Annotated in this window: 53 protein-coding genes (1 of these 53 running past the window's edge); 23 read left to right on the forward strand and 30 right to left on the reverse strand. The window is 56.6% G+C overall.

All coding sequences use genetic code 11. The features are described 5' to 3' along the window. Together tuf and EO133_RS05645 are read right to left on the reverse strand one after the other, a co-directional pair. On the reverse strand, nt 1-1,163 hold a 1,163-nt coding region (gene tuf, locus EO133_RS05640), incomplete at its 3' end, for an elongation factor Tu (protein ID WP_127071679.1). A gap of 116 nt (nt 1,164-1,279) precedes the next feature. Beyond that, nucleotides 1,280-2,257: a class 1 fructose-bisphosphatase gene (locus tag EO133_RS05645; protein WP_127071692.1), complete on the reverse strand. Its 978-nt coding sequence runs from the start codon at nt 2,255-2,257 to the stop codon at nt 1,280-1,282. Between the two features lie 383 nt (nt 2,258-2,640). On the opposite strand from EO133_RS05645, the gene EO133_RS05650 reads away from it, so the two are divergent. The 3 genes from EO133_RS05650 to EO133_RS05660 are packed head-to-tail and all read left to right on the forward strand — an operon-like array spanning nt 2,641 to nt 6,169. Next, entirely contained in the window at nt 2,641-3,606 is a 966-nt protein-coding gene (locus EO133_RS05650) for a TAXI family TRAP transporter solute-binding subunit (protein ID WP_127071693.1), read from the forward strand. A gap of 11 nt (nt 3,607-3,617) precedes the next feature. After that, nucleotides 3,618-4,130 (forward strand): DUF1850 domain-containing protein, encoded by a 513-nt coding sequence (locus EO133_RS05655; RefSeq protein WP_127071694.1) that lies wholly within the window; start codon nt 3,618-3,620, stop codon nt 4,128-4,130. Beyond that, nucleotides 4,124-6,169, forward strand: a complete 2,046-nt coding sequence (locus EO133_RS05660; RefSeq protein WP_127071695.1) for a TRAP transporter permease — start codon at nt 4,124-4,126, stop codon at nt 6,167-6,169. The genes EO133_RS05655 and EO133_RS05660 overlap by 7 nt, the downstream gene beginning before the upstream one ends. Here EO133_RS05660 and panC read toward each other — a convergent pair whose 3' ends face one another. From panC to pcaD, 7 genes are all read right to left on the reverse strand, one after another. Continuing rightward, nucleotides 6,170-7,012: a pantoate--beta-alanine ligase gene (panC, locus tag EO133_RS05665; RefSeq protein WP_127071696.1), complete on the reverse strand. Its 843-nt coding sequence runs from the start codon at nt 7,010-7,012 to the stop codon at nt 6,170-6,172. Further along, the gene (panB, locus tag EO133_RS05670) at nt 7,009-7,833 is read right to left on the reverse strand and encodes a 3-methyl-2-oxobutanoate hydroxymethyltransferase (protein WP_127071697.1); all 825 of its coding nucleotides are present in this window, start codon (nt 7,831-7,833) and stop codon (nt 7,009-7,011) included. Before panB ends, panC begins: the two co-directional genes overlap by 4 nt. Nucleotides 7,834-8,046: 213 nt before the next feature. Continuing rightward, nucleotides 8,047-9,108, reverse strand: a complete 1,062-nt coding sequence (locus tag EO133_RS05675; protein WP_127071698.1) for a 3-carboxy-cis,cis-muconate cycloisomerase — start codon at nt 9,106-9,108, stop codon at nt 8,047-8,049. A 21-nt stretch (nt 9,109-9,129) separates the two neighbouring features. Further along, complete coding sequence (gene pcaG, locus EO133_RS05680) at nt 9,130-9,741, reverse strand: protocatechuate 3,4-dioxygenase subunit alpha (RefSeq protein ID WP_127071699.1); 612 nt, start codon at nt 9,739-9,741, stop codon at nt 9,130-9,132. Then, a complete protein-coding gene (gene pcaH, locus EO133_RS05685; protein WP_127071700.1) occupies nt 9,741-10,493 on the reverse strand; it encodes a protocatechuate 3,4-dioxygenase subunit beta in 753 nt (250 codons plus the stop codon). Before pcaH ends, pcaG begins: the two co-directional genes overlap by 1 nt. After that, a complete protein-coding gene (pcaC, locus tag EO133_RS05690) occupies nt 10,490-10,891 on the reverse strand; it encodes a 4-carboxymuconolactone decarboxylase (RefSeq protein ID WP_127071701.1) in 402 nt (133 codons plus the stop codon). The genes pcaH and pcaC overlap by 4 nt, the downstream gene beginning before the upstream one ends. Nucleotides 10,892-10,895: 4 nt before the next feature. Next, nucleotides 10,896-11,696, reverse strand: coding sequence for a 3-oxoadipate enol-lactonase (gene pcaD / locus EO133_RS05695; RefSeq protein WP_127071702.1), 801 nt, complete (start codon nt 11,694-11,696; stop codon nt 10,896-10,898). Nucleotides 11,697-11,792: 96 nt separating this feature from the next. Here pcaD and pcaQ point away from each other — a divergent pair, with 96 nt between their 5' ends. Beyond that, a complete protein-coding gene (gene pcaQ, locus EO133_RS05700; RefSeq protein ID WP_127071703.1) occupies nt 11,793-12,707 on the forward strand; it encodes a pca operon transcription factor PcaQ in 915 nt (304 codons plus the stop codon). Here the strand turns inward: pcaQ and EO133_RS05705 are convergent. Continuing rightward, nucleotides 12,697-13,575 carry a helix-turn-helix domain-containing protein gene (locus EO133_RS05705; protein ID WP_127071704.1) on the reverse strand — a complete coding sequence of 293 codons (879 nt, stop codon included), beginning with the start codon at nt 13,573-13,575 and terminating at the stop codon, nt 12,697-12,699. The genes pcaQ and EO133_RS05705 overlap by 11 nt on opposite strands. A 108-nt stretch (nt 13,576-13,683) precedes the next feature. On the opposite strand from EO133_RS05705, the gene pobA reads away from it, so the two are divergent. After that, nucleotides 13,684-14,856: a 4-hydroxybenzoate 3-monooxygenase gene (gene pobA / locus EO133_RS05710; protein WP_127071705.1), complete on the forward strand. Its 1,173-nt coding sequence runs from the start codon at nt 13,684-13,686 to the stop codon at nt 14,854-14,856. Between the two features lie 69 nt (nt 14,857-14,925). Continuing rightward, nucleotides 14,926-16,029, forward strand: a complete 1,104-nt coding sequence (locus EO133_RS05715) for a pyridoxal phosphate-dependent aminotransferase (RefSeq protein ID WP_127071706.1) — start codon at nt 14,926-14,928, stop codon at nt 16,027-16,029. A 16-nt stretch (nt 16,030-16,045) separates the two neighbouring features. Here the strand turns inward: EO133_RS05715 and EO133_RS05720 are convergent, their stop codons facing one another. From EO133_RS05720 to dctP, 7 genes are all read right to left on the reverse strand, one after another. Further along, entirely contained in the window at nt 16,046-17,416 is a 1,371-nt protein-coding gene (locus EO133_RS05720; RefSeq protein WP_127071707.1) for an aspartate aminotransferase family protein, read from the reverse strand. 38 nt (nt 17,417-17,454) lie between these two features. Further along, complete coding sequence (locus EO133_RS05725; RefSeq protein ID WP_127071708.1) at nt 17,455-18,942, reverse strand: NAD-dependent succinate-semialdehyde dehydrogenase; 1,488 nt, start codon at nt 18,940-18,942, stop codon at nt 17,455-17,457. A gap of 159 nt (nt 18,943-19,101) precedes the next feature. Then, entirely contained in the window at nt 19,102-19,596 is a 495-nt protein-coding gene (locus EO133_RS05730; RefSeq protein WP_127071766.1) for an Lrp/AsnC family transcriptional regulator, read from the reverse strand. 178 nt (nt 19,597-19,774) lie between these two features. Then, nucleotides 19,775-20,221: a universal stress protein gene (locus EO133_RS05735; protein ID WP_127071709.1), complete on the reverse strand. Its 447-nt coding sequence runs from the start codon at nt 20,219-20,221 to the stop codon at nt 19,775-19,777. Nucleotides 20,222-20,247: 26 nt separating this feature from the next. After that, nucleotides 20,248-21,537, reverse strand: a complete 1,290-nt coding sequence (locus EO133_RS05740; protein WP_206513463.1) for a TRAP transporter large permease — start codon at nt 21,535-21,537, stop codon at nt 20,248-20,250. Between the two features lie 12 nt (nt 21,538-21,549). After that, the gene (locus EO133_RS05745; RefSeq protein ID WP_206513464.1) at nt 21,550-22,188 is read right to left on the reverse strand and encodes a TRAP transporter small permease; all 639 of its coding nucleotides are present in this window, start codon (nt 22,186-22,188) and stop codon (nt 21,550-21,552) included. An 89-nt stretch (nt 22,189-22,277) separates the two neighbouring features. Further along, a complete protein-coding gene (gene dctP / locus EO133_RS05750) occupies nt 22,278-23,324 on the reverse strand; it encodes a TRAP transporter substrate-binding protein DctP (protein ID WP_127071710.1) in 1,047 nt (348 codons plus the stop codon). Nucleotides 23,325-23,665: 341 nt separating this feature from the next. Between dctP and EO133_RS05755 the strand changes: the two genes are divergently transcribed. Genes EO133_RS05755 through argE form a run of 5 tightly spaced genes read left to right on the forward strand, consistent with a single transcriptional unit; the run spans nt 23,666 to nt 28,801 of the window. After that, the gene (locus tag EO133_RS05755; protein WP_127071711.1) at nt 23,666-24,424 is read left to right on the forward strand and encodes an aspartate racemase/maleate isomerase family protein; all 759 of its coding nucleotides are present in this window, start codon (nt 23,666-23,668) and stop codon (nt 24,422-24,424) included. Further along, complete coding sequence (gene eutB / locus EO133_RS05760) at nt 24,421-25,419, forward strand: hydroxyectoine utilization dehydratase EutB (protein WP_127071712.1); 999 nt, start codon at nt 24,421-24,423, stop codon at nt 25,417-25,419. Before EO133_RS05755 ends, eutB begins: the two co-directional genes overlap by 4 nt. Next, nucleotides 25,412-26,407: a cyclodeaminase gene (locus EO133_RS05765; protein ID WP_127071713.1), complete on the forward strand. Its 996-nt coding sequence runs from the start codon at nt 25,412-25,414 to the stop codon at nt 26,405-26,407. The genes eutB and EO133_RS05765 overlap by 8 nt, the downstream gene beginning before the upstream one ends. 30 nt (nt 26,408-26,437) lie before the next feature. Beyond that, nucleotides 26,438-27,622 (forward strand): M24 family metallopeptidase, encoded by a 1,185-nt coding sequence (locus tag EO133_RS05770; protein ID WP_127071714.1) that lies wholly within the window; start codon nt 26,438-26,440, stop codon nt 27,620-27,622. 9 nt (nt 27,623-27,631) lie between these two features. Then, nucleotides 27,632-28,801 carry an acetylornithine deacetylase gene (gene argE / locus EO133_RS05775; RefSeq protein WP_127071715.1) on the forward strand — a complete coding sequence of 390 codons (1,170 nt, stop codon included), beginning with the start codon at nt 27,632-27,634 and terminating at the stop codon, nt 28,799-28,801. A 4-nt stretch (nt 28,802-28,805) separates the two neighbouring features. On the opposite strand, the gene EO133_RS05780 is transcribed toward argE, so the two are convergent. The 4 genes from EO133_RS05780 to uxuA all read right to left on the reverse strand — a co-directional run bounded on the left by EO133_RS05780 (nt 28,806) and on the right by uxuA (nt 33,935). Continuing rightward, on the reverse strand, nt 28,806-29,774 hold the full coding sequence (locus EO133_RS05780; protein WP_127071716.1) for a Gfo/Idh/MocA family protein: 969 nt from the start codon (nt 29,772-29,774) through the stop codon (nt 28,806-28,808). Between the two features lie 65 nt (nt 29,775-29,839). Then, the gene (locus EO133_RS05785) at nt 29,840-31,309 is read right to left on the reverse strand and encodes a mannitol dehydrogenase family protein (RefSeq protein WP_127071717.1); all 1,470 of its coding nucleotides are present in this window, start codon (nt 31,307-31,309) and stop codon (nt 29,840-29,842) included. Continuing rightward, complete coding sequence (uxaC, locus tag EO133_RS05790) at nt 31,306-32,721, reverse strand: glucuronate isomerase (protein WP_127071718.1); 1,416 nt, start codon at nt 32,719-32,721, stop codon at nt 31,306-31,308. The genes EO133_RS05785 and uxaC overlap by 4 nt, the downstream gene beginning before the upstream one ends. After that, nucleotides 32,718-33,935, reverse strand: a complete 1,218-nt coding sequence (gene uxuA, locus EO133_RS05795; RefSeq protein WP_127071719.1) for a mannonate dehydratase — start codon at nt 33,933-33,935, stop codon at nt 32,718-32,720. Before uxuA ends, uxaC begins: the two co-directional genes overlap by 4 nt. A gap of 282 nt (nt 33,936-34,217) precedes the next feature. Between uxuA and EO133_RS05800 the strand changes: the two genes are divergently transcribed. Beyond that, complete coding sequence (locus EO133_RS05800) at nt 34,218-36,008, forward strand: tyrosine-protein kinase domain-containing protein (protein WP_164734905.1); 1,791 nt, start codon at nt 34,218-34,220, stop codon at nt 36,006-36,008. A gap of 176 nt (nt 36,009-36,184) precedes the next feature. On the opposite strand, the gene EO133_RS05805 is transcribed toward EO133_RS05800, so the two are convergent. Then, nucleotides 36,185-37,003 carry a sugar transferase gene (locus EO133_RS05805; RefSeq protein WP_127071721.1) on the reverse strand — a complete coding sequence of 273 codons (819 nt, stop codon included), beginning with the start codon at nt 37,001-37,003 and terminating at the stop codon, nt 36,185-36,187. 198 nt (nt 37,004-37,201) lie between these two features. Beyond that, complete coding sequence (locus EO133_RS05810) at nt 37,202-38,725, reverse strand: UxaA family hydrolase (RefSeq protein ID WP_206513465.1); 1,524 nt, start codon at nt 38,723-38,725, stop codon at nt 37,202-37,204. A gap of 464 nt (nt 38,726-39,189) precedes the next feature. Between EO133_RS05810 and EO133_RS05815 the strand changes: the two genes are divergently transcribed. Then, on the forward strand, nt 39,190-39,447 hold the full coding sequence (locus tag EO133_RS05815; protein WP_127071722.1) for a 2Fe-2S iron-sulfur cluster-binding protein: 258 nt from the start codon (nt 39,190-39,192) through the stop codon (nt 39,445-39,447). Between the two features lie 37 nt (nt 39,448-39,484). Here the strand turns inward: EO133_RS05815 and EO133_RS05820 are convergent, their stop codons facing one another. Next, a complete protein-coding gene (locus tag EO133_RS05820) occupies nt 39,485-40,258 on the reverse strand; it encodes a crotonase/enoyl-CoA hydratase family protein (protein WP_127071723.1) in 774 nt (257 codons plus the stop codon). 68 nt (nt 40,259-40,326) lie between these two features. Between EO133_RS05820 and EO133_RS05825 the strand changes: the two genes are divergently transcribed. Next, nucleotides 40,327-40,788 carry a MarR family winged helix-turn-helix transcriptional regulator gene (locus EO133_RS05825; RefSeq protein WP_127071724.1) on the forward strand — a complete coding sequence of 154 codons (462 nt, stop codon included), beginning with the start codon at nt 40,327-40,329 and terminating at the stop codon, nt 40,786-40,788. A gap of 51 nt (nt 40,789-40,839) precedes the next feature. Here the strand turns inward: EO133_RS05825 and EO133_RS05830 are convergent, their stop codons facing one another. Together EO133_RS05830 and EO133_RS05835 are read right to left on the reverse strand one after the other, a co-directional pair. Further along, nucleotides 40,840-41,601, reverse strand: coding sequence for an SDR family NAD(P)-dependent oxidoreductase (locus EO133_RS05830; protein WP_127071725.1), 762 nt, complete (start codon nt 41,599-41,601; stop codon nt 40,840-40,842). Next, nucleotides 41,598-43,460 carry a feruloyl-CoA synthase gene (locus EO133_RS05835; protein WP_127071726.1) on the reverse strand — a complete coding sequence of 621 codons (1,863 nt, stop codon included), beginning with the start codon at nt 43,458-43,460 and terminating at the stop codon, nt 41,598-41,600. The genes EO133_RS05830 and EO133_RS05835 overlap by 4 nt, the downstream gene beginning before the upstream one ends. Nucleotides 43,461-43,828: 368 nt before the next feature. On the opposite strand from EO133_RS05835, the gene EO133_RS05840 reads away from it, so the two are divergent. From EO133_RS05840 to EO133_RS05855, 4 genes are all read left to right on the forward strand, one after another. Further along, nucleotides 43,829-44,371, forward strand: coding sequence for a TRAP transporter small permease (locus EO133_RS05840; RefSeq protein ID WP_127071727.1), 543 nt, complete (start codon nt 43,829-43,831; stop codon nt 44,369-44,371). After that, nucleotides 44,368-45,690, forward strand: a complete 1,323-nt coding sequence (locus EO133_RS05845) for a TRAP transporter large permease (protein ID WP_127071728.1) — start codon at nt 44,368-44,370, stop codon at nt 45,688-45,690. The genes EO133_RS05840 and EO133_RS05845 overlap by 4 nt, the downstream gene beginning before the upstream one ends. Nucleotides 45,691-45,776: 86 nt before the next feature. Continuing rightward, nucleotides 45,777-46,805, forward strand: a complete 1,029-nt coding sequence (locus EO133_RS05850) for a TRAP transporter substrate-binding protein (protein ID WP_127071729.1) — start codon at nt 45,777-45,779, stop codon at nt 46,803-46,805. 82 nt (nt 46,806-46,887) lie between these two features. Then, nucleotides 46,888-47,760, forward strand: a complete 873-nt coding sequence (locus tag EO133_RS05855) for an amidohydrolase family protein (protein WP_127071770.1) — start codon at nt 46,888-46,890, stop codon at nt 47,758-47,760. A 161-nt stretch (nt 47,761-47,921) separates the two neighbouring features. Here the strand turns inward: EO133_RS05855 and EO133_RS05860 are convergent, their stop codons facing one another. The 3 genes from EO133_RS05860 to gntR all read right to left on the reverse strand — a co-directional run bounded on the left by EO133_RS05860 (nt 47,922) and on the right by gntR (nt 50,776). Then, nucleotides 47,922-48,674: an SDR family oxidoreductase gene (locus EO133_RS05860; RefSeq protein WP_127071730.1), complete on the reverse strand. Its 753-nt coding sequence runs from the start codon at nt 48,672-48,674 to the stop codon at nt 47,922-47,924. Nucleotides 48,675-48,692: 18 nt separating this feature from the next. Beyond that, complete coding sequence (gene denD / locus EO133_RS05865) at nt 48,693-49,679, reverse strand: D-erythronate dehydrogenase (RefSeq protein ID WP_127071731.1); 987 nt, start codon at nt 49,677-49,679, stop codon at nt 48,693-48,695. A gap of 71 nt (nt 49,680-49,750) precedes the next feature. Beyond that, nucleotides 49,751-50,776, reverse strand: coding sequence for an HTH-type transcriptional regulator GntR (gene gntR, locus EO133_RS05870; protein ID WP_244640876.1), 1,026 nt, complete (start codon nt 50,774-50,776; stop codon nt 49,751-49,753). Between the two features lie 198 nt (nt 50,777-50,974). Here gntR and EO133_RS05875 point away from each other — a divergent pair, with 198 nt between their 5' ends. Genes EO133_RS05875 through EO133_RS05895 form a run of 5 tightly spaced genes read left to right on the forward strand, consistent with a single transcriptional unit; the run spans nt 50,975 to nt 56,046 of the window. Beyond that, nucleotides 50,975-51,538, forward strand: coding sequence for a TRAP transporter small permease (locus tag EO133_RS05875; protein WP_244640875.1), 564 nt, complete (start codon nt 50,975-50,977; stop codon nt 51,536-51,538). Continuing rightward, on the forward strand, nt 51,535-52,812 hold the full coding sequence (locus EO133_RS05880; protein ID WP_127071733.1) for a TRAP transporter large permease: 1,278 nt from the start codon (nt 51,535-51,537) through the stop codon (nt 52,810-52,812). The genes EO133_RS05875 and EO133_RS05880 overlap by 4 nt, the downstream gene beginning before the upstream one ends. A 51-nt stretch (nt 52,813-52,863) precedes the next feature. Then, nucleotides 52,864-53,868, forward strand: coding sequence for a TRAP transporter substrate-binding protein (locus EO133_RS05885; RefSeq protein ID WP_127071734.1), 1,005 nt, complete (start codon nt 52,864-52,866; stop codon nt 53,866-53,868). Nucleotides 53,869-53,902: 34 nt separating this feature from the next. Further along, nucleotides 53,903-55,156, forward strand: coding sequence for a mandelate racemase/muconate lactonizing enzyme family protein (locus tag EO133_RS05890; RefSeq protein WP_280516141.1), 1,254 nt, complete (start codon nt 53,903-53,905; stop codon nt 55,154-55,156). Next, complete coding sequence (locus EO133_RS05895; RefSeq protein ID WP_127071736.1) at nt 55,153-56,046, forward strand: DMT family transporter; 894 nt, start codon at nt 55,153-55,155, stop codon at nt 56,044-56,046. Before EO133_RS05890 ends, EO133_RS05895 begins: the two co-directional genes overlap by 4 nt. Before the next feature lie 63 nt (nt 56,047-56,109). Here EO133_RS05895 and EO133_RS05900 read toward each other — a convergent pair whose 3' ends face one another. Then, on the reverse strand, nt 56,110-57,671 hold the 3' portion of the coding sequence (locus EO133_RS05900; protein WP_127071737.1) for an IlvD/Edd family dehydratase. 253 nt of this gene lie beyond the right edge of the window; the window shows 1,562 of its 1,815 coding nt (coding positions 254-1,815); its start codon lies off the right edge, out of view; the stop codon is at nt 56,110-56,112.

Below are 57,671 nucleotides of genomic sequence, written 5' to 3' on the forward strand. Positions count from 1 at the left end.
GCGCCGACGGTGCGGCCGCCTTCACGGATGGCAAAGCGCAGCTTTTCTTCCATCGCGATCGGAACGATCAGTTCCACGTTCATTTCAACATTGTCGCCAGGCATGACCATTTCAACACCGTCATTGAGCGTCACAACACCGGTCACGTCAGTCGTACGGAAGTAGAACTGAGGACGGTAATTGGTGAAGAACGGAGTATGACGGCCGCCTTCTTCCTTGGTCAGGATATAGGCTTCTGCAACAAACTTGGTGTGCGGAGTGACCGAACCGGGCTTGCACAGAACCTGACCGCGCTCAACCTGGCTCCGATCGATACCGCGAACCAGCGCACCGATATTGTCGCCTGCTTCACCCGAATCGAGCAGCTTGCGGAACATTTCAACGCCGGTAACAGTGGTCTTCTGGGTCGGCTTGATGCCAACGATTTCCACTTCCTCGCCAACCTTGACGATACCGCGCTCAACACGACCGGTCACAACAGTACCACGGCCAGAGATCGAGAACACGTCTTCAACAGGCATCAGGAACGGCTGATCCTTCGGACGCTCAGGCTGCGGAATGTAGTCATCCACAGTCTTCATAAGCTCCAAAATCGCATCGTGGCCGATTTCAGGACGCTTGTCTTCCAAAGCCATAAGAGCCGAACCCTTGGTGATCGGAATGTCGTCACCGGGGAATTCGTAGCTCGAGAGCAACTCACGAACTTCAAGCTCAACAAGCTCCAGAAGCTCTTCGTCGTCAACCTGGTCAACCTTGTTCAAAAACACCACAAGCGCAGGAACACCAACCTGACGGGCAAGCAGAATGTGCTCGCGGGTCTGGGGCATCGGGCCATCGGCTGCCGAAACAACAAGGATCGCGCCGTCCATCTGCGCAGCACCCGTGATCATGTTCTTCACATAGTCAGCGTGGCCTGGGCAATCGACGTGTGCGTAGTGACGCGCTTCGGTCTCATACTCAACGTGAGCCGTCGAAATCGTGATCCCGCGGGCCTTTTCCTCAGGCGCCTTGTCAATCTGGTCGTAAGCAGAATAGGTCGCCCCGCCAGTCTCAGCCAGAACCTTCGTGATCGCAGCCGTCAAAGAGGTCTTGCCATGGTCAACGTGACCAATCGTACCAATGTTGCAGTGCGGCTTATTACGTGAAAACTTTTCCTTGCCCATCGCTCACAACCAAAAAGAGTTAGAACCGGATGGCCGTTTACCGTCTCGGGGCCACCGAGACAAGTTCTTTTTGCTTCAATATAAAATCGCGACAAATCCGCGTTGCTTCAAGCCACTCAATAAAAGGCGCAAGCGCGAACGACTTCGTCCCTGGAACCCATGATGACGCCAACGCGCTGATGCAGGGAGGAAGGTTGGACATCGAGTATGCGCCCAGTCCCCATCGAAGCCACACCTCCGGCCGCCTCCACCAGAAGACTCATCGGATTGGCTTCATAAAGCAGCCGCAACCGACCGCCTTTGGATTTGGTTTCGTTGTCTTCGGGATAAAGGAATATACCGCCGCGGCACAGGATGCGGTGCATATCTGCAACCATTGCCGCACACCAACGCATATTGTAGCGCTTGCCGCCCTGCCCGGCCTCACCGGCCAAACAATCCTCGATATAGTGGCGCGTGGGCTCATACCATTGATTCACCCGCGAGGCATTGATCGCATATTCGTTGGTTGCTGACGGAATTTGGATATTGTCGGCGCTGAGCACAAAATCTGCGCTCGCCTCATCGAGGCTGAACATCGCGACCGATTTACCGGTCGTCAGCACCAGTGTCGTGGATGGACCATAGAGCACATAGCCTGCGGCGACCTGCCGGTGCCCGGCCTGCAGAACGTCCTTTTGCGTAATGCCAGTGGACTTGCCCAGATCAAGGACGGAAAAGATCGACCCCACCGCCCCGTTAACGTCAAGGTTGGATGAACCGTCCAGCGGATCGAAAACCAGTGCGTAGCGCGCATTGGGATGTGGCGCTTCGACCAACGATATATCGTCCAGTTCCTCGGAAACCATAGCCGCCAGCACGCCGCTCTCGGCGCCGCGCTTGAGGAAGATTTCATTGGAAACCACATCGAGTTTTTTTTGTGTTTCCCCCTGCACATTGACGCTTTCCAGGGCGCCCGTATCGCCCGCTACCGCAGCGGCCCTTAGCGCCACCGCGATTTCCATGCCGCATAGCGCCATAGTGTTGAAGATTGCGCCGATGCCGCTTTCCACGCCTTTACCGACAATCCAGTCTTCGAGGGTCATCCGCGCCATATGCACCATCCTTTTCCAGTCACGAAAATCAGCGTTCCAGTCTTATTGGACGCAAGCAGATAACCTGTCGAGAGGGACCAAAGTTCAATTCCACTGGTCCAAAATTGCCAAGCCGGAAGCTTCCTATCGAAATACCATATCCGTAAAAGCGGGTATGCTTGGCCGCGAAAACCACAATTTAAGGGGCGACATCGCCAAAGGGTTTGGCTAGTTTTAACAAGTCATGTCTGGATCGGTCATAACACTCATGCGAAACAACGACCGGTCGGAGACACCGAAACCGAAAGGACTTGTAGCCCGAAAGACGCCGGAATGCGGGAAGGAGATCGCAACACTGGCGTAAAAAACATCAATCTCGAAGCTCAAAACGGAGGAAACAGCTTATGAGATCAATTGCCTATGCCCTTATGACCGGCACGCTGCTCGTCAGCGCACCCGCGATGGCGCAGACACAGCTTTCAATCGCGACCGGTGGCACCGGCGGCGTTTATTATCCCATCGGCGGCGGTCTTGCCGAACTCATCACCCAGCATCTCGATGGTTATAGCGCGGTTGCCGAAGTGACCGGCGCATCGGTCGAAAACCTTGCCTACATCCATTCAGGCGAATCCGACCTTGCACTTGTCCTCGGTGACAGCGCCTATCAGGCCTACACCGGCACCGGCGCCTTCGAGGGCCGTCAGGTCGCCGGCGTGCGCGCACTGGCTTCAGTCTATCCCAACGCGGTACAAATCGTTGTGCCCGCCGAATCGTCGATCAATTCATTGGCTGACCTTGTGGGCCAGCGTGTCTCGGTCGGCGCACCCGGATCTGGCACCGAAGTCAATGCTCAAGCCTTGCTTGAAGGCAACGGCATCACCTATGACGATTTGGCAGCAGCTCAGCGGTTCAATTTCAATGAAACCGCAGACGCCATTCGCGATGGCGACATCGATGCGGGCATCTGGAGCGTCGGCCCGCCGACCGGCTCCATCATCAGCCTCGCCGTGACGCGTCCGATCCGCCTTTTGTCGCTCACTAACGAAGAGATCGAGAACGCCCGCGCCGCAGAGCCGATTTTTGCGCCCTACACTCTGCCTGGCGGCAGCTATGAGGGCGTAGATGAAGATACTCAGACCATCGGCATTCCAAACGCCCTCGTCGTCAACGACGAGATGGATGAGGAACTGGCCTATGAAATCACCAAGCTTCTGTTCGAGCGTGTCGAAGATCTGCGTGCAATCCATCCCGCAGCCAACGATACGACAGTCGAGTTCAGCCTTGGATCAAGCCCGATCCCGCTTCATCCGGGCGCGATCCGCTACTATGAGGAAATCGGCGCCGAAGTGCCTGATCATCTGCGCCCATAACGCGGGTTCCAATGGCAACCGGTTTCACTGGGAAGAGCAAGGCGGCACTTCTGTCCGCCTTGCTTGCGCCACTGGCAACAGCAAATGCCGCCGCCGCCGACCGGTTCGTCCTTGAAGCAAGCCTGCTCGATGGCACAATGCTGGCAGCTCTGAAACTTGATGCGGAACAAGGGTGGTGCCTGCATTGGACACATTCGGTCGCGCGCTTTCCGGTGCGGGACTGTTACGTCATCCGAGGGGGCGAAATGGTTCTCGACAGCAGTCACCAGCCCGACTTTGCGGCCGGACTTGGCCACTTTGAAGGTCGGGGCATAGTGCGTTCCGGGCCGGATGGTGGCTATCTCATCGAAGACATAAACGAGCCGGTGCCTGGCAATTGTTTAAGGCTCCGCGTCGGCTCGATGGCAGTCAACCACCAGATTGCAGCCGGGGACACAGTGACAAGCCTTTCAGACTTAGCAGAGCGCAAATCGGTGCGCATCACCCTGCGCAAATCCGACGAGGAGACAAACGGGCAATGCTGAAATCCTTTTTCACTCAGAAAGGTGCGGTTCCGCCCGAACTCCCTCAGGCGCAGACCTTTGTGCCGCGTCCCCGACCGATCGCCATGCTCATTGTGGCCCTCTCGGTCGTGCTTTGCCTTTTTCAGCTCTATACCGCGGGCGTAAACCCGTTGGGCTTGTTCTACCAGAGAACGATCCATCTGGGCCTGATCCTGATGATCGCGTTTCTGGTTTTTCCTGTCTTTGGCACGCACCGGAAAAACGGACCGGTCGGCGCGATCATCGACACGATCTTTTTCTGCATGGCCATCGTCTCAGGATTCTATCTGGCCGTATTTCTTGACGATATCATCGCGCGCGCCGGCTTCTGGAGCCAGACCGACATCATAGTTGCCTGGATCGCGGTCATAACGCTGTTGGAAGCAAGTCGGCGCGTGGTTGGCATCGGCATCACGATTATCGGCCTTGTCTTCATTCTGTATGCGCTGGCCGGCCCTCGAGGCGCCCTGCCCTGGCTCGGCGATTTCATGCCTGGCATCCTTGCGCACCGAGGCAATACGGTAGAACGACTGGGCGCCCAACTTTATCTCGGGCAGGAAGGCATATTCGGTTTGCCGCTCGGCGTTGCGGCGACTTACGTGTTTACGTTCGTCCTTTTCGGCGCCGTGCTTGAAGTTACCGGTGCGGGGCGCTTTTTCATCGATCTTGCCTATGCAGCAACAGGCCGGCGCCGCGGCGGACCGGCCAAGGCCGCAGTTGTCGCCTCGACGGCCATGGGCTCGATTTCCGGCAGCACCATTGCCAATGTCATGACGACCGGCCCTTTCACCATTCCGCTGATGAAGCGGCTGGGCTACAAGCCCGCCCAGGCTGGCGGCATTGAGGCTGCCGCATCGACCGGCGGCCAGATCACACCGCCACTGATGGGCGCAGGCGCGTTTCTGATAGCCGAATACACTGGAATTCCTTATCTGCAAATCGTGTTGGTCAGCATCTTCCCTGCTGCGCTCTACTTCATGACCGTTTATCTTTTTGTCCATATCATCGCCGTCAAGCAGGGCATGAAAGGCATGGCGGCTAGCGAGTTGCCCCCTGTGCGCGAGGTCATGGCGCGCGGTTGGCATTTCCTCGTTCCGCTCGCGGTCCTGATCTATCTGCTGGTCATTGGTCTATCGCCTATGCGCGTGGGCTTTTACGCTATCGTTTCGATCGCGGTGATTGCCATTCTCAAATACAGCTACGACTGGCTGCGCAATCGCCCGATTACCGATGAAAGCGGGGTTTCTGTCACACGCCTGCCCGTATTCGATGCCCTCAAGGCGGGCATTTTCAAAGCAATCGAGGCCTGTGAAGTCGGCGCCAAAAATGCCCTGACAGTATCGATTGCCTGTGCTATCGGCGGCATCATTGTCGGTGTGATCGGACTGACCGGCCTTGGTCTGAAATTCTCATCGATGATGCTCGCCTTCTCCGGCGGCAACATCCTGCTGGCTTTGTTGCTCGTGCTCATTGCCAGCCTGATTCTGGGCTTCGGCCTGCCGGTAACGGCGGCCTATATCGTCCTGATCATTCTGGTAGGACCGGCGCTCAGCACCGAATTCGGCATTCCGCTGCTGATCGTTCACCTCGTGGTGTTCTGGTACTCACAGGATTCAAACGTGACACCGCCCATTGCGCTGGCTGGCTTTGCGGCGGCGGCAGTGGCCCGAAGTGCGCCTATGGAAACGAGTGTGCAGGCATGGAAGTTCGCCAAGGGCCTCTACATCATTCCGTTGTTCATGGTGTTCAACCCGGAAATCATCATCGGCGGGCCGCTGGAAATCGTTCTATGGAACGGCGCGCTGGCGATCACTGGCACTGTAGCCTTTGTCGCTGTAATCGAGGGATTCCTCTTCACCCGAATGCCAATCGTCTTACGCGCCATATTGGCAGGGGCAGCCACGGCCTGCCTGTCTCCCTATTTCGTCGCCGAATTGGCAGGGATTTCAACCTGCATAGCCATAATCGGTTTCAACGCGATCTTGGCCAGCAGAGAGGAACGGGCAGAGCGCGCCGCCTGATCAAACCGCAATATTGTCGATCAGGCGCACATCATCGAGCCAGGCGGCCGCCAAAAGCCGGGCTGGCTCTCCGAACGTATCGAGCGGAGCCAGCGTTTCGGCCCCGCGCATTTCGAGATACTCAACCTTGTCGTAGCCTTGGGCCACAATCTTTTCGGCAGCTTTTGCAAGAGCCTCAGCGACAGGTTCCCCGGAGCGGATCGTTTGTGCGGCCAGCACCATTTCGCGATGCAGAACCGGTGCGATATTGCGAGCCTCCGGCGATAACCGCTGGTTGCGCGAACTCATGGCCAAGCCGTCCTCCTCGCGGATTGTCGCACTGCCAACAATTTCAACTGGAATATCAAGATCTCTGACCAGCCGCTTGATAATAAGCAGTTGCTGATAATCCTTCTCGCCAAAAATGGCGCAATCGGCTCCCGCCTGCAAAAGCAGTTTGGAAACTACGGTCGCAACACCCTCGAAATGGCCGGGACGGTAGGCTCCGCAAAGGCCCTCGCTTACACCCTCAACGATAACGCGGGTGGAAAAGCCATGCGGATACATCTCATCGATGCCGGGCGCGAAAAGCACATGCGCGCCAGCCTCGGACAACTTGAGCGCATCTTCGGTTTCTGTTCGCGGATAGAGGTCGAGATCACGGGGATTGTTGAATTGCTTGGGATTGACAAACAGCGTTACTATGACGCGATCCGCGCGATCAAGGCCGGCTTTCACTAGACTCATATGCCCGTCATGCAGTGCCCCCATGGTCGGCACGAGCGCCACCCGCAGCCCTTCGCGATGCCAAGCGGAAACGACGGCCCGAAGGTCCGCGACCGTCCTTACGATGTGCAAACTCATCCCTCAGTACCGGTCGGTGCTGGCTTGGGTGCATCGCTATAAACATGCTCAGGACCAGGGAAAGTCCGCGCCCGCACGTCTTTCGCATAGCCTTCAATCGCGCTATCGGCCTCGTGTGCCAATTCGGCATAGCGTTTGGCAAATTTCGGCGCAAAATCGGTGAACATGCCGAGCATATCGTCGATCACGAGAATCTGTCCGTCGCAGGATGACGAGGCACCGATCCCGATAGTCGGAATATCGATCGCCATGGTAATCCGCTTGGCGAGCACTTCCGGCACCTTTTCGAGCACCACCGCAAAGGCCCCGGCGTCCGCGACAGCCTTTGCGTCGGCGAGAACCTTCTCGCCATGCGCACCGCGCCCCTGCACCTTGTAGCCGCCAAAGCTGTTGACTGCTTGCGGGGTCAGCCCGATATGCCCGACCACAGGGATTGAGCGCGCGGTGAGATAGGCAATTGTATCGGCCATATGCACGCCGCCTTCCAGCTTGACCGCCGAAGCGCCGGTTTCAGCCATAAGCCGAGCCGCATTGCGGAAAGCCTGCTCAGGGCTTTCCTCATATGAACCGAACGGCAGATCGACCAGCAACAGGGCATTTTTGACCCCGCGCCGAACGGCCTGCCCGTGCATGACCATCATATCCATCGTCACCCCCACCGTGGAGGGCAACCCATGCACGACCATGCCCACGCTGTCGCCCACAAGCACCAGGTCGCAATGCTTGTCGACCAGCTTGGCAATCGGCGTGGAGTAAGCAGTGAGGCACACCAAAGGCTCTTTGCCTTTGCGTGCCCGTATGTCTGGCGGTGTGAGTTGCATGGTAATACCCTTTCGCCCATATCGATCAGGCCGAGTCTAACGAAGACTCCATTTTGCCTTAAATGGGCATGCTCTTGTCTAATTGCAAATGCGTGGAAACGCGCGCAGAACCCGCCTGCGCCTGCCTTCCCAACACTTCGCGATGCCAGTTTTACCCCAAGTCCCGACGAATGCGAAGCCCGCAGAACTCATCAATCCGTACAATGGACGGCTTCACTGCTGCCCCATGGATTGAACGCCGCCAAGCAGCGTTTCCGCTGTCTTGAGCGCAGCTCCACCGGTGAGCATGATCTGCGGCACGATCATCCATTCCAGTGTCCATGCCGCGCCGGATCGCTCCTGCTCATGCACAAGCGCCTGAAAACCGCCCCCAGCCAACACGCCGGAAAATCGCGCCAGACTGACAAGCGTCTCGGCGCCCACCGGATTGACCTTGTGCGGCATGGCCGACGACCCACCGCCACCTGAAAGCCCGATATCGCCGATCCCGTTTTGCGCCATCAGCGCAATATCCTGACCGATCTTGCCGAGGCTACCGCAGACCAGCGCCAACCAGGCTGTCAATTCGGCAATCGAGTCACGCTGGCTGTGCCAGGCTTTTTCAGGCGCGGCAAGGCCCAGTCGTTTGGCCAGCGCCTGCGCAACTCGGTGGCCATCGGCGCCCAATTTTTCGAGCGTGCCCACAGCGCCCCCAAATTGCAGCACCAATACACGCGGCCTGATCTCGGCAAGTCGATCCAGATGCCGGACCAAAGGCGCGCGCCAATCGGCAATCCGATCGGCGATAGTGATCGGCAGCGCATCCTGCATCCGCGTCCTGCCCATCAGACTGTTTTGGCCGAACCGCGCCTCAAGCCCATCCAGAAGCGCAATAACGCCCCTGATCCGGGCATCAAAGACGTCCAGAACCGGCTTCAAGCGCAGGACTAGCGCAGTATCGATCACGTCCTGACTGGTTGCGCCAAAATGCAGATACGGCTTATGCGCGTCCTCAAGGCCCGCCCGCAATTGCCGAACAAAATCGGGAACCACGACACCATCGCGGCCGGTCCCCGCCCGAAGGGCATCGATGTCGAACGCGAAGCCCTTGCAATGCTCCGCCACCGCGCGCGCGGCATCGTCGGGAATAATGCTGCACTCAGCCTGCACCAAAGCCAGTTCCGCCTCGAACTGCGCCATGGCGGCAAGCTCAGCCTCCACAGCAAAATGCCCGGCGATCTCCGGATCGCCGAACAGGCCCGATAGAAAGGGATGATCAAATACCGAAAGGCCCATATCGCCCCTTTTCCGTTTGGTCTATGCGTCGAGAAATACCGTTTCTTCTTCGCCCTGCAGCCGAATGTCAAACGTTACGGTATCGCCTTCCCGCTTGCCGATCAGCGTATGCTCACGGCCCGATGGACGCACCCGCGCCAAAATCGGGTCCTTGGCATTGGCCTCGGCTTCGTCGGAGAAATACATCCGCGTCAAAAGCCCGATATTGATGCCGCGCGCCACAATCCAGAGCGAGACATGCGGTGCCATGGGCGCCCCATTGGGACCGGGGACCTGGCCCGGCTTGATCGTATCGAAACGGAAAACGCCGTCCTTGTCGGCAGGGCAACGGCCCCAGCCGGCAAAATTCTCGTCCGCACCCGAACGGTGCTCTGCAGGGCTGTTGTAAATGCCATTGGCATCGGCCTGCCAGATCTCGACGACGCAATCGTTGACGGGATTACCGGCACCGTCGAGCACACGACCGGTGATCGTGATCCGCTCTCCCTTGGTTCCGTCGCCGATCATCGCCTTACCAAGGTCTTCAGCGATCACGCCGGTAATATCGCAGAAATTGGGCACCATGCCGATATGGACATAAGGGCCGGCAGTCTGGGATGGCGTTTCCTTGAGATAGTTGATCGTGTTGACCATCAATTGCCCTCCGGACGATTTTCAAAATAGGTCGAACGACGGCCGCGCAGGACGATATCGAACTTGTAGGCGCGCATATCCATGGGAATCGTATTGCCCATATCCAGCGGCGCGATCAGTTGCTTGATCGCTTCCTTGTCGCTGATCGTATTCACGATCGGGCAGATATCGATCATCGGATCTCCCTCGAAATACATCTGGGTAATCAGCCTCTGAACGAAACCGGTTCCGAAGACCGAAAAATGGATATGGGCAGGCCGCCAGTCATTGACCCCATTCGGCCAGGGGTAAGCGCCCGGCTTTACAGTCTTGAACCAGTAATAGCCGTTCTCATCGGTAATCGAGCGGCCAAAGCCGCCGAAATTTGGGTCGACGGCAGCAAGGTAGCTTTCCTTCTTGTGCCGATAGCGACCGCCTGCGTTGGCTTGCCAATATTCCACAAGCACATTGGGCACCGGCCGGGCGTTCTCATCGAGAATTTGCCCATGCACCAGAATACGTTGGCCGATCGCAGCTTCACCCGGCCTGGCATAATTCACGATAAGGTCGTTATCGAGCTCGCCAATCATGTTGTGGCCGAACGCGGGGCCCGTGCGCTCGCTCAGCGTGGAATCGAAGCTGACCAATGTCTGCTTGGGCGCCCGCAACACGCTCGATTTGTAGCCCGGTGCATAGGACGGCGGATGCCGACTATGATCGCGCGCAAAGAATGAACCGGCGATCTGCGGTGTGTTTGGCAAGCTCGTGCTCATTTTCCCGTTTCTCCCTCGATCTCTGCGAACGCCTGTTTTGCGACCTTCATCGCATGATTGGCAGCGGGAACGCCCGCATAAATTGCAACGTGCAGAAGGGCTTCTTGTATGTCGTCCATTGTGGCGCCGGTACGGGCCGTTGCCCGCACATGCATTGCCATTTCCTCAAAATGCCCCAGCCCGGCGAGCAGCGCGATTGTAACGATGGAGCGCTCACGCTTGCTCCATGTATCGCGTGACCAGACATGGCCCCAGGCTGCTTCGGTGATAAGGTTCTGAAACGGCGCGTCGAACGCTGTTGTCCGCGCCACTGCTGCATCGACATAGCTTTCGCCCAGAACGCTGCGGCGCGTTTTCATGCCCTGGCTGTGCCGGTCAATCGGCGCATTTTCGACCATCGTACTATTGCTCCCATGCAATTTTGGCGGTGAAGTCCCCGATCAGCCCTGAAAGCTGCTCGGGCGTCTCAACGCAAGGAATATGCCCTGCCCCGGCAACAATCTCGAACCGGGCACCGGGAATGGCTTTTGCGAAGTCCTTGACCATTTCAGGCGGGGTCGCCCCGTCCTGATCGCCCACTACACAAAGAGTAGGCACCGCGATCTGCCCAGCCTTTTCACGCATGTCGAAGGCGGCGATTGCTGCACAACTGCCCACGTATCCTGCAACAGGCTGGCGCACCAGCATGGTCCTGTAACCCGGAAATTTGACATTGGCAGGATCGCGAAATTGCGGGGTAAACCACCGCTCCAGAATGCCGTCGGCAACTGCTTCAAGTCCGTTGGCTTCGATATTGCCGATGCGCTGGTGCCAGAAATCGGAATCGCCGATCCGAGCTGCCGTGCCACAAAAGATCAACGCGGAAATCAGGTCAGGACGATCGGCATACAGTTGCTGGGCAATCTGCCCGCCGATAGAAAGCCCGCAAATGATCGCCTTCTCGACCCCCAAATGGTCAAGCAATGCCGCAAGATCGCTTGCGTGATCGGCCATCCTATAGGGTGGTTCGCCCAGGTCGGAAAGCCCATGCCCGCGCTTGTCATAGGTCACAATCGCAAACTGATCTGCAAGTTCGGCAACCACTTCGCGCCAGATGCGGAAATCGGTTCCAAGCGAGTTGATAAACACCAGCACCGGCTTGCCGTCGCCAAGCCCTGTCACCTGAAAATGCAGGTTGATGCCGTTAAGCGTGATGAATTGCAAAATTACTCTCCCGTTGCCTGCATATTCACTTGACGGTATGGTTTTGTAAAATGAAATAAATACTCATTGTCATAACCAAAAGGTCATGCATTCAGTATGATTGATAGTCGCATCCGTTTTCGGCACTTGCGGACCTTTGTTGAGGCCGCCCGGCAAGGTTCGATCAGCCGCGCAGCCGAAATCCTAAATGTTACCCAGCCCGCGGTCACCAAAACCATGCGCGAGCTGGAAGATATTCTGGGCGTCAAACTCTTTGAAAAGGATGGCCGGGGCATCAAGATCACCCGCTATGGTGAGGTTTTTCTGCGTCACGCTGGCGCCAGCATCGCCGCCGTTCAACAGGGTGTGGACAGCCTCAACCGCGGCAATGCTGGCCCGCCAATCCGCGTTGGCGCCCTGCCCACGGTTTCCGCACGCATCATGCCCAAGGCTATGCGGCAGTTCCTGATCGAAAATACGGAAACGCTGGTAAAGATCGTCACCGGCGAAAATACCGTGCTGCTGGACCAGTTGCGATCCGGCCAACTCGATTTGGTGATCGGTCGCCTCGCTGCGCCTGAGCAAATGACCGGCCTTGCCTTCGACTACCTGTATTCCGAGCAGGTGCGCTTTGCCGTGCGCAAGGACCATCCCTTGCTCGATTCCAAAAGGCTCGATTTCGCGCGTCTGCCTGAATTTCCCATTCTGATGCCGCCGGGCTCGGCGGTCATTCGACCTTTTGTTGATCGGTTCCTGCTTGCACACGGAATGGCCGAGTTGCCGCACGTAATCGAAACGGTTTCCGATTCCTTCGGACGCGCCTTTGTCCAACAAACCGATGCTGTATGGATCATTTCCGAAGGCGTCATCTCGCAGGACGTTGCGGCGGGCTTACTCGCATGGCTTCCGCTCGATACCGGAGAAACCAAAGGCTCGGTTGGCCTTACAACGCGCAAGGCGACCGAACCCAATGCGCCCCTCGACATTCTCGTCGGCACGATCCGCGAGACCGTAAACCAGCTCAGGCTGTAACCGAGGATTGGTCGCGATATTCCTGCGGCGTCATTCCAGTCTGTCGCCTGAAAAAGCGGCTGAAATAGGCGGGATCTTCATATCCGAGCACATAGGCGATTTCCTTGATGCTCAATACGCTGAACCGCAAATAGCGCCGCGCTTCCAGAACAATGCGCCGCTCGATAACGCCAAGCGCAGAGGTGCCGAAAATCTGATTGCAGACACGGTTGAGATGCGTTGGGCTGATGCCGATAGCCGCCGCATAGTCGCCGATACTGCGCGATTTGCTGTAATGGCGATCGACCTCGGACTGAAAGGATCGGGCCAGCGTTTCGGAACGGTTCGATTTCGCATCTGCTTCCCGTTCGCCCAGCACCGCCGCCCGATGAATAGCCACCATGAGCAACAAGACTCGCGCCCTCAAGGCCAATGTCTGGCCCGGCTCGGTTCGTCCGCCCTCGCTCACCAGTTCACTGACCATCCGGGGTACCGTTTTCTTGCGTTCATCCGCTCCGGATAGATCGACAATACCCGGTTGCCCCAGCAGCGCCGTGACAGGCGGCGAATCCTCGACCAGCCTGGCGAGGTCGCGCGCAAAAAAAGTCAGCACATGCCCATTGATGTCGTTGGAAAATGTGAATCCATGAACAACCAGTGGAGGGATCATGATCAACACGGGCCCTTCGACATCGCGCGTTATGTCGTCCAACGCGACATGTGCATGGCCGCTGTCGATAAAGAGCATCTGGGAAAGTTGCTCGTGCCGGTGAGGCGCAATGTGATAGCCATAAAGATGCGACCGGGACCGGATGGTCTCCCAGTGCATCCAGGTATTCTCCGGCGCGGCGATCTCACCATAAAGCGCGTATGAAGGGATCGAATTCATGTTCGGATAATCCTACCCTTTGTCACCTATGTCCATTGGCTTTCGTCGTTCCGATCCGCATTCTCACGGAAAATTCAGGTTAGGGCTAAAACCCGACGCGGAGGATCCATGAGGACACAGGTTGCAATTATCGGGGCTGGCCCCGCTGGTTTGACCCTAGGGCGGTTGCTCGAGGGTGCGGGCATCGATGCGGTAATCATCGAGCGCCGCAGCGCCGACTATGTGCTCGGCCGCATCCGCGCCGGTGTGCTTGAGCAAAGTTCGGCAGAACTGTTGCGCGAAATCGGCGTCGGTGAGCGCATGGATTGCGAAGGCATTATCCATGAAGGTTGCGAATTGTCGTTCGACGGTGACATGCTCCGCATCGACTTTGCCGATCTCATCGACCGCACCGTCATGGTCTATGGCCAGACTGAAGTAACCCGCGACCTGATGGACGCACGGACAAAATCTGGCGCCAAGATCGTCTATGAAGCAGAGAACGTCGAAATTTCCGATTTTTCTGGCAAAAATTCAGTGGTAACTTACCAGAAGAACGGTGAAACCTTCCGTTTAGCGGCCGATTTTATCGCCGGTTGCGATGGGTTCCATGGGGTCAGCCGCGCCTCGGTACCAGCCGATGCCATCAAGACGTTCGAACGCATCTATCCCTTTGGCTGGCTTGGCGTTCTTGTCGATCAGCCCCCCGTTGCCGAGGAGTTGATCTACGCTCATCACCACCGCGGCTTTGCGCTTTGCTCCATGCGCTCACAAACGCGCAGCAGGTACTATGTGCAAGTGAACGCTGATGAAAAAGTCGAAGACTGGTCCGACGATCGCTTCTGGGACGAGCTGCGCGCCCGGCTGAACCCGGACGTCGCCGAAGCCCTCAAGACCGGAATACCCATCGAGAAATCCATCGCACCGCTACGCAGTTTCGTGGCCGAACCCCTGCGTTTCGGCTCCCTGTTCCTGACCGGGGACGCAGCCCATATCGTGCCACCAACCGGGGCAAAAGGCCTCAACATGGCCATCCACGATGTCAAGGTTCTGGCCGAGGCGCTTATAGAGCATTACGATGAAAAATCGTCAGCAGGCATAGACACTTACTCGGCGCGCGTACTCGAAAACACATGGCGCACGGAACGCTTCTCCTGGTGGATGACGACACTGTTGCACACCTTCCCGGAAAGCGGTGATTTCGGTCGCCGCATCCAGCGCGCTGATTTTGATTACCTCGTTGCATCTCGTATCGCACGGCAGTCGTTGGCCGAAAATTATACTGGTTTTGAAAAGCCCTAGAGAGATTTGCGGGCACCCAAGTCGAATGCTATGGACATGGAAACATCCAAGCATATAGGCCCGATCACAATGCCTCGCCCACTCTTCACGCCGCTCGTCGAAGCCTTGCCTGCGACCGTCCCCTTTGTCGGCCCTGAAGCCCTGGAGCGCCGTTCGGGCATAGCGATCAAGGCAAGGCTCGGTGCCAATGAAAACAATTTCGGCCCCGCCCCAAGCGTTATCGCGGCAATCGCGAATGCCGCACCGGACGTCTGGAAATACTGCGATTCTGAAAGCCATGAACTTCGCGGCGCACTGGCTGAAAACCTCGCGCTCATGCCAGAACAAATCCTTGTCGGTGAAGGTATCGATGGCCTGTTAGGCCTGACCTGTCGGCTGTTTCTGGCACAGGGCGACAAGGCGGTTACATCGCTTGGCGCCTATCCCACGTTCAGCTACCACGTCGCGGGCTTTGGTGGACACCTGGTGCCTGTTCCCTACAAGGATGACAGGGAAGATCTCCAGGGCCTGATGGCCGCGGTGAAAAAGCATCGCCCGAAGATCGTCTATCTCTCCAACCCGGACAATCCAATGGGCACATGGTGGCACGCGGATGCCATCGTGGATTTCGCAAAGAACATACCGGACGAAACAGTCATCATTCTGGATGAGGCCTATTGCGAAACGGCCCCCTCAGACGCCGTTCCACCGCTTGGTTTCGCATTGCCAAATCTTCTGCGCTACCGCACTTTTTCAAAGGTTTACGGGCTTGCGGGCCAACGCATCGGCTATATCTTTGGCGAGTCCGATGTGATTGCGGGATTTGATCGCATCCGTAATCATTTCGGCGTCAACAAGATCGCCCAGATCGCAGCCTTGGCCGCACTCAAAGACAGGGACTATCTAGGCAAAGTCATCGACTGGACTGCTGCCGGTCGCGCGGAGATTGCCCGGTTTACCAACGAGTTGGGACTAAGCCCGCTCCCATCAGGCACCAATTTCGTCACTGTCGATTGCGGTCGCGATGCGGCTTACGCCCAAGCCATTCTCAATGGCCTGGCGGAGCGCGGCGTTTTCATCCGCAAGCCAATGGCCCCCGGACTTGATCGCTGCATCAGAATTTCCGTGGGCACAGAAAAGGACCTCGAGATTGCGCGCGCTGCATTAGCCGACACACTCAAGGCCCTGAACTGACTCTTAAATCCTCATTCTAGCCGAGCACTTTTTCCACAGCCTGCACAGTCTTTTCCACAATGATGTCGGCTTCGGCTTCTGTCAGACAGAGCGGCGGTGCAAAGCCCAGAATGTCGCCTTGTGGCATGGCGCGCGCAATGACGCCGAGCTTGACGAGTTCGCCTGCGATCTGCGGTCCGATTTTCTCCGAAGCATCGAAGAATGTTGTGGTTTCGCGATCTTTCACGAACTCCACGGCGCACAGCATACCTTCGCCGCGTACTTCGCCAACATTGGCGTGCTCTCCAAGAGCGGCAGTCATGGCGTTGTTTAGGTGGGCGCCCGTTTTCCCGGCGTTTTCCACAAGGCCGAGTTTGTCGATAAGGTTGAGGTTGGCCACACCCGCCGCCGCACCGATCGGGTGGGCCGAGTATGTCCAGCCGTGACCGATTGGCCCATTCTCATCGGTGCCTTGCTCAAGCACCTTCCAGACTTTTTCAGAGACTATGGAGCCGGAAAGCGGCGCATAGGCCGACGTCAGCCCCTTGGCGATGGTGATAATGTCCGGTTTGATCCCATAGTGATCTGAACCGAACATCGAACCCAGCCGACCAAATCCGGTAACAACTTCATCCGCGACCAGCAGGATGTCATGTTTCTCCAGCACAGCCTGAATGGCAGCCCAATAACCCTGCGGCGGAGGCACAATGCCGCCAGTGCCCAGAATCGGCTCACCGATAAAGGCAGCGATGGTATCGGCGCCTTCGCGCGCAATCAGAGCTTCCAGTTCGGCGACACAATGGCCGACAAACTCAGCCTCGCTCATATCCTGTCTTGGGCGCCGCAAGTAGTACGGAGCCTCAGTGTGCAGAACCTGGGAAAGTGGCAGGTCGAACTTGTTGTGAAAGCTCATCAGACCCGTCAGCGAGCCGGTCATAAGACCTGAACCGTGATAACCGCGCCAGCGCGAGATGATCTTCTTTTTGTTCGGGCGCCGCAGAATGTTGTTGTAGTACCAGATCAGCTTGATGTTGGTTTCATTGGCATCCGAACCGCCAAGTCCGAAATAGACTTTGCTCATATGGGCCGGCGCACGATCCAGAATCATCTTGGCAAGCGTGATTGCAGTTTCAGTGCCGTGACCAACATAGGCGTGATAATAGGCCAACTCACGCGCCTGCTCGGCGATGGCATCGGCGATTTCGGTACGCCCGTAGCCGACATTGACGCAGTAAAGGCCCGCAAAGGCATCGAGCAACCTGTTACCGTCACGGTCCTCAATATAGACGCCCGAACCGCCCGTCACGATGCGGTTGGGACTTTCCCCGCGCGCATGTTGCGCCAGATGCGTCGATGGATGGAAGAAATTATCGCGGTCCCAGCGGTCGAGTTGGTCGTTCGAGAGCATTGTTCTTGTCCTTGATATTTGTGCTTGTATTCGTGTTCTCAGCGCCAGTCCCGGCACACATATTTGACTTCCGTGAACTCCTCCATGCCCAAACGGGCACCTTCACGGCCCAGGCCGGACTGCTTCATTCCCCCGAAAGGGATCGGCGCGCCGGTTACCTTGGTGCGATTGACAGCTACCATGCCGTATTGCAGGGCACGGGAAGCCCGATAAATGCGTCGCGGATTGTTGGTATGCAGATAGGCAACAAGGCCGTATTCGCTATCGTTGGCCCGCTTGATCGCCTCGTCCTCGCTATCGAACGGCGCAAGCGCTGCAACAGGCCCAAACGTCTCCTCATGCATGATCAATGCATTTTCAGGTACATCGGCCAGAACGGTTGGTTGGAAAAACAAGGGGCCCATGACATCGACCTTGCCGCCCACAAGGCATTTCGCGCCCTTGGCCAAGGCGTCCTCAACATGGGAAACCTGCTTATCCACGGCCTTCTGATTCATCAGCGGGCCGATATCGGGATCATCCATGCCATTGCCCAGCGTGAGACGTCTGGTGGCTTCGGCAAACCGATTACAGAATTCCGCATAGATGGGCCGTTCGATCAGAAACCTGTTGGCACCGAGACAGTCTTGTCCGCTGGTGGCAAATTTTGCTTTGATCGCTTCATCGACTGCCTGATCAAGATCTGCATCGGCGAAAACGAGAAATGGCGCGTGACCGCCAAGCTCCATCACAAGGCGCTTAACCGTATCGGCCGACTGGCGATACAAAAGCCGCCCGATTTCGGTTGAACCGGTAAAGGAAAGCACCCGTACACGAGGATCCTGCGTCCAAGGCTCAACAATTGTCGAAGCTCGCCCTGTCACAATATTGAACGCACCAGCAGGCAGACCCGCACGGCTGGCAAGAACGGCAAGCGCCGTCGCGGAATATGGAGTTTCCGACGAGGGATGAACAACGCAGGTACACCCTGCCGCCAACGCCGCCGCCGCCTTGCGCGTGATCATTGCCGATGGAAAGTTCCAAGGCGTAACGAGCGCGGCAACGCCGCACGGCTCGCGCCAGACTTCGACCTCGGCATCGGGAAGATGAGAAGTTACCGATTCAATATTGGGGCGTTTGGCCTCTTCCGAATAGAACTCGATGAACGAAGCCGCATAGTCGATTTCTCCACGCGCCTCGGAAATGGGCTTGCCCTGTTCTGCCGTCATGATCCGGGCAAGATCCTCCTTGGCATCGAGCATCAGCTCGAACCAACGCCGCAAGATGATTGCGCGCTCCTGCGGCAACAACGCAGACCATTGCCCAAATGCGACCTGTGCGCTGTCGACGGCAGAGCGCGACTGCTCGGCATCGAGCGAAGCAATCGAACCAATTGCCGCGCCATTTGCGGGATCATACACATCGATAGCAGGTTGTTTGCCATTCACGACACGGCCATCGACAAAGGCAAATTCACAAAGCAGATCGGGGTCCGCCAGCAGCGATGTCAAGCCATCAAGACGGGTCTTTGGGGAAGGTTTGGCCATACGCACATTCTCCCACGCGCATAGAGTTCACATGGGCGACAGCATAGCGATTGCTGGGGAGAGACGTTCGCCAAACTGGAGCGCTTACGGCGAGACTTGTTCTGCCTTTCGCTCTCCGAAGCGATAGATCATCTGAAAGCGGTCAAAGCAGGCGGAGACTCACACCGGCTCACCAAGTAGCGCATTTACCGGAAGCGGCGCATTCTTGACCGGCATGGTAACAACATAGGAATAGTAGCGTTTTACGCCCACCTGCGCTGCCAGCAAACCTTCAATCAGCGCCTGATAAGCCTCGAGATCGCGCGTTACGACCTTGAGCATGTAGTCTATGCCACCGCCAACGGCCCAGCATTCGACGATCTGCTCATTGGCCATTATTGCCGCCTCGAAATTCGCAAAATCTTCCGCTTGATGACTTTGCAATTCGATCTGCACAAACACGATCGTTAAGGGACCAAAAGCGCGCAGCGAAATCTGGGCGCCGTAGCTCTCGATGATACCGGCATCCTCGAGCCTTTTCAGGCGCTCCCAACATGGGGTTGGCGTTAGATTGACGCGTTCGGCAAGCGTTGCCTTGGGAATGCGCCCCTCCCGCTGCAAGATCGTCAGAATCTTGACGTCGCGATCGTCAAGCTTGATTTGCCCCTGTCTGATGTGCCGCCTCCGAAGCCTTTGATGCAAAGCATTGAATAGGCGGCAACATTAGTGCGATGGGATAGCTTTCGTCTAGAGGCAACAAGCGCAAAAGACCTCGACCAGCCGCCGCGAATGGCAACCGGTGCCTGGTTTTGCCATGCCACGCCGCATTTCAGCGCTCGCGGCCCAATAGATACTATTTCGCAACCACGCAGGTTACTTTCGACAGGCCCACAACCTTGTGGGAAACCGAGCCGAGAAAAAATCCATCTGCATCACCGTGGCCGCGCGCGCCCAGGACAATTGCATCGCAATTGCGCTGATCTGCAAAGTCCACGATAGCGCGAGCGGGATGACCACGCTTTGCAAAAGCCTCCACTTTCTCGACGCCCCCCTCGATAAGGCGCGCCTTGGCTGCGGCCGCAGTTTCAGTAGCAAACTGCTTGAGCGCCTGATCGGGCGTATCGCCTCCCTGCAAACCTACCCGCACCATCGACAGCGACGCTTCAGCTTGCGAGTGATGTCTGTAAACACATAAGGCAATGACCAAGCCGTCATATTTTCTGGCCAGGTCGATAGCCGTATCCACGGCACGGTCTGACTGCTCTGAACCATCGACAGCGACGAGTATTTTGGAAAACATCTCTCGATCCTCCTTATGTCTTGCCGTTAGCGGAAGGCCAGATCACGCAGGAACAATGCAATCTGCGGGAACATGATGAGCGAAATACTGACAGCAAAGAGAATCACGATGAATGGCGGCGTCCCTTTGATGACGTCGAGATAGGGTCGCTTGAACACGGCGATGGCCGTGAAGATGTCGCACCCGAATGGAGGCGTCGCCGACCCGATCGCCACCTGTAACGTGATGATCACCCCCACCAGCACCGGATCGATACCCAGGGCGTTCACGATGGGTGCAAAAATCGGCACCAGCACCAGAATGACAACGATGGGATCGACGAACATGCAGCCGACAAAGAACGCAATCGAGATGGCAATCAGAACAGTCGTTGGGCCGGCATCCATCAACCCCAGCGCGCCGAGGATCATCTGCGGGATCTGCTGGAAGGAGATGACCCAGGAAAATGCTGCCCCTGCCCCCACCAGTATGAAGACCACTGCCGTGATCATGCCGGTCGACTTGGCAATCGGGATGATGTCACTGAACTTGAGCGAACGGAAAACGATGAACTCGAGAATTATCGCGTAAAGAACGCAGACCGAGGCCGCCTCAGTGGGACTGAACACGCCTCCATATATCCCACCAACGATAATGGCCGGGAAACCTAGCGGCCAGATGGCATTGACCAGCGCCTTGCCGCGCTGCCGCCAACTTGCCTTCTCCTCGGTCGGAATGTTGTTGCGTACGGCGTAGATCACACAATAGATCGAAAAGAGGACCAGGATCAGCAGACCTGGCCCCACCCCGGCAATGAACAGCTCGGAAATCGACGTGCCGGAAATCACGCCATAGATAATCATGGCAATGGACGGCGGTATCAGCATCGCGATATCTGAGGCGTTGACGATCAAAGCCATCGAGAAGCTGTCTTTGTATCCGCCTTTGAGCATGCGCGGGCGCATCGGAGAACCGATTGCAACCACCGTCGCCTGGGTGGACCCCGAAACTGCGCCAAACAGCGTACACCCGGTTGCTGTAGCGATACCAAGCCCACCTTTCACGTGCCCCACGAAGCTCATGACCAAATCGATCAGTCGCGTGGCCGATTGTCCCTTGGTAATAATATCTGCGGCTAGGATGAACATGGGCACCGCCACCAGCGCCGATGGGCGGATGCCGGCAAGAATCTGCTGTACCATAATTTCCGGCCCGACCGGCAGATACAGGAAAAAGGCGACGAAACACGCCGCGAGCAGCGGGATCATCATGGGGAAGCCCAAAAGGAGCAATCCCACCATGACGACAATCATCCATGTTGCGAGTTCTTGTGCCATTGCGGTCTCCCCCTAAACCGGCGTTTCGCTGTCTTCGTAACTGTCGATGACACTCGCCGATATATAGACGTCGGGACGCGAAATATTGGCCACGGCCGTCAGCACATATTGAATTCCCGTAACGACGAAGCCGACCGGCAACCACACCAGCATCATATAGACCGGCAGGCGGGTGGCAGGTGCAATACGACCGGTATTGTAAACGCTCATCACATAAGAGAACGAGTACCAGGCCAGCACGAACATCACGGCCGCTGTAATCAGCGCAATAACGACCATTAGCACTTTACGCCAACGGTCGCTGAACTGATCGTAAATCGCCGACATCCGGATATGGCGGCCCTGGCGCGCGGCATAGCCGATGCCGGCAAACGTAATCAGAATGACAAGAAACTGGTTTATTTCTTCAGTCGCAGGGAATGAACGACCGAACCCGAAACGCCCAACCACATTGGCCACCGAATTGGTGGCCATGAGCAAGACGCCCGCGGACAGAATGAACGCCTCGAACCAGGCCAACCCGCGGTCGAGATAGGCGAGCGGCTTGAGCGGTCCCTTAAACTCGCTCTTGGGCGGAATCGCCCCAGGCATACCGGCATGAGGTGGAGTTGCAGGCCCTCGATCGGGCCCTTTATCGCCATCGTCGCTCATCGCTGCGTCCTTCGATCAAGGCAATTGGCCATAGTAAAATCAGCTAAAAGCAGAATGGGGCCCCGTATGAGGCCCCATCCATAGGTCTGTTATTCTGCGACAGCCGCCCGGGCGGCTTCTATATCAGCTTCGAAGCCTTCGAGGACAGCGGCACCGGCATCGCCGGTCTCGGCAAGATAGACCTCACGTACTTGTTGAGCTGCCTGACGGAACGGCTCGCGCTGCTCGTCGGTGAGACGCGTCACGCCCATCTCCGGCTTTGCCTCAAGGATCATTTCAAGCGACGCTTCGGTCAGCCCTTCCTGATACTCGATGATGTATTCGAACGCATGCCACGCCGCATCGCGCATCAGTTGCTGATCCTCCTCGCTCAGACCATCAAAGAACGTCTTATTGGCCAGAACGGCGGTGGTGAAGTTGTTATGACCGGTGAAGGTGATGTGATCGGTAACTTCATACATGTTCGTCGATTCAACGAAGAACATTGGATTTTCCTGCCCCTGGATCATGTTGAGCTGGAGCGCACCGAATACCTCGCCCCAAGGGAGCGGCGTCGGCGTCGCGCCAAAGGCTTCATAGGTCGAAACCAGGATCGGCGAGGTCATCACACGAAAATTGACGCCAGCCAGATCGTCTGGCGACTCCACCGGCTGCTTCGTGGTCATCACCACTTCGCCTTCCGGATACATCGAGAGCATTTCAAAGCCCTGATCGTTATACCGTCCGGCGAGGGTTTCGTGGATGGTGGGCGACGAACGGAAAAACTCAGCCAATACGTCTGTATCCTCAGGCAACACGTAAGGCAGGTTGAATACATTGAGTTCAGGGATCAGGCTGCCGGTAAATCCGGGCGATGCCGTGACCATTTCGATTCCGCCCATCTGCGCCAATTCGGTTGTATCCGCTGACTCACCAAGCGTCCCGAACGGGAAAATGGTGACGGTATGATCGGAATTTGCCTCGATGTACTCCTTGAACTGGGTTGCATAAACACCCTGCACCTCGTGAATGGCTTCTTCGAGTGCGTACTTGATATCCAGCGCCGATGCAGCACCGACAGTCAAAGCCAGCATGGAGGCCGATGCAGCAAGTCCAAGACCGGCCCTGCGCAGCGCTCCAAGAGAATTGCATGTCATATTTCGCGTCCTTCCTTTGTTGGTTGCAGTTATTTACCCCAAGCATGCAAGCACGGATCGCGTTTCAATCCATGCCGCTACTATTCGACTGCTTGTGTATTGCCGCGAAACACAGGCCAAAAAAACCGAAATCGCAGCAAATTCTTTTACCCATAGCGTTACGGACTAAGGCCTGGAAGTCGAGGGATGATACATCTTTATCTCGCCACGTTCGCAGCAAGATCGGCTATGAACGCCTCTTAACTTGGTGAGATCACCTACGGCCCTCGTGTTCATACTGTCTTGGCGTTAGGCTCCAGCTAAAGACGCCTGCTGACCTGCGCCTTCATACGGGGTGGAATATGGAAACGAACGTGGTCGCGGGGCAAGACTCCGCTGCGGTGCCGCTGATTGGTGCAATTTTGCTGGCCACAGACATGGTTACGGAGCGCGACATGCGCGCGTTGCTGCCGCCATCGGCCCTTACCTGCACAACACGTATTCCATTTGAAAACCCGACGACGCCTGACAATCTGCGCAAGACGCTCCCCCATCTTGGCACGGCAGCAAGCCTTTTGGTGCCGGGAGGCGATCTATCTGCCATTTATTTCTCCTGCACCTCCGCGACGATCACCTTGGGAGAAAGCGTTGTGCATGATGCCATTCACGCTCAACGGCCCGGCATTGAAATCGTCACTCCGCTTGCAGCAGCGAAACGCGCTTTTGCAGCATTGGCAGCAAAAAGAGTATCCGTCTTTACGCCCTACGTTGCCCAAACCGCGAAAGTCGTAGTTGATCATCTTTCCGATAGTGGATTTGAAATCGCCTCTACGCTGGGCCTCGATATGGAAGATGACCGCGATATGGCCGTTCTCCCAGCACAAACCATCATTGATTATGCAGTCTCGGCGACAGCGCCGGATGCAGAAGCCTTGTTTATCTCCTGCACAGCCCTTCCTGCGGCAACGCTGGTTGCTCAGATCGAGGCGGCTATCGGGCGCCCGGTCGTCACCTCGAATCTGGCCGGGCTTTGGCAAGCATCCCGAATCGCAGGGATATTCAAACCGGACGCCGCCCATGGACGCCTGATGGGTCTGCACGATCTCGGAGAGGGTGCATGATGTCTGTTCCCTTCACGGCCGTTCTTGGCGCAAAAAAGCGCATTGCCGCACACATTCATCGCACGCCTTTGGAGCTGGCCGCCAGACTGACAGAACATTGTGGCGTTCCGGTGTGGCTCAAGAAAGAGCATCAGCAGTTGACCGGAAGCTTCAAACTGCGCGGCGCCACAAATGCCGTCCTGGCTCTTTCGGCCGGGCAGCGCGCCAATGGCGTTTGCACCGCCTCAACCGGCAATCACGGCCGTGCCCTGGCCTATGCTGCAAAATCAATTGGCACGCATGCGACCATCTGCATGTCGCGCCTCGTGCCTGACAATAAGGTCAAGGCAATCGAAGCGCTTGGCGCCGGGATCAAAATCGTTGGGCGCAGTCAGGATGATGCGCAGGCAGAAGTCGACCGCCTGGTTGCTGAAGAGAGTCTTGTTACCATTCCGCCCTTCGATCATGAAGACATCATCGCCGGGCAAGGCACGCTGGGCCTCGAAATTCTCGAAGATGTTCCCGAACTTGATGCCATTCTCGTGCCGCTCTCGGGCGGAGGCCTTATTGCCGGTGTCGCTTTGGCCGTCAAAACACTTTCGCCCAAGACGCAGGTTATCGGCATCTCAATGGAGCGTGGAGCAGCCATGATTGCCTGCCTTGCCGCAGGTAAACCGGTTGTCGTGAAGGAATTGCCAACCTTGGCCGATTCCCTGGGCGGCGGAATCGGACTCGAAAATCGCCACACATTCGCAATGGTCCGCGACCTTGTGGATGAAACCGTTACGGTAACGGAACGTGAGATCGCCGACGCCATTACCCATGCGTACGAGCACGAAGGCGAGGTGCTCGAAGGCGCCGCCGCTGTTCCCATTGCCGCGCTGCTGGCAGGTAAAGTTGCTCCAAAAGGTCCGTCCGCATTGATCCTCAGCGGCAAAAATCTCGACATTGCAATGCACCGAGCAATCGTTTCGCGGACGCATCCGGTTTATCAGAAGGCACGTTCACATGCCTGAAATCAAAATCCTTTCTCAAGGTGACCTCGAACGGCTGGTTCCTCTCGATCACGACGCCATTGCCTGCGTTGAGGATGCGTTTCGTGCGCTGGCGACCCAACCCGTAGTCATGCCTGCGATCCTGCGACTCGATATTGCCGACGCCAACGGCGAAGTCGACGTAAAAACCGCTTACGTTCCGGGTATCGACAGTTTTGCGATAAAGATCAGCCCCGGCTTTTTCAACAATCCCCAAATTGGCCTGCCGTCCGTGAACGGACTCATGGTGTTGCTGAGTGCAAAGACCGGACTTGTGGAAGCCATGCTGCTCGACAACGGCTATCTCACCGACGTCCGTACGGCAGCTGCCGGTGCCGTCGCGGCGAAGCACCTCTCAAGCGAGGATGCAAGTGCGGCTGCCATTATTGGCGCGGGCATGCAGGCGCAAATGCAGGCCGAAGCGCTGTGCCTCGTCCGCCCAATTACGGAAATTGCGCTCTGGGCACGTGACCAGGACAAGGCCCAAAAGCGCGCTGCAACCATTGAGGCAGCGACAGGCACCACCGTCGTTGTCGCAGAATCGATCTCCGAAGCGATTAAGGGCCGGGATATTATCGTCACAACGACACCCTCCTCCAAGCCGTTGATCGAAGCAGACCTGCTGGAGCCGGGCCAACACCTGACAGCAATGGGATCGGATGCCGAGCATAAGAACGAGATCGATCCGAACCTGTTTCGCCTTGACGATCTTGTCTATGTCGCCGACCGGCTCAGTCAGACGCGCATTCTCGGCGAGTTGCACCACGCGCTGGAGAAAAGCATCGTCCCCAAGGATGCGACATACCCAGAATTGGGCGAGATCATTGCCGGCGCCCTGCCCGGCAGAACCAGTGCCCATCAGATCACATTCGCCGACCTTACGGGCACCGGCGTTCAAGACACTGCCATCGCCACTCTTGCCCGTCAGCGGGCATATCGAGTTGGCGCAGGTACATCCTTTAAAAGCTAACGCCACGGCATTTTTGGAGCATAATGAGAGATGCCAAGTACCCGCCTGCCCTTCACGCTGCCTGAATTCCACGAGCGCCTCGATGCCACACGGCGCGCAATGCAGACAAATGGTGTTGACGTTCTTATCGTCACCAACCCCTCCAACATGCACTATCTCACCGGCTATGATGGCTGGTCTTTCTATGTCCATCAGGCTGTTATCGTGTCGCTTACCGACGATCCCCTCTGGTGGGGTCGTCCCATGGACGCAGTCGGCGCTCAGATGACAACCTGGCTGGGCGACGATTCCATCCATTCCTATCCCGATCACTTCGTCCAGAATCCTGAAATGCACGCATACGAGCATCTTTGCGGCATTCTTGAGCAAATGGGCTGGGACAATCGCCGCATCGGCGTCGAGATGGACAATTACTACTTCACCGCTGCCTGTTATAAGACGCTGCTCGATAAACTGCCCAACGCAACGTTGGTCGACGCAACGTCGATTGTGACCTGGCAGCGCTCGGTGAAGTCAGAAGCTGAGCTCGAATATATGCGCCGCGCCGCGCGCATTATCGAGGCAACCCATGCTCATATTCGTGAAATCACAGAGCCGGGCATGCGCAAAAGCGATCTCGTTGCCGAAATCTATGCGGCCTCGATCCGCGGCGTTGATGGATATGGCGGCGACTATTCGGCTATCGTTCCACTAACGCCCTCTGGCAAGGATGCCGCAGCGGCACACCTGACATGGGATGATCGCCCGTTACTCAAGGGCGAAGGCACATTCTTTGAAATTGCAGGCTGTTATCGCCGTTACCATTGTCCGATTTCGCGGACCATTTATCTGGGCGAGCCGCCCAAGGAAATGCTCAAAGCGCAGGAGGCGGTGCTTGAGGGACTTGAAGCGGGTATGGCCGTTGCAGTGCCCGGTAATACATGCGGTGAAATCGCTGATGCGTTTTTTGGTACGCTAAAGAAACACGGCGTCGAAAAGGCCAGTCGCGCGGGCTATTCGGTGGGTCTGTCCTATCCGCCCGATTGGGGCGAGCATACCATGAGCATTCGCCCCGGCGATCCTTCGATCCTGCGGGCAAACATGACCTTCCACTTCATGCCCGCAATCTGGACACCCGATTGGGGGCTGGAAATCACCGAAACCTTCCGTATTCGCGAAGAAGGCGGCCCGGAATGCCTTGCCGATGTGCCGCGCGAACTCTGCATCAAACCCTAGGAGACATTTATGGCGCATAGACTGCTCGGCGATACGCTCGAGATTTTGGCTGATCTGATTGCCTTTCCCTCGGTCTCCCAGGACAGCAATCTGGAGTTGATCGCCTATATCAACCAGCGACTCGATCAGATCGGCACGCGGACTTATCTGACCCTTGATCCGACAGGGACAAAGGCTAACCTTTTTGCCACGCTTGGCCCACCGGAACTCGACGGGGGCATCATCTTGTCGGGCCATACCGATGTGGTGCCGGTGGAAGGCCAGGACTGGTCCTCCGATCCCTATACCGCAACCATTCGCAACCGCAGGCTATACGGTCGCGGCGCATGCGACATGAAGGGGTTCCTTGCCTGCATGATGGCTTTCGCGCCTCACTATGCCGAAGCCGGGATCAGCCGTCCGCTGCATCTGGCCTTTACCTATGACGAGGAAGTTGGCTGTCACGGCGCCAAGGTGATGCTCCGCGAGTTGCAGGCGGTTGGACGCAAGCCTTCCCTTTGCATTGTGGGCGAGCCCTCAATGATGGGTATTATCGATGGGCACAAGGGGTGCTGCGAATACACAACGAACTTTACCGGCCTTGAGGGTCATGGTTCCATGCCGGACCATGGCGTAAACGCCGTGGAATATGCTGCGCGGTTCGTTGCAAAACTGCTTGAACTCGCCGATGAACTCAAAGCCAGAGGCCCCAGGAATGGACGCTTCGATCCGGCCCATTCGACCATCCAGGTTGGCAAGATGACCGGCGGCATTGCCCGCAACATCATTGCAGGCAATGCGTCCATCGATTGGGAGTTGCGACCGGTAACAAAGGAAGATTATGCCTTCGTCCATCAGCAGCTCGATGCCTTTATCTACGACGAGCTTTTACCCAGAATGCAGGCGATCCATCCCGAAGCAGGTATCGATACAGAAATCGTCGGCGATGTTGGCGGACTTGAACCGGTTGAAAGCTCAAAGGCGGTCGAACTCGTGCGCGACCTGACAGGCAATACCGATCCGACCCAGTGCGTTTCATTCAACACCGAAGCCGGGCTTTTCCAGGATATCGGCATCGACACCGTAATCTGTGGGCCAGGCTCCATCGAACAGGCGCACAAGCCCGACGAATTCGTTGAACTTGATCAACTCAGCGCTTGCCTTGAAATGATCGAGAACCTCGAACGGCACCTCAAATGAACGATCAGGCGGGATCTGCAGCCAATATGGCGTCGATCATCGCCTGATTGCCCTTGGAAAATTCCAGCGGACAGATAAAGGCCTCACCCGTTTTGACCGAGCGGGTGAACGCCTCGACCATCAATTGATACTGATCGATTCCGTTGAAACTTTCAGACCGCGTAACGCCGTTTGCATCGCGCCATTCAACCCGCACATCGCCATAAAGATTGGCATTGAAGGGTGCCGTAACCCGAATCCATCCCTCTTGGCCGTGAAACACCATTTCCTGACGCGGAGCCTGCCGCATCCCGCAGTAAAATGACATAGTGAACTCGGGGAACTCAGCCCATACCCGCGCAAATGTATCGACACCGTTTTCCCACTGGATGTCCGCCCGCAGATCGGTCGGTTCCGCTCCTGTCGCGAACCGGGCCGTGATCGAAGGATAGACACCTATATCGTACAGCCCGCCGCCGCCGACCTCGGGTCGATTGCGGATATTGCTCATGTCTGTATTGCGATAGGAAAACGCGCCGTCGACATGGATGAGCTTGCCGATGGCACCCTGCGCCAGCAATGCCTTGACCCGGTGCCATTGTGGATGGTGGAGCACCATGAAACCTTCGGCAGCAAGCAACCCGGTTTCGTCACGCGCAGCAATCAGCCTGTCGATATGGCTTGCGTGAAGCGCAATAGGCTTTTCGCAAAGGACATGCTTTCCGGCCCGCAACGCCTTTTCTGTCCACTCGACATGCAGGTGGTTAGGCAGTGGAATATAAATCGCATCGATTTCCGGGTCGGCCAGAAGCGCATCGTAGCCGTCCAACACCCGAACATGCGGATAGCGCGCAATAAACGGCTCGGTTTTCCCTTTGCTTGACGTTGCGATGGCGGCAAGTTCAGAACCTTCCGCCAACGCAAATGCCGGCGCCAACGCCGTGCGCGCAATCTTTGCCGCCCCCAGAATGCCCCAACGCAATGCCTGTCCCATGATCGTGCCTCCTTGCATCTGATCAGCCACGACCTAACATGTTAACACCTTGCAGACAAATATGTTTATTGCGCTTCGGCTGAAATGGCCGCAGTCATTCCCTCGCTCATTATCGTAGCCAAACGCTCGATCACGAGTGACTGCCATCCAGCATCTTCCCGCAATTGCTGCGGAACAAATCCGGGCAACGCCATCAGGCCATCGGCAAGTGCCCGCGGGTTGTCGCCGTAAAGATTGACGATGTCGGCGATTTCCTGCTCGCGCGGATCGCGCAGAGCATATGCACTACCATCCGATTTCCGGCCACGGGCATAAGCCATCCACGCGGCAGTCGCAAAGGCAAAGGGCGCCAGATCGTCCCCGCGCACCTGCGCAACCATCGCCGGCTCGAAAATGCGTTGCGGCAGCTTTTCCGTCCCGTCCATCGCGATTTGATAGGTCTCATGCGCGATTGTGGGATTGGCAAACCGGTCAATCAACTCATCGGCATAGGCTTGCAGATCGATACCGGGCACAGCAGGCAGCGTTTTGGCGGCGGTATCCATGTGCCGTCGCACAAGCTTTGCGAGCGCACCGTCGCCCATGACATCGCGAACATATTTGTGCCCGGCCAGAAAACCCGAATAGGCCAGCATGGAATGACTGCCGTTGAGCATCCCGAGCTTCATCTGTTCATATGCTGTTACGTCTTTAACGAACAGAGCGCCACCGGCTTCCCAATCAGGGCGACCGGCGCAGAAGTCGTCTTCAACGATCCATTGCGTAAAAGGCTCAGTTTCAGTTGCCCCTTTGTCCTCAAAACCCAAAGCCGCTTTTACGTCTGCGAACGTCTTTTCGGTGGAGGCGGGAGTAATCCTGTCCACCATAGTCGACGGAAACGGCACATTGTGCTCGATCCAGGCTACCAGATCCGTATCGACGCGCGATGCAAACTCGAGCACCAGGCGCTTTGTGACCTTGCCGTTATGGGAAAGATTATCGCAAGCCAGAACTGTGAAGGGCGCAACACCGCTCTTGCGCCGGGAATCGAGCGCGCCAACGATAAGCCCTATGGCACTCGTCGCTTCGTTCAAGTCTCTGCCAATATCGGCCTTAATGGCTGGATGCGACCGGTCGAGTCCGCCCGTTTCGCGATCAAGGCCATATCCCTTTTCGGTAATCGTCAGCGAGACGATCTTTGTTTCCGGCGCCTTGAGCACTGCACGGAGTTCTTCGTCCTCATCGGGCGCAAACAGGACGCCGGCGATCGAACCGATGATGCGAAACTCAGGGTCCCCCTCACCACGTATGACAAGCGTATAGAGACCGTTCTGCGGGTTAAGCTGATCGGCTACGATGCGCGACCGCAGGCTGACACCCATGATCCGCCAGTCGCCACCGCCTTTTGCCAAAGCGTCATCGGTATAGACTGCTTGATGTGCGCGATGAAAAGCGCCTAGCCCCAAATGAACGATGCCTACGCCATGCGCAGCAGGATCGTATCCTGGCCGACCAACAGTCTGGTTCAAGCCATCCAGCGAGCTCAATCTGGTCATTGCAAACGGTACGCCCTTTTTGCGCTGTCGTAGGCGAGAAACTTCGCCAGTACCAATGCGTCCGCTTTCGCCAAACGCATTTCCGCCACCATATTGGCGAGAAATCTGGCAACCTCACGCCGCCAGACATCGTGACGTGCGGGGATCGACAGCAATGCACGCGTATCGTCGTTAAACCCGGCAAGGTTATAAAAGCCTGCCGTTTCGTGCATTGCATCGAGATAGCGCCGAATGCCGTTCGGGCTGTCGTGGAACCACCAGGGCGGGCCAATCAGAACCGACGACCAATAACCGGCGATCGGCGCAAGCTCACGCGCGTAACAGGTTTCGTCGAGCGTGAAGAGGATCAATCGAAAATTCTCCGCATTCCCATAGCGCCCCAAAAGAGCTTTCAGCCCGCCGACATAATCGGTACGCCCAGGAATATCGGCACCCAGATTTGCCCCCCTCTTTGCCATGAGATGCGGATCGAGATTGCGGCGCGACCCGGCATGAATCTGCATCACCATGCCATCGTCGGCAGATAACGCCGCCATTTCAGTCATCATTTGTGCACGGAATTGCTCGGCGTCTTCGGGCGCGAACTTGCCCTTCAGCACCCGGTCGAGCAGAGCTTGTTTTTCATGTTCCGCAAGATCGGCGGTCGCGGCGCCCGGCACACCGTGGTCGGTCGCAGTGGCGCCATAGTCGCGGAAATAGGCTCGGCGAACGCCATGGGCCTTGATCAAGCCAGACCAGCTTGTTGTGTCTTCGCCCGTCACTTCGCCAAAGCGGGCGATGTTGTCGACAAAGTCCACCGCCTCGGGATCTGTCACATCATCTGGCCGATAGGTCGTGATTACGCGCCCAATCAGCCCATCATTCTTGAGCGCTTTGTGGTGTTCAAGAGGATCAAGTGCAAATTCGGTCGTTGCGATTGCCTCTACATTGGCGCTGTCGAGCACCGCACGCGGCAGCAATTCGGGTTCTTTAAGCTTGCTGTCAATCGTATCGTAAACCGCATCGGCGTTATCTGCCGAGAGCGGCTCATCAAGACCGAAATAAAGATTCAGCGAATGCTCGACCCATAGCCGTGACGGCGTTCCCGCAAAAAGGTGCCAGTTTTCACACAGCAAACGCCATGCGCTCCTCCCATCGGCAACGCGACCGCCATCCTTGCGCGGCACGCCAAGCCGGTCATATGAAATGCCCTGACTATTGAGGAGCCGCAGCACATAGTGGTCCGGTGCCAGAAACAGCGATGACGGATCGGAAAACGGCTCATTCTTTGCAAACCACGCCGGATCGGTATGACCATGCGGGCTAACGATCGGCAATTCCGAGATCGACTCATATAGCTCCCAGGCAATGTCTCTGGCAGCGGATTCGGTGGGAAGCAGCCTGTAGGGATGCAGAAAACTCGCATCACTCATTGCACGATGCCCCAGGTCTTGTGTTCAAGCGCGCGCATCACGCCGCGCAGTTCGGCAAGGCCCTTCAGACGCCCGATGGTGGGATAGCCAGGCTGCGCTTTACGCCCGAGATCGTCGAGGATGTCCTGCCCGTGATCGGGCCGCATAGGGATCTGGTGATCCGCTCGCCCTTCTCGTTTACGCCGCGCTTCCTCCCTCACGATCGCTGCGATCAGTGCCACCATGTCCGTATCTCCTCCAAGATGCTCGGCTTCATAAAACGAGCCAGAAATGGCGTCACTATCGCGCGAAACATTGCGCAAATGCAAAAAATGCACCTTCGATCCCAGTCGCTCCATAATACCGGGAAGGTCGTTGTCTGGCCGCGCACCGAGCGAGCCCGAACACAACGTCATCCCGTTAGCCGGGCTGTCGACCCCGTCGAGAATGGCCGTGTAGTCAGCCTCTGTGGACATAATGCGCGGCAAACCAAGCAATGAAAAGGGCGGATCATCGGGATGGCAGCACATGCGCAAACCGAGTTTTTCCGCCGTTGGCACAACCTGTTCCAGAAAGTCTATAAAGTTCTGTCGCAGCTTTTCCGCCGAGATTTGCCCATATTGTGCGAGGTGCTCGCGCACGCCGTCCAGCGTAAGCGTTTCGGTCGAGCCGGGAAGCCCTGCCGTAACATTACGCGCAAGCGCAATCTTTGCGTCCTCATCCATGGCGTCGAACCGCCGCCCGGCTTCCACCACCACTTCATTGGAAAAATCGGCTGTGGCGCCCGGACGCTGAAGGATATGGATGTCAAACGCGGCGAAATCGTTGATGTCAAAGCGCATGCAGGTGCCGCCATGTGCGACCCGCCAGTTCAGATCGGTACGCGTCCAATCCAGAACCGGCATGAAATTGTAGCAAACGACCTCAATGCCAGCCGCGGCAAGGTTCTCAAGGCTCGTCCTGTAATTGGCGACATGCTCCTTCCAGTCCCCCTTTTGCTTCTTGATATCCTCGGAAACCGGAAGGCTTTCGACAACCTCCCATTCAAGCCCTGACGGCGCGCCGGTCGAAGTCTTGCGAACCTCCTCCTGCCGTTTGGCGATCTCTTGGGCCGACCAAACAACGCCGTTGGGCACATGGTGGAGAGCGGTGACGACTCCTTCCACACCGGCCTGAACGACATCCTCGATCTTGGCAACATCATTGGGCCCAAACCAGCGCCAGGTCTGCCGCATCCTTATACCTCTTCCACCTTCAATGTTCTTGTCCCGCCAATCGACGGGCGAATCTTTATCGTAAAATATTAGAATGCCACACACGCGCAGTTTTGCGATGTCAAATCCATGATTGAGCCCTCCACTCAACCGACGCCACGCCGACCTCCAATTGTTCATCCGGCATAGCAGAAAGATAGCAAGTTCCGAAGCTATCTTGCTTTTTTCTGTCGCTTGCTTGCCTTACTCAAACTTATGGTCTTTACTTCCGTTCATCGGGTTTCGAAGGGTCTGAGGGGGACAATGGGCCACGTTGAAATCGACATCCGCAGTACGCTTGGCGCACTGCGACGGCAGGCTAGTGCTATCGCCATTACCTTTACATTGGTCGTTGGCATTGCGCTTGCCGTATTGCTCGCATTCCCATTTCAATATCAGGCGACCGCGCTTGTTTTGATCGACCCCAAACCGCAGAATCTGCGCGCGTCCCGACTGATGGGCAGCAGCTTTGCCAACGACGATGCAAGGGTTGAAAATGAAGTGGAAGTCCTGCGTTCCGACCCGATCCTCATCGCCACAATCGAGCAACTTGGACTGTTGGACGATGCCACATTCAATGCACCAGCAGCGTGGTGGCTGCAGATATGGCCGAACTACTTCCCGGATCGCGCGGACAACGCCGCCACAGCTTTGGAAGAAACTTTGCTCCGTTTGCGCCAGAATACCGAAATTGAGCGACGCGGTCTTTCCAACGTCATCGCAGTCACCGCAAAAAGTCCGAACCGGCTACAATCGCGTGAATTGGCCAACACCATTGTACAGGCCTACATGGATGCCCAACGGGACGATGAGATCGCAGACCTGCTTGTGGCCCGCCAAGTGCTTGAAAGTCACCTAGAGGAGGCACGGCAAGACTTAGCCGCAAGCGAGAAGACCGTTGACGATTTCATGGCTGGCATCTCGCTTGCCTTCGCCCCCGGCATCGCACAACGCGCCCCAGAAGCGCAAACCGGTGTCCAGGATCGCAGGTTGGATAATCCACCCGGCGATCTAACGGGCCTTTATCGACTTCAGTATCGTGCCCAGCTTGCTCGCGCCTATTACCAGGCACTCATTACAGGCAGTGCGCAGTTCGACATGCAGCACGACACTCAAGGTGCAGGTGTCCGCCTGCTTGCTGAGGCACTCCCGCCGTCGCCGCGCTTTCCAGATATCGTTCGGGGACTGGGCTTTGCAGGCCTGATTGGCCTAGGCCTCGGTTTCGGCGTCGCGTTCAAGCGTGAGCGCTTTCACGGCGGCTTTACCAGTGCGCGGCATCTTTCGGCCGAGACCGGCTACACGGCGATCGCTGAAGTACCGAGTTTCAGACCTAACGGCCTTACAGGTACATTAACGGCCGCCGACGCCCTGGTCTGGGCCCCGTTGTCCCGGTACTCGGAATCCATAAGGCGGATTCGTGTCGGCATAGATCAAACATTAAGGGCACCTGATGGGCCAACTGGATGCGTGATCATGATGACCTCACCGAACATAGGAACTGGCGCATCGTCGCTCGCACTGGCTCTGGCTCGGGACTATGCCCTTTCGGGCGCCAAAACGCTTCTAATGGACTGCGACTTGCGATCTCCATCCCAGCACAAGTTCGTCGACATTGCTTCTAACGGAAACTTTCACAAGCACTTGCGCGCGACTTGGCAATCGATCGAGTTTATGGACCTCCTGGTCCGTGACCCTCATTCCAGTCTGAGCTTGCTCTTGAACAGTGACGAAGCAAGAGGGCCTACCGATCAATTGCTTTCCGGTCGGCAGTTTGATCGCATAATTGCGCTGGCACGACAGACCTACGATTGCGTGATTATCGACACTCCGGCGGTCGGCGCGGTCGTCGATGGGCTCTATCTCGCGAAACATGCGGATATTGCCGTTGTGACGATCAAATGGGCACAAACGCGCCGGACCGATGTGGATGACACCTTGGCCAGGCTCGCGGCCGCGAAAGGCCCATCGGCCCAGATCGTAACGGTATTAAATCGGACCGGAACGATGTCGACGCCTGCCGATGCCTTCGCTAGCCCGCGACAGTCCGACGTCTGAATCTTGTCCCCGCCTCGCCCGGCCCGACCGAGATTGTTGCTTACAATCTCCCTGGACCGCTTCAATAACCGGCAACGCGCTCACCGATACACCGAACTCAAAAAACCAACCGCGAGCGGCCCAGCCGGTCATTGCCAGTCCTATCGGGGTACCGCCGACTGCACCGCGAACAATAGCTAAAAGATATCCTTCGATGCCCCTTTAGCGCCCTTTTTACGCTCATTTCTCGGAGATCCAGACCGGTTGCGCGGGCAGAGCATATCGCGCCAGATCGTCATTCCTGCAATTCTGAAATCAAGCAGGAGCGAGAAATTCTGCACATAGGCGATGTCGTGGTCGATGCGTGCCTGTGCGATATGCGCATCGCATGTAGGACCGCAGAGGTCATTGATTTGCGCCCAGCCAGACAACCCCGGTTTAACGGAATGACGCAAATGGTAGTAGGGCACCAACTCGTCATATCTACAGCCTTCCGCAAGCAGTCCGACCGGATGCGCGCGGGGTCCGATAAACGACATATCGCCGATCAGTATATTGTAGAGTTGCGGCAACTGATCGATATTTGAAGTGCGCAGGAACCGTCCTACCGGCGTTATGTGCTCATCGTCCGAAGCGATTTGATCAAGCCGGGCGGCATCATACACATCGTCTGAACGGCAGCGGAACCTGTAGATGCGAAATTGCCTGCCTCCCTCGCCGTAGCGAAGCTCCCTGCAAAACACGGGTCCAGTGCTGCTCACCTTTACTGAGATTGCGGCTAGCAGAAAAACCGGCGCGAGCATCGACAGGGTAATCGATGCCAAAGACATATCGAAAGCGCGCTTGCACACCCTTGCCAAGTGCTTGAGCGGCCCATTCCTGGGCTCCTGGGGAAAACCGCCCTTGAGATATATAAAAAGACCGGATTGGCTACACCGAACGCCGCCGGAACCACTTTGGCTATTCAATACAGGTTCGTCGCGCAATTTCGCGCAAGAGCGAGTGCTTTCGAACATAACTAGCTCCGCCCCCGCGAGTAGTAGATCGAGAATAAAACTTGAATAAAATGATTAACGCACGGCAACCAGACACAGACAAGCGCGCAGTGTTAAATTGAATAAGCCTGTGGAAAATCTGGGGAAAACATGTGCAAATATATTCTGCACCTAAGTGCGGTGTCCTGCAGCTGATGGCAAGTGTACGCGCGCACCGCCCTACATAACCGCACCGATCTGCCAAGGAAGAAATTCGTTATCGCCTAGCCCCAATTTCTCACTTTTCGACTTTTGCCCGCTTGCCGTTGCGACAATCAGCGCCAATATCTCGCGGCCTTTTTCTTCCATTGAAACGCCGTCGAGAATGCCGCCGCAATCGATATCCATATCGTCGGGCATTGCATTGGCCAGCCGACTGTTGCTTGCGACCTTGATTGTGGGTGCTGGCTTGGAGCCAAACGCCGATCCCCGCCCGGTTGTAAACACAACGACCTGCGCTCCGCTCGCGATCTGTCCAGTAACCGACACCGGATCAAAGCCTGGACTATCCATGAATGTCAGCCCGGGTCGGCGCAGCTTGGCACCATAGTCCAGCACGTCTCCAAGCGGCGCTGATCCCGCCTTGGCGACGGCGCCTAGCGACTTTTCCAGAATTGTCGTCAAGCCGCCCGCCTTGTTTCCAGGACTTGGATTGTTATCCATCGCACCACCATTGATGGCAGTGTAGTGCTCCCACCACGCAATACGTTCGAGCAACTTGTCGGCAACGTCCTGCCCTGCGGCCCGTCGCAACAGCAATTGCTCAGCGCCATAGATTTCAGGCGTCTCCGCTAAAACGACACTGCCGCCCATGCCCACAAGCATATCACTGGCTACACCCAGTGCCGGATTTGCGGTAATGCCGGAAAAACCATCTGATCCCCCGCATTGCAGCGCCACCGCCAGTTTCGAGACTGGCGCCGGTTCACGCGAAACTGCATTGACCTTGGGAAGCAGATCGTGAATGGCAGCCACTATCGCTTCCACGGTCCGCGTTGTGCCACCCGTTTCCTGAATGGTTAGGCCATGAAAGCGCTCCCCCCCCTCGCCATACGCCGCACGCATGCGTGCGATCTGCATGACTTCGCAACCAAGGCCGACAAAAAGCGCAGCACCGACATTAGGATGCGTCGCGTGCCCCCAGAGCACTCTTTGCAAATTGTCGTGCCCCGGCCCCTCCGAGGCCATGCCGCACCCTGTGCCGTGACTCAAGGCTACAACGCCGTCCACATTGGGAAACTGATCAAGGATACCGCTTGTGTTGATATCGGCCGCCGCGCGGCGGATGACCGTCGCTGAACAGTTCACCGTCGCGACCAGCGCGATATAATTGCGCGTGCCGACGGTACCATCGTCCCTGTGATAGCCAGCAAAGGTCATTGGTTCGGCTTTAGGCGTTGACGCTAGGGCAGATTCAAAGTCAGCGCCGATAACATAGTCGCGATCATGGGAGCCCATGGAGCAGTTATGGGTATGAACATGTTCCCCGGCAACAACCGGCACACTGGCATAACCGATAATCTGTCCGAATTTGATGATTGCCTCACCCGGCATGATGTCGCCCAGCGCAATCTTATGACCAGCTTCGATAGCGCGCTCCAGCGCAACACCACGCCCCAACGGTCGTTCACCCTTACCGGCCCGCCGGGTCAACACGGCAATCGTATCGCGCGGATGCATCTGCAACCAACCCGGGTTCGTCATGAGGCCAATCTCCCGATCAAATATGCACAGAAAATTCAAATGCGGACTACTAACATTTCAGCATCCACTAAGCCCAACTGGGATGCTAATCAAGGAAAAACCCTATTTCCGGCCGCTTTGACTTCACTTTGAGGCGAATGGCGGAATCGATTCTGCCTGCTGGCAACGCCTCCTCCCACTTTTGATAAAGCCATGAGCTCTAGCTGGCGCGACGTACCGTTCTATGCCCAGGTCGAGCTTAACCCTTGATTTCCTGACCGTCTGACAAAACTTTCAAGAAGCGAAACCATTCGCCGGGAGATCGAACGCGCCGCCAGCCTCCCCTTTGTATCGCCAAATGTCTTTCTTGACACGCAGGTGGAGGCACCGGCCTTTCGCCTGTCGCTAGGCGCGGCCCAAATACAACATCGCGCGATGTTCGATACCATTCAGGACCGGGAAGGAAGTCGTGCCGAAACCTGCTCATGGCTAGTGGTATTGGTGTAACTCCGATTTTCGGTATAGCCCGAACGCTGACCGAGGCAGGCGTCGATATGATTTTTGACTGTCAGCGCGGCAAATGCGGACTGTGTGCGGTTGGCATCATTGAAACCGATGGCCAGATCGATCATCGCGATGTCTTCTTCTCTGAGGAGGAAAAGCACGAAAACAAGCGCATGTGCGCATGCGTTTCCCGCCTTGCCAGCGGCAAGGCAGTCATCGACACCGGCTATCGCATATAAAAAAAAGCGGGCAGCATGCCCGCTTTTGCGCCATTCATCATCCGAAATTCGGTTTGCGCTTCTCAAGAAACGCCTTCAGCCCCTCCTCGGCATCCGGGCCGGTCTGACTCATCGCTGCCGCCAGACTCTCGGTATAAAGCCCGGCCTCCTTTGGCATATCCGCGATGCGCGAAAGCGACTGAACGATCATTCGATTAATCGCTGGCGAGTTTTCGGCAATGGTTTCCGCCAGCGCCAATGCCTTATCCAGTCCCATACCCTCCGGCGTCACGTAATGGGCCAACCCCACATCTACACCTTCGCGTCCTGAATATGTGCGCCCCGTCAGCATCATTTCTGTCATACGGCTGGCGCCGATTAGTTTGCCAATGCGTACGGACCCACCGCCACCTACGAAGATACCGCGCAGGCCCTCGGGCATCCGGAATTTTACACTTTCTTCGGCTACGCGGACATGGCAGGCTGAAGCCACTTCCAGACCGCCGCCCATCACTGCCCCGGTCAGCGCCGCAACGACCGGCACACCGGAAAACTCTATCAAATCCATAACCCGGTGCCAGTTACGCGAATGCGTCATAACCGCATGCGGCTCGCGATGGACCGCTTCGCTCAGATCCAGTCCGGAAGAAAAATGGCCGCCCTCCCCGCCAAGAACAATAACCCTCACATCGTCAGGAATTGCCGAGAAAACAGCATCAAGCGCCTCGATCACTTCATCATTGAGGGCATTTCGCTTTGCAGGCCGGTTCATTGTAAGTTGCATGATCGGACCGCGCTTGGAAACCTTCAATATTTCCGACGCTCGTGCCATTGTTTTTGCTTCCTCTGCTTTAATCATATTATGTTATACCCAATAGCAATCCAGACACACCGGACCTTATGACCGAAATTGCAGAGCCAGGACTTGAATTCGATCAAGTCGACACGACAGAAACCAGCGACATCATCGGCTACAAGTTACGCCGCGCTCAACTTATGGTCTTCCAGCGCTTCATCGCCTTTTTTGAGGACCTTGATCTTAGACCGGCAGAATATTCCGTTCTGGTGCTGATAGCCCGAAACCCTGGCCGTAAGCAGACCGAAATCGCCGACGTCCTTGGCATAAAGCGCGCCAATTTCGTAGCGTTGATCAATGGTCTCGATGCGCGCGGACTTACCGAACGCCGCAAACCCGCCAACGACCGTCGCTCGCACGCCCTGCATCTCACTCCGGCTGGCGAAGCCTTCCTCAAAAGGGCAAGAAAGGTCCAATCCGCCTTTGAAACTGAGTGCATCGAAAAACTTGGCGGCGAACACGCGCGTGACGACCTGCTCAGGCTCCTCGACAAGCTCTGCGCCTGATGGATTTCTTGAACATCCTTTCCTTTGAGTTGGTTGAACGCGTTTATTGAATCACTTTGGCTGCATGCGCAGAGCGCCATCAAGTCTCACGACCTCGCCATTGAGATAGTTGTTGGCGACCATCGCCAATACCAATTCGGCAAACTCGGCAGGCTCGCCGAGCCGAGACGGAGACGGAATTGAGGCAGCTAGACCCTGCCTTACTTCTTCGGGCAATTCCTCAAGCAGCGGCGTGCGGAACAGTCCGGGCGCGATTGTGAGCACGCGAATCCCAAATCGTGCGAATTCTCGTGCAGCCGGCAACGTCAGCGACACTATCCCACCCTTTGAGGCAGCATAAGCCGCCTGGCCTATTTGCCCTTCAAATGCCGCTACGGACGCTGTTGAGACGATCACGCCGCGCGAACCATGCTCGTCCGGCTCCGCTCTCGACATTACGTCGGCGACAAGCCTCATCATGTTGAACGTGCCAATGAGATTGACGCGGACTACCTTCTCAAATCCATCAAGCGCCATTGGGCCGTCCCGGCCAACAATGCGACTGGCACCGCCAATACCCGCGCAATTGACCAGAACCCGCGGCAAGCCGATCGCTTCGACGCTTTCTAGAACCGCCTTTTCCGCCGATTGCGCGTCCGCAACATCACAGGAAGCAAAAAAGCCACCAATTTCATTAGCAATCGCTGCACCTGCTTCAGCATTAAGCTCGAGCACGGCAACCTTTGCGCCCGCTGCAGCGAGCGCCTTGGCTGTTGCCGCGCCCAGCCCGGAACCACCTCCAGTTACGATCGCCGCATGTCCTTCAATCTTCATTTCGACCTCCGCGAAAAACTCAAAACGCCATCCGCAACCGGCTCAGCATACAGTCTTTCCACCAAATCGGCGCGCGCCGCCAGAACCGCCCGCTGATTGATTGAGCCCTTGTCAGTGACTTCGCTTTTGTCGATCTCAGGGGGATCAGTCAGGAGAACCGCCCGTGCCACATGGCTTGCGCTGCCTGTGGCTGACTGCGCCAAAGCGTCGAGTTTGCCCTGGAATGCACCCATAACAGCGGGATGCGCAACGATTTCTGCGTTGGTTTCATCCGGTCCCAAATTTGCCAGCCTTCGGCAAGCGTCGAAATCAGGAAAGATCATTGCACCGATGAAATTTCGGTCCAGCCCGGTCAGAACCACATCTCGTATCAATGGAGCGCAGGCCGAAATAATGCCGCCACGCACGCCCGCAAAATTCACCCATGTACCGGTAGTGAGTTTGAAGTCCTCGCTCACACGACCATCGAATACAAAACCCTGCGAAAGATCGTCCGGGTCAGCGAATTTCAACGCGTCGCCGATCTTGTAGTAGCCTTCCTCGTCGAAGGCTTCGCTGGTTTTCTCTGGGTTCTTCCAGTACCCCGGTGTCACATTGGGGCCGCGGAGCCGCAACTCCATCTTGTCGCCATTGGGTACGAGCTTGACATCCATGCCTGCCGCTGGCAGGCCCACCATCCCGGCACGCTCGACCGGCCAAGTCGTCGTAAAGGCAAAGGGGGCCGTTTCCGTTGAGCCATAGCCCGTAATCATCATAATCCGTTCGCCGGATTCTATGCTGGCCGCTTCCGCCAGCCCGTCCCAGACATATTGCGAGAGGCTTGCCCCCGCATATTGCATCAGCTTGAGCTTGGAGAAGAAGCTCTTGCGCAATTCGGGGTTGGTCTTGAAGTGTTCGACAAGAAACTCGTAACCCTTGGGTACATTGGAGTAAAATGTCGGCTGAATGTCGATGAGATTGCGGATCGTGGCGCCGATTTTGGCAGGCGTGGGCTGGCCCTCATCAATATAGAAACTTCCGCCATTGTAGAAGGCGATGCCTGTGTTGTGGCTGCCGCCTGCCACGTGATTCCATGGCATCCAATCGAGCAGAACCGGCGGCTCGTCCTGAAGAAAAGCCAGTGCCGAACGGATCATTTCCTGATTGCTCGTCATCATCCTGTTGGTCGTGATTACGGCTTTGGGCATTCCGGTCGAGCCGGAAGTGAAAAGGAACTTGGCTATTGTATCGGGCGTCACCGCCTCATGCGCAGACGCGACAGCTCCAGTAACCGGGGTGCTCTCAAGCTCGGAAAACAGTCTGCACGCCCGGCTTGCCGGCTTGGAATGGCGTATAATCACAGGCACAGCCGGATCGATAACAGCATCTATGGCAGGTGCAAACCGGGCGCCATCGCTCGCATAAACCATACCGGGCTCAAGCAAATCCACGATATGCCTCAGCTTGCCGTAATCGGTGGAAACCAGCGAATAAGCAGCAGAGACCGGAGCATACGGAACCCCGGCCCATATTGCAGCTAGGCCCAGCAACTGATGTTCGATTTCGTTGCCTGAAAGAATCAGCAAAGGCCGTTCAGCGGATACCTCTGCATCAAGCAGGGCCTGCGCCAGCGGCGCCAGTTTTGCCATCACTTGACCATATGTCAGCTTTCGCCAATTCCCGTCAGGGCCGCGGTCCGCGATCATTATCGCATTGGGCGTGCGCTCGGCCCAACGGGCAATCTCGTCAGGAATCGAATGCGCAGCCTCCGCCAGAGGCTCGATTGAACGGATATAGAGCACCCCATCGGACCCCCGACGCATTTCGGCACGCATTTGGCCAAGCCGCACCGGGCGAATAGGTAAACTCGCTTGTACCATTCAGACAACCTCCCTATTTTGTTATATTTCATAACAATGTGAGTTTTACTTTGCAAGCCTATCGTTGACGGTTTTGGCAATGGTAGCCGTTTCCAGCGCTTTCCAGCGTCGATTGCCTATTGTGTACCTTCCGATATTATTGTTATATAGTATAGCATTTCGGGGCAAGAGACATGCGCTGCAGCTCAGGCCTATGTTCGGATAGTCCTATTAAATGCATAGACCGTCCATTGGCAGACATAGGCCGCGGGGCAATGCTGATGACGATAGGCAGAAACGCCATCCCCTTGAAAAACGGGTGCTGGTGAAATGCTTGATAGCCCGTGCTATGCGCTTGAGGAGGCGTAGAGCGGACTAGGGAGGAATACGTGTTCGAAGAACGATCCTTACTGACGCGTGTGGTGAGTACCCTGGCAAAGGCTATGGCCATTGCGGGCGGACTGACTCTCGTGGCGATTGTGGTGCTTGTTGTTGTCAGCGTTACCGGACGAGCCCTGCTCTGGGCGGGCCTGCGCCCCATAACCGGTGACTACGAGCTTGTTTCTGCCGGCATTGGCTTTGCCGTTTTTGCGTTCCTGCCCTGGACACATCTCAATCGGGGGCACGCGGTAGTGACCATTTTCACGGATAACTTCAGCCCCAAAGCCAATTCCATACTACTGTTTCTCGCCGATCTGGCCATGCTTGCCGCTTCGTCCTTCATCGCATGGCGCCTTTATTTCGGTATGCTCGATAAATTTGCATATCGGGAGACCACGCTTCTGCTGCGTATGCCGCTGGGTTGGTCCTATGCAGCCTGCATGGTTGGCGCGTCCATTTTCGTCATTGTTGCCCTGTTTGTTTTTGCCCGCACCGTGGAAGACATCATCAAAGGCAATCCGCCACGTCTGGGCCAGGGAGCAGGACATTGAGCAACATTCAGCTTGGCCTGCTGGCTTTCCCGGTCATTCTGGCTCTGATTTTCCTGCGTGTTCCGATTGGCCTTGCAATGTTGGGCGTCGGGATCGGCGGCTCCTATCTTATCGTTGGCAACTTCAATCCGGTGATGGCGCAGTTCAAAAGCCTGACCTATGGCACTTTTGCCAGCTACTCGCTCTCGGTTGTGCCCCTGTTCCTGCTCATGGGGCAGTTTGCAACCATTGGCGGCATGTCCGCCGCGCTATTCAAGGCCGCCGCTGCATGGATGGGACACCGCAAAGGTGGCGTAGCAATGGCTGCCGTTGGCGCCTGCGGCGGTTTTGGCGCAATCTGCGGCTCATCGCTGGCCACGGCTGCAACCATGGGACACGTTGCGCTGCCTGAAATGCGCAAATACGGCTATTCCGGCGCGCTGGCGACCGGCGCGGTTGCTGCAGGCGGAACTCTTGGCATCCTCATTCCGCCATCCGTGATCCTCGTGATCTTCGCCGTGCTGACCGAGCAGAATATCGCTAAACTGTTCATGGCCGCTTTTATTCCAGGCTTTCTTGCAGCTCTTGGCTACATGATCGTCATTGCGATCTATGTCAGGGTCAACCCTGAATCTGCAGGTACGCGCGAGCGCGTACCTTATCGCGAACGGTTCGCCGAACTGGGCAAGATCTGGCCTGTTCTTCTCGTCTTTATCGCTGTGATCGGCGGCATCTACACAGGCATTTTTACTCCTACCGAAGCTGCTGCAATTGGCGCTGCCGGTACAGCGCTGATTGCCTTGGCCTCACGCGCGCTGAACCGGCAAAAGCTTTCGGAAGCCTTTCTTGCAACGGCATCTGCAACAGCGATGATCTTCCTGATCGTTCTCGGTGCGGCTGCACTCAACAGCTTTCTTGCACTTTCGCAACTGCCTCAATTTATGTCCAACTGGGTTGCAGATCAGGGCTTCAATCCCTGGATAGTGCTTGCCGTTGTCCTTGTTTTTTATCTGGTCATGGGCTGCGTCATGGACTCGCTATCAATGATCCTGCTGACGGTGCCGATCATCTTCCCGATGATGTCTGGCCTCGATTTTGGCCTGACCCCGGATGAGTTCGCCATCTGGTTCGGCATTCTGGTTCTGATCGTGGTCGAAGTGGGATTAATCACGCCCCCGGTAGGCATGAATCTTTTCATCATCAATTCGATGGCCAAGGACACACGCTTGTCCCAGACCTTCAAGGGTGCGTTGCCCTTTGTCGCGAGCGACATCGTCCGCACCATTATCCTTGTGGCCTTTCCGGGCATCACGCTGTCACTGGTGTGGCTGTTGTACTGACGAATTTAAGGATTTTGGCGGGCGGTCAGCCACCCGTCAGTCACCGCATGTGAACTGACATGCAATTTAAAGGGAGAGAGAAGCTCATGAATATGATCAAAGCCTTGGCCGTCGGCTCTGTTGCCGCACTGCTGATGAGCACCAGTGCAATCGCTCAGGAAGTGACAATGCGCATTCACCAGTTCCTGCCCGCACAAGCGCCGATTCCCGCCCAGGCAATCGCACCCTGGGCCGAACGCGTAACCGAGGAATCGGATGGCCGCATCGTGTTCGAACTGTACCCGGCAATGCAGCTTGGCGGTACGCCCCCTAGCCTATTCGATCAGGCGCAGGACGGCGTTGTTGATATCGTTTGGACCGTCCTCGGTTATACGCCGGGCCGCTTCCCCAAATCGGAAGTCTTCGAACTGCCCTTCATGCTGACCAATGGCGAGGAAACCTCCCGCGCCTTCCATAATTATGTGACAGAACATGCAATGGACGAGTTTTCCGGGGTGCATCTGATCGCCGCGCACACCCACGGTCCCGGCCTGTTCCATACAGCCGATCCAATTACGTCTCTGGAGGACCTCCAGGGTATGCGCATCCGTGGCGGCTCGCGCATCATTTCCAATATGCTTGCGCAACTGGGCGCCGAACCCATTGGTATGCCTGTACCTGAAACCACCGAGGCCCTTTCGCGTGGCGTCATCGAAGGCACCACCATTCCTTGGGAAGTGACACCGTCACTCCGCATATCCGAGCTTGTTACCAACCACACAGGCTTTTCGGGCGATTATGGACTTTACACCCAAACCTTCGGCTTCGTGATGAACCGGGCAACCTACGAAAGCCTGCCTGATGATCTACGCGCCGTAATCGACGCCAATTCTGGTATCGAGGTTGCGCGCGCGTTTGGGCGCGTTATGGATGAAGGTGACATTGCCGGTCTCGAAATCGCCCGGGAACTGGGCAATTCGATTGTCGAACTCGATGAGGAGGAAACCGCCCGCTGGCGCGAAGCGGCTCAGCCTACCATTGACCAATGGCTCCAGGACATGGAGTCCATTGGCCTTGATGGTGAAGCGCTATACGCAGCAGCGCAAGCCGCTCTCAACGCAGAAATCGGGCAGTAGGCCATCTTATCGCTGATACGTTCGGGGCGCCAAATGGCGCCCCCTGCCTTGATTGACTAACGTCTCACCAGGAGCGTCTATGATGATTGACTTGCAATCGATCCGCGCCATCGACTTTCACACTCATGCGGAAGAGCCTTGTGGCTGCCATTCAGACGATGGCTATGACGACCTGCAAACCCGAATGGCGGAATATTTCGGCGCTCCCTGGAAGCACCCGCCAACGATCGAAGATACCGCTGCCCATTTCCGCAAGCAGAATGTTGCAGCGGTGATCTTTCCCGTCGACTCCGAGCGCGAGACTGGCTACCGGCGCTACAAGAATGAAGAGGTCGCGGAAATCTCCGCTCAGCATAGTGACATCCTGATCCCCTTTGCCTCCATCGATCCCGCCAAAGGCAAGACCGGTGCTCGCGAAGCCCGTCGCCTTGTTGAGGAATATGGGGTGCAAGGTTTCAAGTTCCATCCGACCCTGCAGGGCTTTTATCCCAACGACCGCATGGCCTATCCGCTCTATGAGGCGATTGCCGAAACCGGAAAACCTGCCCTCTTCCACACCGGCCAGACAGGCGTTGGCGCAGGAATGCGTGGCGGCAACAGCATGCGACTCAAATACTCCAACCCGATCTATCTCGACGATGTTGCTGTAGATTTTCCCGATATGCCCATCATCATGGCACATCCTTCCTTCCCATGGCAGGAAGAAGCCCTGGCAATCGCCACACACAAACCCAACGTCTGGATCGATCTATCAGGTTGGTCGCCCAAATACTTCCCGCCCATTCTGGTGCGTTATGCCAACTCGATTCTGAAGCATCGCATGTTGTTTGGTTCCGACTGGCCGATGATTACGCCCGAACGCTGGCTGAACGATTTTGAGCAACTCGACATCAAGCCCGAGGTACGCCCGCTCATTCTGAAGGAAAACGCCGCCAAGTTGCTGGGTCTCAGCTAAGCGCAAATCGGGCCTTCGAGGCCGTCTGGCGCCGCATTGCGTTGCAACCAGACAATACGACCGATGCCGAACGGATCAAGGCTTTGGCCGCGCGTGTCGACCGCACGGCTCCAGCCAAATGCTCCTACTGGGCATCGCTGATATAAGAGGTGCGCAATGACCTAACCGCGCCCCACATAGGGCATGCCTGTCGCCATCACCGTCATGGTCAGGACATTGGCTTCCAGCGGCAGGCTTGCCATGTAGGAAACAGCCTTTGCGACATGTTCGACATCCATGGTGGGTTCGGTTGCCATGGAGCCGTCGGCCTGTAAAACGCCTTGAGACATCTTTGACGTCATGTCCGTGCTGGCATTTCCGATATCGATCTGCCCGACCGCAATGTTGAACGGACGGCCATCGAGCGCCGAGGCCTTTGTTAGCCCTGTAATGGCGTGCTTGGTAGCGGCATAAGGCGAAGATTGTGGCCGCGGTGTCGTCGCCGAGATCGAGCCATTATTGATGATGCGCCCGCCCTGTGGCTCCTGTGCCTTCATGATGCGGAACGCTTCTTGCGTGCAATAGAACGCTCCGTTCAAGTTTACATCCACAATCGCAAGCCATTGCTCCGCTGTAATGTCTTCCAGCGGCACACCCGGTGCGCTAAGACCGGCATTATTGACCAGCAGATCCAGTCGCCCCCAGCGGTCCACAAAGGCTTTGAAAATTGCCTTTACCGCGTCCGGCTTGCTAATGTCCGCAGCCAGAACAAGTGTGCTGGCCCCTTCCGGATCGATCTCAGAAGCGGTTTGCTCCAACACTTCTTTACGGCGCCCTACCAGTGCCGTCTTGAAACCGTCAGCCACCAATTGCCGGGCGATTGCCTTGCCGATACCTGTGCCTGCGCCTGTAACGAGCGCTGTTTTCAGTGCCATGATTGTCGTGCCTTTCCATTACGGCAGCGTGCCGCCAAGCTCATCTTCGATATGAGCTTTTATAATGTCATCAAATGACGCATCGGCTACGAAACCGAGCGAAGTGGCCCTTTGCGCATCAAAGTCGCGTGCCCATCCATCCACCATGTCGGCGACCATGGGGTCGCGTGCCTTACGGATCAGTGCAGCAGCCTTCTTACCAGCCACCCGGCGCAGCGCCTCGATCTGCTCGCCGACTGTTGCCGACAGGCCAGGCATGTTGAGGTTACGCCTTACCCCCAAGGGCGCGGTATCCATCGTCGCAGCATGGAGCAAAAAGCCAACGGCAGAACGAGGGCTTGCGTGCCAATGCCGCACATTTTCTTCAACGGGCAATACGGCCTCCTGCCCCACCAGCGGTTCCCGGAGGATATTGGAGAAAAAGCCCGATGCTGCCTTATTGGGTTTGCCCGGCCTTATGCAGATCGTCGGCAATCGAATGCCAACGCCATCGAAAAAGCCGCGACGCGAATAGTCACTGAGCAAAAGCTCCCCAATGGCCTTCTGCGTCCCGTAGCTGGTTTTCGGCGTTGAGAAAAATTCATCCCCGATCTTGTCGGGGAACGGCGCACCGAACACCGCAATCGAAGAGGAAAATACGACACGCGGGCAATAAGGCTGCTCCTGACCTTCCCTGCGGATTGCGTCGAACAGATAGCGCGTGCCATCCAGATTGATCGCATAACCCTTGTCAAAATCCAGTTCCGCTTCACCCGAAACAATTGCTGCCAGGTGAAAAACCAAATCGGGTCGGGCCGCAATGAGCGACGATACGGCATCCTCGGAAACGATATCGAGTTCGTGTGCTTCAATCTCGATCCCCGGCGCTCGAACCGCCGTCGGCGCAATCACATCGGCAAGAATGAGCTTTTCGATCGCTTCGTGGCCAAGCTTGGCGTCTTTTGCCAGCCGTTCGGTCAGCTTCCTGCCAATCATGCCGGCCGCGCCGATTATCAGGATCTTCATCGTACTTTCTCCCCACTGCAACCAACACAACGGCTGTATCGCAAACTCACCAAGGTTATTAAAGAAGGAGGCTATCCACGGTCGGTGCTCTGCCGCACCTTCAATTCATAGCCGATGTCAACAACCGGCTGCTCCGGCCTGCTGCCTTGCGCGGCGGAAATCACCATTTCGATCGCCATCTTGCCCATCTCATACCGATGCGTCCTGACGCTCGTTATTGACGGCATGCTGGCCGCAACCATATCAAGATCGTTGAACCCAACGATACCGAACTGTTCAGGCACTTTGATCCGCCGGCGCTGACATTCAAAAAGCACACCCAAGGCAATATCGTCGTTGTTGCAAAACACCGCATCGACGTCAGGGGCTAACCCCAGAAAATCGGCAAACATCTCCGATCCCACCGTCACCGAAGATGCGCGCGGCGTCGTCAAGATCAGCCGGTCTTGGAAAAGCCCTTCAGAATGCAACACATCGCTGTAGCCCTGCAGCCGCCTCTGCGCGCGCGGGTCCATTCGAGCCCCCAGAAAGCCGATTCGCCGATACCCCTTTTCCACAAGATGCCGCACCGCGGCTCGCGCACTGAGCCTATGATCGGTTCCCACCATCATATCCACCGGATCGGGGCCGAACTCCATGATCTGGACGATGGGGCAACCAAAGGACTCCAGCAACTTGCGCGAGCGCTCGGACTGATCCGTGCCACTGACGATCAACCCTGAAGGGCGCTGCGCTGCAAACAGCTTTAGCAGTTCTTCTTCCTTGCTGCCCATGTAGCGCGTATTGCCGAGCTGCACCTGAAACGCGGTACCTTCCACCCCGTCATAAATACCGCGAAGCACATCTGAGAATACCGAATTGGTGACTGAGGGAATGATGACCCCGATTGTGGTCGTTTTCGCAGAGGCCAGCGCCCGCGCCGCCGGGTTGGGCGTATAGCCCAAGTCATGGACCGCCGCCTGAACCCTCTCCAGTACCTTTGTCGAAACGATCTCAGGGGTTCTCAACGCCCGCGAAACGGTGATCGCGCTAACATCAGCAGCACGCGCAACGTCATCCAGTGTTACAGCTTTGTATTTTCTGTGCTTTTCTTCCAAATTGATCCTCCCTGATTCACAATAGGACAGGATTGTTCTGTTGACAATGATATACGCTGTCATTTAATTGTTTTACCAAGCCGCGCGGATCCTCGGAGGGTGGAGCGGCGCGTGATAAGGGTGAAAGTGCCTTTCGTGGAGGAGAAAAGTTGATGTGCGTTCCATGCACAATCGCGTCGACACGCGGGGCAATACCCCGTGGCTAGAGCGACCCAGGCAATCGTCAAAGCCGTAGAGTTTGTCCTCGTCCTGCTTTTGGCGGGCATGGTGGTAATGGTCTTTACCAATGTGGTGTTGCGCTATGGTTTTAATCGCGGCCTCAATTTCTCCGAAGAAATGTCGCGCTACTTCTTCGTCTGGCTCACCTTTGTTGGCGCCGTGCTGGCCTTTGGAGAGCACGGACATATCGGCGTAGAAACCGTCGTGCGTCTCTTCGGCAAGCGCGGCCGTCTGGTCTGCATGCTCATTACAAACATTGTGATACTGATCTGCGCCATCATCTTTTTTCATGGCACATGGCTACAGCATCCGATCAACGCTTCGTCACGCGCAGCGGTTGTCGGCATTTCGCTGATCTGGGTTTATGGCATCGGCTATTTTACATCCGTCGGTATCGGCCTGATCGCAATCGTGCGCATCTTCCGTATCGTGACCGGTCAGATGACCGAGCAGGAAATCGCCTATTTTGCTGGCGAAATCGATGATCAGACGCCTGCCATTGCCAATTCGACCGAGACGGTTTCCAAGGAGGACCTGAAGTGATCATTCTGGTCTTCATTGCCTCTCTGTTCGGCTCGTTGGCATTGGGTATTCCGGTTGCCTTTGCCCTGATGTTCACCGGTGTCATCCTGATGACCTATATGGACATCTTCAACACCCAGATCATCGCACAGCAAATGATTACGGGTGCCAACACCTTTACGCTGCTGGCCATACCCTTCTTCCTGCTTGCGGGCGAGTTAATGAATGCGGGCGGGCTTTCCAAGCGCATCGTCAACTTTGCAATTGCCTGCGTGGGCCACATTCAGGGCGGACTTGGCATCGTAGCGATTTTCGCTGCAGTGATCATGGCAAGCCTTTCAGGCTCTGCTGCTGCCGATTCCGCAGCTCTTGCGGCCATTCTTATCCCGATGATGCGTGAGGCGGGCTACCATGTCCCTCGTGCCGCGGGCCTTATGGCCGCTGGTGGCGTTATTGCACCGGTTATACCGCCATCCATCGCATTCATTATTTTCGGCGTTGCAGCCAATGTTTCGATCACCGGCCTGTTCATGGGCGGTATCGTGCCGGGCCTGATGATGGCCTTTGCCCTCGTCGGCATGTGGATGTTCGTTGCCCGCAAGGAAAACGTCAAACCGCTGCCGAAGCGTTCGGGCAAGGAGCGTCTTCAGGCTACTGCCAAGGCTGGCTGGGCACTCATGATGCCAGTCATCATCCTCGGCGGCATCCGCTTTGGTGTATTCACGCCCACTGAAGCGGCGGTGATCGCTGCGGTCTACGCGCTGTTTGTTGGCATGTTCATCTATCGCGAACTCAAGCTTGCCGACCTTTACGCAGTGTTTCTGCGCGCAGCAAAAACCACTTCGGTGGTATTGTTTCTTGTTGCATCGGCACTCGTGACATCCTGGCTTATTACACGCGCAAATATTCCAGCGGAGGTTGGGCGTTTCGTTGAACCTTTGATCGATAACCCCAAGCTTTTGATGCTCGTCATCATAATGCTGGTTTTTGTGATGGGCACTGTGCTGGATCTGGCACCGACAATTTTGATCCTCTCGCCGGTACTCATGCCTATTGTTCGCATGGCCGAAATCGACCCGATCTATTTTGGTGTCGTCTTTGTCATGACCACCTGCATCGGGTTGATGACCCCACCTGTAGGTGTCGTACTGAATGTGGTGAGCGGGGTGGCACGCGTGCCGCTTGGCCGGGTGATTGGCGGCGTCATGCCATTCCTTCTGGCTCAGGTTGTCGTGCTGGCCCTGTTGATCGCGTTTCCCGAGCTTGTGCTCGTTCCGCTCGCATGGTTGCGATAACGCCGAACGGTTCAGGAATAACAAACTGAAAAACTATTGGAGGAGAAGACCATGAAGACCTTTGTTGCTACCGGCCTCGCGGCCACATTGATGTTCAGCGTGGCCCTGCCGGCGCATGCTGAAATTTCCCAGCGCACCATTACCATTTCTAACGGTGTTGCCGAAGATCACCCGGTTGGTGACGGCGTGGCAGCTATGACTCAATGCACCACCGAGCGCACCGATGGCGCATGGACGCTCAATGCCTTCTGGAGTTCGGCTCTTGGCGACGATCTCCAGGCGACCCAGGCTCTGCGCTCGGGCACCCAGGAAATGGTCATCACCTCGACCTCTCCGCTGGTTGGCATCGAACCAGCTCTGGGTGTTTTTGACCTGCCATTCCTGTTTGCCGACGCGGCGGAAGCCGATGCCATCCTCGATGGAGAATTCGGCGACTACATCAACGACATGTTGCCCGAGTCCAATCTTGTGAACCTCGCATGGTGGGAGAACGGTTTCCGCAACCTCACCAACTCGGTTCGCCCGGTTGAAACCCTGGCCGATTTCGACGGCATGCGGGTGCGCGTGATGCAGAACAACATCTTCCTCGACACCTTCCAGACCCTGGGCACCAACGCAACGCCCATGGCCTTCGGTGAAGTGTTCACCGCGCTGGAAACCCGCGCCATCGACGCCCAGGAAAATCCGTTCGTGACCATCGATACCTCGCAATTCTATGAAGTGCAGGACTATCTCTCGGTCACCAACCACGCCTACACCCCGTTCATGGTGCTGTTCTCCAAGCCGATCTTCGATACCTATTCTGAAGAAGAGCAACAGATTCTGATCGATTGCGCGATAATCGGGCGTGACGTTCAGCGGGCGGCCAGCCGCGAATTGTCCGGGCAGTCGCTTCAGCGCGTGATCGATGCCGGCATGCAGGTCAACGAAATCGCCGACGATGCCATGGCTGAAATCCGTGACGCCGTGCAAGGCGTTTACGAACGCCACGCAGGGGAAATCGGCCAGGAAGTTGTCGATCGCATGATGGCAGCGCTCGACGAAATCCGTAACTAACGACAATCTAGCAGGCGGGACATGACAGTCCCGCCTGCCGTCCCCGCCTTCAACTCGGCCTCCGCACATGAAGATCACCGCCGTAGAGACTTTGAGGCTCGGCGAATTTGCCAATATTATCTGGATTCTCATCAGGACCGATGAAGGCATCTCCGGGCTTGGTGAGACCTTTATGGGCGCGGCTGCGGTCGAAGCCTATATCCACGAAACTGTAGCGTCAAAGCTGATCGGCCGCGATCCGTTACAGATCGAAGCGATCAATCGCGATCTTATTGGGTATCTTGGCTGGCGTGGCGCCGGCGTCGAAACCCGCGGCAACTCGGCAATCGACATTGCGCTCTGGGATATTTTCGGCAAAGCGCTCGGCATACCGGTCAGCATTGCACTGGGCGGAAAGAGCCACGATACGGTTCGCACATACAACACATGCGCAGGCTATCGATATGTCCGCGATGCCCGCGCCCAAGCCGTCGAAAACTGGGGACTTGGCCCTCAGAAATCGGGACCTTACGAAGATCTCGATGCCTTCTTGAACAGTGCCGACGACCTTGCCCATTCCCTGCTCGAGCAGGGCATTACCGGCATGAAGATCTGGCCTTTCGACATTGCCGCCGAGCGTACGCATGGGCTCGATATTTCCCCGCGGGAGTTGCGCGAAGCACTGCTGCCTTTCGAGAAAATCCGCAAGGCAGTCGGCGACAAGATGGACATCATGGTCGAATTTCATTCCCTGTGGCAGCTCCCCGCTGCCCAACGCATAGCCCGCGCGCTCACCGAATACGATACCTATTGGCATGAAGATCCGGTGCGCATGGACAGCCTCGAAACGCTCAAGGCCTATGCTCCCCATTCCCGCGCCATGATTTGCGCATCGGAAACTCTCGCCTATCCTCACGCCTTCCGCGATTATCTCGCAACCGGAGTTGCAGGCGTTGCAATGCTCGACCTGTCCTGGTGTGGCGGCCTGTCAGAGGCGCGCAAGATCGCAGGCATGGCCGAAGCGCACCATGTTCCGGTCGCTCCGCACGATTGCACCGGGCCGGTGGTGTTCATGGCTTCATGTCAGTTCTCGCTGCACGCCAGAAATACCCTCATACAAGAGTCCGTCCGTGCATTTTATACCGGCTGGTATACTGAACTCGTCACGAACTTGCCGAAGGTCGAGAACGGGCAGATTTCGCTCGATGACACGCCGGGACTTGGCGTTGAACTTCTGCCGCATATTTTCACACGCAAGGACGCTATTCACAAGCTTTCCGATGTAACGCGGCGGGGAGAGCCGATATGAGCAGCAATAATTACGCCCTCAACAATTGGTCGCTACTTTCGCCGACAGCCAAAGGCATCGTTGTGATGCTGATTGGCATGTTCCTGTTTTCGCTGAACGATGCGATGGGCAAGTGGTTGGTGGCCACTTATTCTGTAGGGCAGGTGCTGCTGATCCGCAGCGCGGTTGCATTCGTCATTCTCCTGCCATTTGTCTGGCGCGCAGGGATGGACACCGTTTTCAAGGTCGAACGGCCCGGACTGCAGGCCGCGCGGGTGGTGTTCTCAACGGCCGAAGTGTTCTGCTTTTACTGGGCCGTCTATTATCTGCCGCTCGCCGATGTGATGACTTATTGGCTGGCTGCGCCAATCTATGTCGCCGCCATGTCGCCCTTCCTTTTGAGAGAAAAAGTTGGATGGATGCGCTGGACCGCGATTTTCATCGGCTTTATCGGCGTGCTCATCGCGCTTGCCCCGGAAGGCGAAGTGGAACCGATCGCCATCGCAGTCGCAATCATCGGCACCCTGGCCTTTGCATTGATGGTGATAACGGGACGCACCTTGCGTGGCACTCCTGATAAAACCCTTGTTTTCTGGCAGATTGCAGGCGCAGGGATCGCCGGATTGGTGTTGGCGCCGTTCGATTGGGTCATGCCAACGGGAATCGACTTTGCGCTGCTCGGCCTGCTGGGCGTTGTGGCTATGCTGGCTCATATCTGCGTCAATCGCGCTGTGAAGCTCGCCGACGCCGCAATCGTCGCGCCCTTCCAATATACATTGTTGCCTTGGGCGATCATTCTGGGATGGCTGTTCTTTGGTGATCTGCCACGAGCCATGATGCTGGTTGGCGCTGCGATCATCGTCGCATCCGGTTTGTTCATCTTTTTCCGCGAGCAACGCAAAAAGGCCTGAACTGGGGGCTGCAACAAAAAAAGCCGGTCGCGTGACCGGCTTTTCTGCTTCTTGTTCCAATTGTCAGTGGTTGTCGCGCGGTACACCCTTGCTTTGGGCAATCCGTTGATAATTGACAGCAGGTTTGAGCACCGCACCATTGCCGAGTTGATCGACATAATTGCGCTGAATTTCCTGCCACGGCGTCTGATGATCGGGATATTTGTAACCGCCATCAGCCAGCAGAGCCTGATACCGCTCAGCGATTTCATCCTCTGAAATCAGAATATTGGCATCGCCCCGGTTGAGATCGATCCGAACGCGGTCGCCACTCTTGAGAATGGCAAGCCCGCCATTTGCCGCCGCTTCGGGTGACGCATTGAGGATGGAAGGCGAACCCGATGTGCCCGATTGCCGACCGTCCCCAATGCAAGCCAGAGCATGCACCCCCTTCTTGATGAGATAGGCGGGCGGTCGCATATTGACCACCTCGGCAGCACCCGGATACCCGATCGGCCCGGCACCACGCATAAACAGCAAGGTGTGCTCATCGATCTCAAGGGCAGGATCATCGATCCGCTCATGATAATCTTCCGGCCCGTCGAAAACGACAGCTTTGCCCTCGAAAGCATTGGGATCGTCTGGGTTTGACAGGTAACGCTCCTTGAATTCCGGACTTATCACGCTGGTTTTCATGATCGCATTATCGAAAAGATTGCCGCGCAGAACCACAAACCCGGCATCCTTTTTCATCGGATTATCAAACCGCTTGATGACGTTATCGTCCAGGATCGGCGTGTTGCGGCAATTCTCACCCATGGTCTTGCCGTTGACAGTCGGAGCATTCTCGCGGATCAGCCCCTGCGCCATCAACTCATTGACGACAGCAGGCACCCCACCTGCGCGAAAATAATCTTCTCCAAGATATTCTCCGGCGGGCTGGAGATTGACCAGAAGCGGCACGTGATGTCCGTGTTCCTGCCATTCATCGATTTCCAGTTCCACCCCGATATGGCGCGCAATTGCGTTAATATGGATCGGGGCATTGGTCGAACCGCCAATCGCCGAATTTACCACTATCGCATTGATAAAATTGTCTTTTGTCATGATGTCGGACGGTTTCAGGTCTTCCAGCGCCATCTCGACAATCCGCTTGCCGGTGCGATAGGCCATCTCGGCCCGGTCGCGATGGGGCGCCGGAATCGCTGCCGAACCGGGCAATTGCATGCCCAGCGCTTCGGCCAGAGAGTTCATGGTCGTCGCCGTGCCCATCGTGTTGCAATAGCCGACCGATGGGGCCGAGGATGCAACGAGTTCGATGAATTCTTCGTACCCGATCTCGCCTGCAGCCATCATTTCGCGGGCCTTCCAGACAATTGTGCCCGAGCCAGTACGCTCACCGCGATGATAGCCGTTGAGCATCGGGCCAACCGACAGCGCAATCGCCGGGATATTGACGGTCGCCGCGCCCATGAGCATGGCAGGAGTGGTCTTGTCGCAGCCGATGGTCAATACAACGCCGTCGAGCGGATAGCCGTAAAGCACTTCCACAAGCCCGAGATAGGCAAGATTCCGATCAAGCCCGGCAGTTGGCCGCTTGCCGGTTTCCTGAATCGGATGCACCGGAAATTCGAGCGCGATACCGC

Origin of the sequence: Pelagibacterium lentulum, from assembly GCF_003992625.1 — a bacterium.
GTDB lineage: Bacteria > Pseudomonadota > Alphaproteobacteria > Rhizobiales > Devosiaceae > Pelagibacterium > Pelagibacterium lentulum.

Excerpts from the sequence above, each read along its gene's own strand:
- EO133_RS05755 (WP_127071711.1), top strand. The coding sequence starts at position 23,666 with ATGGAAACGAACGTGGTCGCGGGGCAAGACTCCGCTGCGGTGCCGCTG.
- eutB (WP_127071712.1), top strand. The coding sequence starts at position 24,421 with ATGATGTCTGTTCCCTTCACGGCCGTTCTTGGCGCAAAAAAGCGCATT.
- EO133_RS05740 (WP_206513463.1), bottom strand. The coding sequence starts at position 21,537 with ATGGCACAAGAACTCGCAACATGGATGATTGTCGTCATGGTGGGATTG.
- EO133_RS05885 (WP_127071734.1), top strand. The coding sequence starts at position 52,864 with ATGAAGACCTTTGTTGCTACCGGCCTCGCGGCCACATTGATGTTCAGC.
- pcaH (WP_127071700.1), bottom strand. The coding sequence starts at position 10,493 with ATGAGCACGAGCTTGCCAAACACACCGCAGATCGCCGGTTCATTCTTT.
- EO133_RS05850 (WP_127071729.1), top strand. The coding sequence starts at position 45,777 with ATGAATATGATCAAAGCCTTGGCCGTCGGCTCTGTTGCCGCACTGCTG.
- EO133_RS05675 (WP_127071698.1), bottom strand. The coding sequence starts at position 9,108 with ATGGGCCTTTCGGTATTTGATCATCCCTTTCTATCGGGCCTGTTCGGC.
- EO133_RS05655 (WP_127071694.1), top strand. The coding sequence starts at position 3,618 with ATGGCAACCGGTTTCACTGGGAAGAGCAAGGCGGCACTTCTGTCCGCC.
- pcaQ (WP_127071703.1), top strand. The coding sequence starts at position 11,793 with ATGATTGATAGTCGCATCCGTTTTCGGCACTTGCGGACCTTTGTTGAG.
- uxuA (WP_127071719.1), bottom strand. The coding sequence starts at position 33,935 with ATGCGGCAGACCTGGCGCTGGTTTGGGCCCAATGATGTTGCCAAGATC.
- EO133_RS05780 (WP_127071716.1), bottom strand. The coding sequence starts at position 29,774 with ATGGGACAGGCATTGCGTTGGGGCATTCTGGGGGCGGCAAAGATTGCG.
- panB (WP_127071697.1), bottom strand. The coding sequence starts at position 7,833 with ATGCAACTCACACCGCCAGACATACGGGCACGCAAAGGCAAAGAGCCT.
- denD (WP_127071731.1), bottom strand. The coding sequence starts at position 49,679 with ATGAAGATCCTGATAATCGGCGCGGCCGGCATGATTGGCAGGAAGCTG.
- EO133_RS05645 (WP_127071692.1), bottom strand. The coding sequence starts at position 2,257 with ATGGCGCGGATGACCCTCGAAGACTGGATTGTCGGTAAAGGCGTGGAA.
- EO133_RS05735 (WP_127071709.1), bottom strand. The coding sequence starts at position 20,221 with ATGTTTTCCAAAATACTCGTCGCTGTCGATGGTTCAGAGCAGTCAGAC.
- argE (WP_127071715.1), top strand. The coding sequence starts at position 27,632 with ATGGCGCATAGACTGCTCGGCGATACGCTCGAGATTTTGGCTGATCTG.
- EO133_RS05650 (WP_127071693.1), top strand. The coding sequence starts at position 2,641 with ATGAGATCAATTGCCTATGCCCTTATGACCGGCACGCTGCTCGTCAGC.
- pcaG (WP_127071699.1), bottom strand. The coding sequence starts at position 9,741 with ATGGTCAACACGATCAACTATCTCAAGGAAACGCCATCCCAGACTGCC.
- pcaC (WP_127071701.1), bottom strand. The coding sequence starts at position 10,891 with ATGGTCGAAAATGCGCCGATTGACCGGCACAGCCAGGGCATGAAAACG.
- EO133_RS05895 (WP_127071736.1), top strand. The coding sequence starts at position 55,153 with ATGAGCAGCAATAATTACGCCCTCAACAATTGGTCGCTACTTTCGCCG.
- EO133_RS05805 (WP_127071721.1), bottom strand. The coding sequence starts at position 37,003 with ATGTTCGAAAGCACTCGCTCTTGCGCGAAATTGCGCGACGAACCTGTA.
- EO133_RS05820 (WP_127071723.1), bottom strand. The coding sequence starts at position 40,258 with ATGGCACGAGCGTCGGAAATATTGAAGGTTTCCAAGCGCGGTCCGATC.
- uxaC (WP_127071718.1), bottom strand. The coding sequence starts at position 32,721 with ATGAGTGATGCGAGTTTTCTGCATCCCTACAGGCTGCTTCCCACCGAA.
- EO133_RS05720 (WP_127071707.1), bottom strand. The coding sequence starts at position 17,416 with ATGCTCTCGAACGACCAACTCGACCGCTGGGACCGCGATAATTTCTTC.
- pobA (WP_127071705.1), top strand. The coding sequence starts at position 13,684 with ATGAGGACACAGGTTGCAATTATCGGGGCTGGCCCCGCTGGTTTGACC.
- EO133_RS05705 (WP_127071704.1), bottom strand. The coding sequence starts at position 13,575 with ATGAATTCGATCCCTTCATACGCGCTTTATGGTGAGATCGCCGCGCCG.
- EO133_RS05770 (WP_127071714.1), top strand. The coding sequence starts at position 26,438 with ATGCCAAGTACCCGCCTGCCCTTCACGCTGCCTGAATTCCACGAGCGC.
- EO133_RS05855 (WP_127071770.1), top strand. The coding sequence starts at position 46,888 with ATGATTGACTTGCAATCGATCCGCGCCATCGACTTTCACACTCATGCG.
- EO133_RS05725 (WP_127071708.1), bottom strand. The coding sequence starts at position 18,942 with ATGGCCAAACCTTCCCCAAAGACCCGTCTTGATGGCTTGACATCGCTG.
- EO133_RS05800 (WP_164734905.1), top strand. The coding sequence starts at position 34,218 with ATGGGCCACGTTGAAATCGACATCCGCAGTACGCTTGGCGCACTGCGA.
- EO133_RS05745 (WP_206513464.1), bottom strand. The coding sequence starts at position 22,188 with ATGAGCGACGATGGCGATAAAGGGCCCGATCGAGGGCCTGCAACTCCA.
- EO133_RS05715 (WP_127071706.1), top strand. The coding sequence starts at position 14,926 with ATGCCTCGCCCACTCTTCACGCCGCTCGTCGAAGCCTTGCCTGCGACC.
- EO133_RS05765 (WP_127071713.1), top strand. The coding sequence starts at position 25,412 with ATGCCTGAAATCAAAATCCTTTCTCAAGGTGACCTCGAACGGCTGGTT.
- EO133_RS05815 (WP_127071722.1), top strand. The coding sequence starts at position 39,190 with ATGGCTAGTGGTATTGGTGTAACTCCGATTTTCGGTATAGCCCGAACG.
- EO133_RS05830 (WP_127071725.1), bottom strand. The coding sequence starts at position 41,601 with ATGAAGATTGAAGGACATGCGGCGATCGTAACTGGAGGTGGTTCCGGG.
- EO133_RS05860 (WP_127071730.1), bottom strand. The coding sequence starts at position 48,674 with ATGGCACTGAAAACAGCGCTCGTTACAGGCGCAGGCACAGGTATCGGC.
- EO133_RS05810 (WP_206513465.1), bottom strand. The coding sequence starts at position 38,725 with ATGACGAACCCGGGTTGGTTGCAGATGCATCCGCGCGATACGATTGCC.
- EO133_RS05835 (WP_127071726.1), bottom strand. The coding sequence starts at position 43,460 with ATGGTACAAGCGAGTTTACCTATTCGCCCGGTGCGGCTTGGCCAAATG.
- EO133_RS05785 (WP_127071717.1), bottom strand. The coding sequence starts at position 31,309 with ATGACCAGATTGAGCTCGCTGGATGGCTTGAACCAGACTGTTGGTCGG.
- panC (WP_127071696.1), bottom strand. The coding sequence starts at position 7,012 with ATGAGTTTGCACATCGTAAGGACGGTCGCGGACCTTCGGGCCGTCGTT.
- EO133_RS05660 (WP_127071695.1), top strand. The coding sequence starts at position 4,124 with ATGCTGAAATCCTTTTTCACTCAGAAAGGTGCGGTTCCGCCCGAACTC.
- dctP (WP_127071710.1), bottom strand. The coding sequence starts at position 23,324 with ATGACATGCAATTCTCTTGGAGCGCTGCGCAGGGCCGGTCTTGGACTT.
- EO133_RS05825 (WP_127071724.1), top strand. The coding sequence starts at position 40,327 with ATGACCGAAATTGCAGAGCCAGGACTTGAATTCGATCAAGTCGACACG.